The sequence below is a fragment of the Aquimarina sp. I32.4 genome (assembly GCF_002924285.1).
Lineage (GTDB): Bacteria > Bacteroidota > Bacteroidia > Flavobacteriales > Flavobacteriaceae > Aquimarina.
Map to the genome: position 1 here is coordinate 1 of NZ_PGUB01000012.1, position 57,671 is coordinate 57,671.

The window sequence follows — 57,671 nt, forward strand, 5'->3', positions numbered from 1 at the left end:
ACAAAAAACTGTCCTAGATGTTAACGCTATAAAGAATTACAGAAATATCGAAGCACAATATCAAAAACTAATATCAACGCAATTATAAACTAGAGCCAAAAGTAAATCTCAGAATAGTCAAAAGTTTCTATTACATTTGATAAACACTTATCAATCTGATGAATCATAATGAAGCTAAGAAATATACTTATTCTATCTCTAATTTTTTTGAATATCAGTTGTGATCAGATATCAAAAAAAAATAATTCGACAAACTATAGAACCTTATGAACGTATTGAGGTATTCAAAGATAACTTTATAGTTACCAAAATAGAAAATACAGGCGCTGCTTATAGTTTAGGATCAGATCTAGGGCCAATCTTAAAAGTCCTGTTATTACAAATTTTCCCTTTAGTAATTTTATTAATATTAGTAAGACAATTATTAATTCGAACCAATTACTCTAAGGGTTCTATAGTTGGTTTTGCATTTATAATTGGTGGTGGAATAGGCAACCTATATGATCGTATTATATACGGTTCTGTTACAGATTTCCTAATTTTGGACATAGGAGTGATAAAAACCGAAATCTTTAATTTGGCAGATGTTTCTATTATGTTAGGAGCTATTTTGGTATTTATTCTTACACTTTTTGGTAAAAATAAAATAATCTCTAAAAATAAAAAATTAATAGAATGAGCTGGATTAAAGAAATATCATATAAAGAAGCAACGGGCCAATTAAAAAAAATATATGACCGTATCAAAGGACCAAATGATACTATAGATAATGTATTATCCATTCATAGTTTACGCCCACATACCCTTATAGGCCATATGGGGTTGTACAAAAATGTTTTACATAATTCTAATAATACATTACCTAAATGGTATCTAGAAACCTTAGGTGTTTATGTGAGTATGCTTAATCAATGTAATTATTGCGTAGATCATCATTCTGCTGGACTAAAGCGCTTGCTAGGTGATGATGATAAGTTTCAAGATATCATTACTTGTCTTGCTTCTGATAAATTACATCATCATTTTAAGCTTCAATACCTATCTGGATTAGAATATGCCAAGCAATTAACATTAGCGCATCACACGATTACAGAGACTGATATTCATACACTCAGAAAACAAAATTTATCTGATGGTGAAATACTTGAAATTAATCAGGTTGTGAGTTATTTTAATTATGTAAATAGAACTGTTGTTGGATTAGGTGTGAATACTGATGGTGACATAATAGGGCTCTCTCCTAATAACAGTGATGATGCAGAAAACTGGAGTCATTCATAAGAATTACCTAGAAAGTTTGCATCTGTTCTCTTTTTTTAAACATTTTTCCCGTAAAACAATCATATTCAAATATTTAAAACATATTTAATCGTATTATTTCTTAGTGTATGCTTTCCATTTTTCTAAAAATGCAGAGTCGTTTACGATATACTTTTTACCGGTTTTATATATACTAAAGCCATCTTTTCCTGTAATATCAGAGTTATTATATATGTTTTTATAAAATTTAGTATATCCTTCTTTTTCTTTTTGGAGTGTTTTACGTAGGGATATATATACATCTGCTTCTGGATTCGACTTTTTCCAAATAGTATAAGTCGTCATATTAGAAGTATATTCGATAGTATACAACATATCATCGTTCTTTTCTATACTCCAGCTCAATGCATGATATATACTCTTTTCTGAATAATTAATTTCTTTTCTATAAAATTGATTATTGTAAAAAGATAAAACACCGTGCATAGCATTAGGAGTAAGTTGATGCCTCTTAATCACTTTTACAAAACCAAATTCATTATTAGAAATACGATTTATGAATAATATTCCTTTATATATTGTATAATCATGAATGCTCCCAGGTCCTTTTCCATACCCTTCTACAAGATCATATCGCCCTTCTATATTAGGAACCTCCACACTTATTACGGTATCTTTCTTATTTTGATTAGTTGTTAAAACAATATTCTTATGCTCAACCTTTTTGTCTAAACTATCTGATACATTTTTTTTACACCCTATAATGAATATAATTACAAATATGACAGGTACTAACTGTACTTTTCTAGTGTTTATCAAATTTAGACTAATTCTATTCATACAAACAAATGTAATCAAAGTCAGGAGTTTACTTCATATTTCTTGAAAACAACTTTTACCAAAAAGCGCATTGTATATTAGTATAGACAATGCGCTTTTTAAATACTATTATATAAAAAGATTACCCTGCAAAAAGTGGTTTATCTTTCATCATTGCAGTTACCTCATCAGCAATAATATGTAATTCATCTTCATTCTCTACATTTTGAATCACTCTATCGATTAGCTCAACAATTGTAATCATATCTTTTTCTTTTAATCCTCTAGTTGTAACAGCAGAAACGCCAATACGAATTCCTGAAGTTACAAACGGCGACTTATCATCAAAAGGTACCATATTCTTGTTTACTGTAATTTCTGCAACCCCTAATGCCTCTTCTGCTTGCTTACCAGTTACTCCTTTATTACGTAAATCGATTAACATCATGTGGTTATCTGTACTACCTGAAATCACATCATATCCTTTCTTGACAAATTCTCCTGCCATTACCTCAGCATTTTTCTTTACTTGTACAATATAATGTAAAAATTCATCTGTCAATGCTTCTCCAAAAGCAATTGCTTTTGCTGCAATAATATGTTCCAGTGGTCCTCCTTGATTTCCAGGAAAAACGGCACTATCTAACAACGATGACATCATACGTTTTTTTCCATTCTTTAAGGTAATTCCAAAAGGATTTTCAAAATCTTCACCCATCAAAATAAGACCTCCTCTTGGACCTCTTAATGTTTTATGTGTAGTCGTTGTTACGACATGACAATGTGGGATAGGGTCAGAAATTATTCCTTTAGCAATAAATCCCGCAGGGTGAGCAATATCTGCAAATAAGATTGCACCAACACTATCTGCTATTTCTCTAAATTTTTTATAATCAATCTCACGTGAATATGCAGATGCTCCTGCAATAATCATCTGAGGTTTCTCTGTATTCGCTATTTCTTGAATCTTATCATAATTTAATCTTCCTGTTTCTTTATCTACACCATAAAAAATAGGTTGGTATAATTTACCAGAAAAATTCACTGATGATCCATGAGTTAAATGCCCTCCATGTGAGAGATCAAAACCAAGTATTTTATCACCAGGTTTAAGACATGCATGATAAACTGCCGTATTAGCTTGAGATCCAGAATGTGGTTGTACATTAGCATATGCAGCCCCAAACAATTCTTTTGCACGATCTATGGCAATCTGTTCTATGACATCTACTACAGCACATCCTCCATAGTATCGCTTACCAGGGTAGCCTTCTGCATATTTATTAGTTAATACTGAACCAGCTGCCTCCATTACTTGTTCACTCACAAAGTTTTCAGAAGCAATTAATTCTAATCCGTTGATTTGACGTTCTTTTTCGTCCTGAATCAAATCAAAAATCTGTTCGTCGCGTTGCATGAATTGATAATTAGTTAATAATGTTGTAAAAATAGGAAATACATTCTTTAAATTAGTCTAAACGATTACTAATAAATATGAACAATTTGTTCACATTTTTCAACCAGATATAAAGTCATAAAATTTTGTCATTTTATGTACCTTTTTTTGATCTTTTCTTCATTTAATTATAAATGACTCTAATTAATAAGCAAGCTTACTAATAATCATTCTAAATAAGTTATTTATTTAACAATAAAACAATAAGAATTAGATAGTTGTATATTATTTTAATTTTTTTTCACAAAATTAAAAACCTATAATCATTCTAAAATTATATATTTGATCATAAGATTTACGACAACTTATTAAACATACTATAAATGCCTATAACTGCAAATTATCCAGATAGAAAAACTTGGATTGAGACACCTCTTAATACAGATTTCCCTATACAAAATATACCCTTTGGTGTATTCTTGACTCGGGATGATATAATAACCATTGGCACTCGAATTGGTGATACAGCTATTGATCTGGGAGCTCTTCATCAATTAGGATATTTTGAAGAAATCCCATTGACTGATGATATTTTTTTACAAGACTCTCTAAATGATTTTATTTCTGATGGAAAAAAAACATGGAGACTTGTACGTAATAGAATTGCTGAAATTTTTGATGCTAAAAATAATACATTAAAAAATAACGAAAAACACAGGCAGGAAGTTTTATTTTCTCTAGATGAAATTGAAATGCAACTTCCAGTTAGAATTGGAGATTATACTGATTTCTATAGTAGTATTGAACACGCTACCAACGTTGGTAAAATGTTTAGAGATCCAGATAATGCCCTGCTGCCAAATTGGCTACATATGCCTGTTGGATATCATGGTCGAAGTAGTTCTATTATTCCATCTGGTATTCCTGTACATCGCCCACAAGGTCAAAAACTTACAAATGGTGCATCAGAACCAATTTTCGGACCATCAAGATTAGTAGATTTTGAACTTGAAATGGCATTTATAACTACAGATGCTAACCAATTAGGAGAACCAATCCCTCTTGAAGAAGCAGAAGACTACATATTTGGTATGGTATTATTTAATGATTGGAGTGCTCGTGATATTCAAAAATGGGAATATGTTCCACTAGGCCCTTTTCTAGGAAAGAATTTTGCTTCCTCAATATCACCATGGATTGTAACAATGGATGCGCTAGAACCATATCGTACGGAAGGCCCTAAACCTTTAAAAGAACAACTTCCTTACCTTCAATACGAAGGAAAAAAGAGCTTTGATATAAATTTAGAGGTTGCTATTCAACCAGAAAAATCAGTAGAAACAGTTGTAGCCAAAAGTAATTTCAAATATATGTACTGGAGCATGGCACAACAACTTACACACCATACTATAAATGGATGCCCTGTTAATTCTGGAGACATGATGGGTAGCGGAACCTTATCTGGTCCTACACCCGATTCATATGGATCTATGCTAGAATTAAGCTGGAGAGGAGAAAAACCATTACCTCTTAAAGAAGGAGGCAGTCGTAAGTTTATTGATGATAATGATACCGTAATTATGAGAGGGCATTGTGAAAAAGGAGGAGTACGTATTGGATTTGGAGAGGTATCTACAAAACTACTTCCCGTATTTAAAAAATAAAATACAGAATATTTAATTTTATTAAACCTCGAAAAAAATCAGTTTCGAGGTTTTTTATTATCTTTTGTCATCAAAGTTGTTTTCAATACCCAAATCAAAATATCAGTGATATGAAAAAACTACTACTTATATCTTTTACAATCATTGTTTCGTCTTGTAGTAGCGTCAAAAAGACCGAAAAAGCACTTAATACAGGTAATTATGATCAAGCAATAAATATCGCCTTAAACAAACTCAAAACAAACAAAAACAAAAAAGGTAAACAACCATATATAACTATGCTGGAACAGGCATATGCAAAAGTCATAGATAGAGATCATAATGCTATTACTTATTTAGAAAAAGAAGGGAATCCAGCAAATTTGGAACGTATCTATAACTCATACCTTACTCTCAGAGATAGACAAGAACGTATAAAACCATTATTACCTCTCTATCTTATCGAAGAAGGACGTAATGCTGATTTCTATATGCGTAATTATGATCAAAAAATTATAAGTACCAAAGATAAACTTTCTGAATACCTGTATAGTAATGCCAAAAACTTACTAGCAACTGCCAAAAGAAAAACAGAATACAGAGCAGTATATGAGGATCTTATATACCTTGATAAGGTTACTCCTAATTACAAAAATACAGTAGAAATGATAAAAGAAGCCCACAAAAAGGGAACTGATTTTGTAAGGGTAACTATGAGAAACAACACCAATGTAGTTATTCCTAGAAGATTAGAAAGTGATTTACTTAATTTTGGTACATATGGGTTAAATAATCTATGGACAGTATATCATAGTCGACCACAACGTGCTATCAAATATGACTATGCTATGGAAGTAGATTTAAGAGAAATCAACATATCACCAGAACAAATTAAAGAACGCCAATTACAGAAAGAAAAATTGGTTAAAGATGGATGGGAATATCTACTTGATGAAAATGATGAAATTGTAGTTGATGATAAAGGAGAAAAAGTCAAAGTAGATAAAATGGTAACAGTACATTGTGAATATTATGAATTTACTCAATTCAAAGCTGTAAATGTTATTGGTAACGTGCTTTACAAAAACCTGAGAACAAATCAGCTTCTAGATGCTTTTCCGATAGCGAGCGAACATGTTTTTCAACATATTTATGCCAATTACAATGGAGATAAACGCGCACTAGATGATAGTTTATTGGGATATCTAGGAGCAAGAGCAGTACAGTTTCCTTCAAATGAACAAATGGTTTATGATTCTGGAGAGGATATAAAAAATAAATTAAAAAATATTATTACAAATTATCGTTTTAAATAATATTGGTCACCTTATAATAATATAAGGCACTCATGAAAACTTACTTATACCAGAAAATTTTGCGATGATCAATCCAAAAAAATTACGAGATGCAGGAGCCATATTAAAAAACTATAAACGAGGAGAGGTCCTCTTTTATGAAGATGCTATTGCTAGGTATTATTATCAGGTGGATCAAGGAGAGGTCAAGATGAATAATTATAATCAAGAAGGAAAAGAATATATTCAGGGGATTTTTGCTAAAGGAAAAAGCTTTGGTGAACCTCCCCTCTTTGCAGATTTCACCTACCCTGCCAATGCTGAAGCTATTATTGACTCTAAAGTTTGGCAACTTCCAAAAGATAAATTCTTAAAACTTTTAGAAGAAAACCCAGAAATTCACCACAAATTTACCAGTACACTCGCTTTACGTTTGTACTACAAAGCGATAATGGTATCAGAAATATCAACACAAGAACCAGAACACCGTATTCTTAGAATTTTGGATTACTTCAAAAAAAATAACACAACAGATAAAACAGATTCGTTAAGCTACAAAGTAGAACTTACCAGGCAACAACTTGCTGATCTTACTGGATTACGAGTAGAAACTGTAATACGAAGTATCAAAAAATTAGAGCAAAAAGGAGAACTTTCTATCAAAAATAGAAAAGTGTATCGCTAGAACACACATTCTTCTTACTTTATGATTAAGATCATAAAATGAAGGCCTGTCCTTGAAATATCTTTGAGTAAACTTAAAATTCAAGCTTATGTACTCAAAGCTATTAAAAGATTTCAAGGAAATGTATATGGCATACATTCCATTAATGATTATTCTTTCCAGTTGTTTAGGTTCTATTGCTGCAATGTATATTTTGATGCAAGAAAGATCTATTTTTCAAGTGATACAGTTATCTGTTTGTGTAATTGCATGTATGGTTTTTAACGCTTCTATTTTAGCGCAAATGAAACCAAAATTCATCTTGAATCTATTACTATTTAGCCTAATAATAAATACGATACTTGTAGTTCTAAACATGACATTTTATTAATGGATTCATTAATAAAATGTCATGTTTAGAACTACACACCAGAATATCGGTTCATATCTTTATATTTATGAAAACAACTATCAAAAATGATATCAAAAATAGAAATGACATTAAAACTCTTGTAACTCAATTTTATGTAAAAGTCAGAAATGAGGAATCACTTAGCCCAATCTTTAATCATATGATCAGTAATTGGGATACTCATATAGAAAAATTAATCGATTTCTGGGAAACCAATCTTCTTTTTACCATAAAATATAAAGGCAATCCAATCAAAGCACACCAAACAGTAGATCGAGTATTTGATGGTTCTATCAATCAAAATCACTTTGGTATATGGCTCAATTTATGGATAGAAACCCTAGATACACTATTTGAAGGTAAAAAGACAGAAACAGCTAAAAGGAGAGCTAGAAAAATGTCAACCCATCTTTATATAAAAATGTATGAATCTAGAGTAACTCAGAAAATAACATGTCCTTTTTTAAACGAAAAAGACACAATCTAATCTAAATAAACTGATGTAATACCTGCGGTGTAATCACACTATGCGAAGAATGATGTACTGTAACTCCATTTTTTATAACGATAAATTGTGGAGATTCATGAAAAACCTGAAACTTTGCTGATATTTCAGAAGATACATCTCTATGGTTTAACAAGTCTACATAATACAAATCTATTTTATCATTCTCTATATCAAAACTATTCTCAAAATTACGCATTACCATTCTACTAATTCCACATCGAGTAGAGTGCTTAAAGATCGCTTGTGTCTTATTTTTTGAAGCCTTTGCTATAGCATCTAATTGAGAGACCGAATTAAGTACCTGCCAAGGCAAAGCTTGTTTTTCTTCTTTTGGTGTTTTTTCTTCTGATCCAAATAATTTATTAAATATTCCCATTTTTTTCTATATGCTTAATGATTACAAACTTAGTCAAATGATTTTTAATAATTGACTATAGCCACCTATTGGTCGTTGTAAAACTCGTAACTTTACATCAAGACAAAAAGTCACCGAAACCTATTGCTAAACAAGACATTTTGACACTTTTATAAACTAGGAATATTATTTGATCCCTTGTTGTAAAACCTAAAATAAAAGAAATGAATTTTAATAATTTCACTATAAAATCACAAGAAGCTATACAACAAGCACAACAGCTTACACAGAGTTTCGGTCATCAACAAATAGAAAATGAGCATATATTTAAAGCTATTTTTACTGTTGATGAAAATGTACTTCCGTTTTTACTTAAAAAATTAAATGTAAACATCAACCTTCTACAACAAGTTCTTGATAGTACTCTAGAAAGTTTTCCTAAAGTAACAGGAGGAGAACTACAACTATCTAGAGAAGCAGGTAAATCATTGAATGAGGCCAGTATCATTGCCAAAAAGATGAATGATGAGTATGTATCTATAGAACATCTGGTTATTGCTATTTTTAAATCAAAAAGCAAAATAGCCCAAATATTAAAAGATCAAGGGGTTACAGAAAAACATCTTACTGAAGCTATTAATGAGATTAGAAAAGGAGAACGGGTAACATCACAAAGTGCCGAAGAAACATATCAGGTATTAAATAAATACGCCAAAAATCTCAATGAGATGGCGGAAAATGGTAAACTAGACCCTGTAATCGGTCGTGATGAAGAAATAAGAAGAGTATTACAAATCCTTTCTCGTCGTACCAAAAACAATCCAATGCTAGTAGGTGAGCCTGGTGTTGGTAAAACAGCTATCGCAGAAGGGTTAGCCCATAGAATTATTTCAGGAGATATCCCAGAGAATCTTAAAGACAAACAAATTTTTTCTTTAGATATGGGAGCCTTGATTGCAGGAGCCAAATTCAAAGGAGAATTTGAAGAGCGCCTTAAAGCTGTAGTAAAAGAAGTTACTACGAGTGATGGGGATATTGTATTATTTATTGATGAAATTCACACCTTAGTTGGTGCTGGAGGTGGTCAAGGTGCAATGGATGCTGCAAATATTCTAAAACCTGCGCTAGCAAGAGGAGAACTGAGAGCTATTGGAGCTACAACATTAGATGAATATCAAAAATATTTTGAAAAAGATAAAGCATTAGAAAGACGTTTTCAGAGAGTAACCATCGATGAACCTGATACAGAAAGTGCTATTTCAATTTTAAGAGGAATCAAAGAGAAGTATGAAGTACATCATAAAGTACGAATAAAAGATGAAGCTATTATAGCCGCAGTAGAACTATCTCAGCGTTATATAACTAATAGATTCTTGCCCGATAAAGCGATTGATTTAATGGATGAGGCCGCCTCCAAGTTAAGAATGGAAATTAATTCTAAACCAGAGGAGCTAGATGTATTAGATAGAAAAATTATGCAACTCGAAATCGAGATCGAGGCTATAAAAAGAGAAGATGATGATGTTAAACTAAAAACTCTTAATGCTGATCTTGCCAATATAAAAGAAGATCGTAATGAGATCTTCTCAAAATGGCAAAGCGAAAAAGAAGTGGTTGATGCCATACAAAATGCAAAAACAAATATCGAAGAGTATAAACTTGAAGCCGAACGTGCTGAACGAAATGGTGATTATGGAAAAGTTGCTGAATTACGTTATGGTAAAATAAAAGAATCACAGGAACACCTAGATCAATTACAAGAACAACTAGATCAGCAACAAAGTAAATCATCTCTTATTAAAGAAGAAGTGACCAATGATGATATTGCAGAAGTAGTTGCCAAATGGACTGGTATACCTGTCACCAAAATGTTACAAAGCGAACGTGAAAAACTACTTGTTCTAGAAGAAGAGCTTCAAAAACGAGTAGTAGGACAAATAGAAGCGATACAGGCAGTAAGTGATGCAGTACGAAGAAGTAGAGCTGGATTGCAAGATCAAAAAAAACCTATAGGATCTTTCTTATTTCTAGGAACCACTGGAGTTGGTAAAACCGAACTTGCAAAAGCTCTAGCCGAGTATTTGTTTAATGATGAGAGTGCCATGACTCGAATAGATATGAGCGAATACCAAGAACGACATGCTGTGAGTAGATTAGTAGGCGCACCTCCTGGGTATATAGGATATGATGAAGGAGGACAATTGACAGAAGCCGTGAGAAGAAAACCATATTCTGTAGTGCTATTAGACGAAATCGAAAAAGCACACCCAGATACATTCAATGTTTTATTGCAAGTATTGGATGAAGGTAGACTAACTGATAATAAGGGTAGAGTCGCAGACTTCAGAAACACTATTATTATCATGACTAGTAATATGGGGAGTCATATCATACAAGAAAAATTTGAAACTATCAAAGATATGGATTCTGCAATGGAAGCCGCCAAAGTTGATGTGCTTGCCATTCTAAAAAAATCTGTGCGGCCTGAGTTTTTAAACAGGATAGATGATATCATCATGTTTTCTCCTCTTACAAAAGCCAACATACACGAAATTGTAAAACTACAGTTGCAACACGTTTCTAAAATGCTGGCAGAGCAACACATTACTCTGGATGCGACAGAACAGGCTATTGTATACCTATCTAAAAAAGGGTTTCAACCAGAATTTGGAGCAAGACCCGTAAAACGAACCATTCAAAAGGAAGTTTTAAACAAATTATCTAAAGAAATTCTCGCTGGTAATGTTTCTACAGAAAGTGTAATCTTATTGGATGAATTTGATACAAATCTGGTATTTAGAAATCAAGAAAATTTAGTTTCTTGAAAAGTTAGAAACTAGTATAAAATAAGCTATCGAAGTTTTTTATAAATTTAAAATAAACTTCGATAGCTTTTATATTGTTGAACTCATGAGTTAACTCATCCAATTAGTTTTATCTTCTTTGTTCCATTTGGTAGTAGTTTTTTTACTTTGTGTCCAAAATTCAATCGAGCTTTTCCCTGTGATGTCGCCCACTCCAAATTTTGATTCATTCCAACCTCCAAAAGAAAAAGGCTCTCTTGGCACAGGAACTCCAATATTAACCCCTACCATTCCTGCACTCGCTCTTTCTATTACCTGCTTTGCTAACCCTCCATTTTGCGTAAAAACCGCAGCCGCATTACCATAATTAGAGCCATTCTCTATTTTGATCGCTTGATCAAGATCTTTTGCTCTGATAATACTAATAACTGGACCAAATATTTCTTCTTTGGCTACAGACATATCTGTTGTTACATGATCTAAAATAGTTGGACCTACATAAAAACCAGTCTCCCCACCTTTGACAACTACGTTTCTTCCATCTAGAATGACATTGGCCCCTGCTTGTTCTGCTTCTGTTATATACCGCTCAATACGTTCTTTGGCTTCTGCACTAATCACTGTACCTAAGTTTTCTCCAGGAATAATTGCCTTTGCTTCTTCTACCATTTTATCAATGATATGATCTATTTTATCAACCCCTACCATTACAGAGGCTGCCATACATCTTTGCCCTGCACAACCAGACATAGAAGCGACTACATTGGATGCTGTCATTTCTGTATTAGCATCAGGCAATACAATCAAATGATTTTTTGCTCCTCCTAAAGCTAGACAGCGTTTAAGATTTGAAGTTGCTTTTTGGTATACTATTTTAGCTACCGTAGTAGATCCTACAAACGTTACTGCTTTGATATCGGGGTGATCACAAATTGATTCTACCACTTCTTTACTTCCATTAATAACATTAAAAACACCTTGAGGCAAGCCTGCTTCTTTAAGTAATTGAGCTATTTTCATTACACTTAGAGGAACTTGCTCTGATGGTTTCATAATCATTGTATTTCCTAATACCAAAGCATTTGGGATTGTCCAGTGAGGTACCATATTAGGAAAATTAAAAGGAGTTATAGAAGCTACAACTCCCAGTGGTTTTTTTTCTATCTTACATGCTACCCCTTTACTTACTTCTTGTATTTCATTACATACAATTTGTGGGAGCGAAACTGCAAATTCACAGAGTTCTATTCCTTTTTCAACCTCTGCCTTTGCTTCGCCAAAAGTTTTTCCGTTTTCTAACCGAATAAGATTAGATAATTCTTCTATATTTTCTTCCAATAGGTTTCTATATCTAAAAAATACCTGAACTCTCTCTTTCAATGTTAATTGTGACCATTTTACAAATGCTGTAGAGGCCGATTTAACAGCTTTATCTAATTGTTTCTTGGTGGATATGGGTACTCTAGATATACTGCCCCCATCCAGAGGGCTTATTACATCAATAGATGCTTCTTGATGTTGTTCAAAATCTCCATTAATAAAATTCTGAACAGTAAGTTGGTCTTGTACTAATTTCATAGCTAAATAATATTGTTTATGAAAATAACGGGGTTATCTTCTAAAACTTATCTATCCTGATTAATAAATAGATAAGAGGTCTCTAGAAAAGCAATGTATTGATTCAATACAATTTACATAATAGTATACTTATTTCTTGTAAAAATGATATAAGTCTATCCTCTTTGTAGAAATCTCTTTTATAATATAACACTTGATTAAAAGACTTCAAAACAAAGATTTAATACATAAAAATCAATATTCCTTTCTAGACAACCTCTTACTTAACAAAATGGCAATGTGTTTTACTTAAAATAAGTATCTAATAAAAGATTACTTGTTTATCACAATATCATATCGTGTGCTTTCTACAATTATCATGATTTCATCGATAAGCTACTGTTTCTACTGCTTCCATTCTTCTTGTTTTATCAAAAAGGCTTTTTTTATCTTATTATTTCTTTTGAATATTTTTTTATTTAGAGTGGAATAAAAGCTGCTACTTTATAAAATTCATCAGAGGTTCCTACATCTGTAGTCAATGTTGCTCCCGCTGATATTCTAAAAGATATCCCTTTATCAAATTTCATTTTTACTGACCCACCTAGCCATTGATAGATTTTTACACTTCCTGATGCATCTTCTTGTCGTGTTATACCAAAAGATTCATAAAAAGCTCCCAATACAATCCTATCACTTACTTGTATTCCAGGTGCCGCCCAGTTTAATAAATAATCTTTGGTTACGATATCATCATCTTCTCGCAATGATTTGTAATAAGCGATATATCCTTCAAAATCAAAAAGACCATCATTGTAAGCTACAAATAGATTAGGTACTAACCCTTCTGCTATTTTTGTTCCTTCGCTATTGGATGAAAACTTACCATGAGAAATTCCCATAGATGGATTGAGATACAATTTCTTATTAAACATTTTAAACCCTAAACCTACTCCCGTTTCTAGCAACAGGTCGCTTCCTGAATCTAAATTTCCAAAAGAAGGGTTTGTCCAAAAGATGCTATATATAGTAATATCATAGCTTTTATTGGTTTCAAAATTACCAAAGAAGATAGGGTAAAATCCTGCAACACTATTATGCAGAATCTGAGTAGCAAAAGTTGCTTTCTTCTTTTCTTTTTCTTGTGCTTCTATAAAATATGTAGACAATACTAGTATACATAGTGTGATTATGATTTTTTTCATGACCGAAGTTTATATTTTTAAAAATTGATTTATATATGTTGATATTGGCCTATGAGCTTCTTCTAGATGTAAATGGTGCCCTCCATCTATTTGATGTACTGTTGCATTTTTGAATTGCTCGATTCGTGAAGTATACATTCCATCTGCAAACAATCCTTGTTTACCCAATACGATAAGAGTTTCACATTGTATATTCTTGATAAACAATTGTGCTTGTTGCTCTGTCATTCTATAACACTCTGATAATACAATCCTAGGGTCAAATCGCCACCTGTAACCTTGTGTCACTTTTATTAATGATCGCTCTACCAAACACAAAGAGGCATCATAAGATATTTTACCTATTACATTATCCATTCTATCATGCACAGCTTCTTCTTTTGTTTTGAAGTACCCAACATCGGGGTCAGAAAAACCATATAATTTTGTTTTTCTTGCCATTTTTAGCTGTTGTACAGATTTTCTGAATTCTGTAACAATATTTTCCTCTTCTACTACAAAAGGTGCCCCCAATCCATCTAGAAATATTAGCTTGGTAACTTTATTTGGCATTGCTCCTGCGATAATAGATGCTACTCCTGTCCCCATAGAATGCGCCAGAATAATACACTTTTTCCACCCTAGTTTTTCTATAACCTTGAGTGCATCTACGGCATAATCCCATAAATAATAAGATGTATCCTGAGTTCTGTGATCTGACCAACCATGTCCTGCCAGGTCTATAGCAACAATGCATATATCATTTGATAACAGTGGTATTAATTTATCAAAAGAGTTTGCATTATCTAACCATCCGTGTATTGCTAATACAGGGGTACCACTTTGGTCCCCCCATATTTTTACAGCAATTCTAAAACCATCGATTTCGATAATTTTTTCGGTATATGCTACTGTTTCCATACTTATACAGCTGCTTTGGTTTTTACTTCTTCTAGCGCCATATCTTTCAACTTAATTACATTAAATTTTCCATTTGGCGTTTTGGGCATGGATTTTATAATCCTTATATATTCTGGTACTTTATAGTTCTCCAGATCCCTTTTGCATAAGGTAATAATGGCTTCTTCTGTAGTTACTTGCCCATCAGTAAGCACTACAAAAGCAAACAATGCCTCCCCATAATCCTCATCTGGTACTCCTGTTACCAGTACAGCATTGATTTCTGGTATTGCGCTTATATAATCTTCTACTTCTTTTGGACTTACTTTTATTCCTCTGGATTTTACCATATGATCCATTCTTCCTTTAAAATAGAGATACCCATCTTCATCTAGCGAGCAATAATCCCCTGTATACAGTACTTTTTCTCCAGGAAAATTTCCTTCTTTTAGTTTCTCTGCCGTCTTCTCTGGTTTATTCCAATATCCTCGCATTACAGTAGCTCCACGAATAACTAGTTGACCTATTTGATTAGGTTCTTCTATTTTATTGTTATCATCATCAACCAACCATAATTCTGTGTTCGGGATGGCGATCCCTACGCTATTTGGTTTTTTATCAATATCAGCAGGAGGCAGATAAGTACATCTTTTACATTCTGTAAGACCATACATAGAAAAAATACTTACATTAGGAAACAATGCTTTCACCATAGCAATGTTGGTTTCTGTGAGGGCTGCTCCTGTATTGGTTACAGCACGTATACTGGATAAATCCAATTGAGATTTTTTATTTTGCTCATGCAACATCATAACCATAGTAGGTACTGCAGGAAGAATTGTTGCCTGTTGTTCTCTTATTGTTTTTAATAAAAAGATAGGCCAGGTAAATTCTTTTTCTAGCAATAATGTTGCTCCTGTTGATACACACATAATCATTTGATATAATCCATAATCAAAAGATAATGGTAATGCGCACAGTACTTTATCGTCTTTGGTATATCCTAAATATCCGTTTAATGAATTTGTTGCTGCAATCATATTTTGATGTGTAAGCATCACTCCTTTAGGTTCTCCTGTAGAACCTGATGTATATATGATAGCGGATAAGTCAATACTAATTGTCTCTACAGGTATTACCTCTTGTTTTTTCTGAGATAGTATAGTATCCATATTAGTATATAACTGCTCAGAAGGTATTTCTTTGCTGCCTGACAGAATTACTTTATGTAATTGTGAGCTTTCTAGCATTACCTTATTTTGGCTTACAATCTCATGATTTGTAATCAATGCTACTGCTCCAGAATCATTCAGTATGTATTTTATTTTTTCAGATTTCAACTCTATTCCTACAGGTATAACTACAGCTCCTGCTTTGAGTATCCCCCAAAATGAGATTACAGTATCTATTGTATTTCCCAATAAGATAACTACCCTATCTCCTCTTTGTACTTGTATACTTTGAAGATAGTTAGCCAGTTTATCGGATAACACATCCAAATCCTTGAATGTATATGTATTCTTTGCCATAGAAACAGCAATTTTATCAGGATATATTTGTGAGTTTCGGGTTAAAAAATTTTGAAGTAAGGGAGTCATTTTTCTTTTGCTTTTAAATCATTACTATTTTTTCTATTCTTTCTTTACACCTTACATTACGCTTAAAACAAAGCACAAAAGCTCCTTATGCAACAGCTATGCTATCAACAATAAAGCCTTGCGATGCTTGCAAAAAGGGAGGTGAAAAATCAGAAAGAATTTTATGTCATTTTTGATTACAAAATGACACATTATAAACACATCCTCTTATCAAATAATCTGATTGAATATGTTTTACATATACCTAATTCTAAATTCTACAAAACATAGAAATTGAATTGATATAATAAGAGTAAGAAGTGCCCTTTTTGTTACTAAGAACACCTCTTACACATTGAGCTAATATTACTACACAATCTTAGCGTTATTTATTCACTAACTGAGAAGATCTATAGTCACTATCAACGTTTAATTATTAACTATACTGCTACTTGTAATTCAGACAGTACATAGTCATAAATTGCTTGCAAGGTATTGAAATGCCTTGCCTCTATTGTATCAGGATTTACCTCAAAACCTTCTATATTATCTTCTAGAAATGTTAAAAAAAACATAGATGAAAGGGAGTCTATTCCTAAATCGTTTTTGAGATGTGAATCTAATTGAATTTGTTCTTTCTTCAGATTAGCTATACTATCTATTAATCCATCTTTTATAAGGTCTAAAATTTTATTTGTGTTCATCTTTTTTAGTTTAATACAGGTTCTTTTTTAAAATCTACTACTACTTGTCTGCTTATGATATCATCAGAGGTGTCCTTATGTCTAATAAGGTGTACTTGATCATCATAAACCAACGCTTCTACGGGAAATCCATGACTATGAAAAAGTCCAGGAGAAGATGTCGATCCGTATGCACCAGAGGCATTGATTACTAGAATATCTCCTTCTTTAACTTCTTTTAGCTTTATATTTCTACCGATAATATCATCTGGACTACATAATGGCCCAGCAACCTGGTATTCAAACTCTTCTGAATTGTCTGTAGCTGAAATATTTTCCATAGGGAAATTTCTTTTAACCACACGCCCAGAACCTGCGGAAGCAGAATGGCAATTCGTTCCACCATCTGTCACTACAAATGTTTTTCCGTGATTTATTTTTATATTATTTACTCCTACAGCAAAATACCCTGCTGTACCAATAATAAATCTTCCTGACTCCATAATAATTCTTGTATCAGGATATTTTTTATGGAAATCACTAAACAGAGGTGTCATCAAATTTTTGAATTCTACAATATCTAATTCTTCTTGATTAGGGAAATATGGTATTCCCATTCCCCCACCAACATCAACCATAGAAAAGGTGGTGTTATATTTTTGACTTATCTGTTCATATAGCCCTAATATATATTTTGAATTTTCATATACAGATTGTGCATCTAATATATTGGTTCCATTATACACATGAATCCCTTTAATATTAATATTAGGCACATTAAGATACGTTCCAAAATTGGCTATTGCATGTTTTTCATCGATACCAAATTGAGTAGGTCTACCCCCCATTTTCCATGGAGAACCTTTTGCAGAAAAATCAGGGTTTATTCTGATAGCAACATCTACCACTACTCCCGCTTCATTAGCAAACCTAGATACTCTTTTGAGCTCTGTTTCTGATTCTACTACTATAGCAAAAACACCTAACGAAATTGCTCTTTTAAGTTCATAATCTTTTTTACAAGGACCAAGGTATACAATATCTTGTGGTGTTGAGCCTGCTTTTAATGCGATCTCCATTTCTGTAATAGAACAAACTTCTGTACAAGCTCCTTTAGATCTTAATAATTTTACTAATGAAACGTTTGGATTGACTTTTAGGGCATAAAAAACGTCTACACAGTCGGGTAACGCATTGACCAACCTTTGATAATTTGACACTAACTTTTCTCCATCGTATATATAAGATGGGGTGCCGTGTTCTTTTACTGCCGCAATAATTTTTGATTTGTGTGTTTGCATAATAGCTTTAAATTGTTGTTAATAATTTTTCTTTTTCTTTATGATAGCAGCTATACTGCCGCATCTGGCATATTTTTCAACTTTTTATAAATAGTTTGATTGGCTATCCTTTTTTAAGGATGGATATTTGGTGCTATCTCACAACTCTTCAAGTATCTACATTAAGTACATTTTTATGTACACCAATAGTTTTTAGTATTCTTTCTTTTATAGAGTTGTGATTTTCCAGCACAAGGAAACTACGCTGTTTTATAAAAGAAGCTAGGTTTAATTATTTGATATGATTACTTATCAGAATTAAACATATCATAATGTATAAGCCATTTTCCATTTTCTTTTTTCCATAAAATGATATAAGACCCCTCAAAAGTGTGCTCCTTTTTAGTATCTACAAAACCTAACATATGACATCTCTGAAAAGCAACGTCCATCTCACCATAAAACTCTAATTCATCCTGATAGAATTCTACACGATCTACTCCTTTTACACTTTCTGTAAATTCTTTTTCTATATCCGCTCTTCCTAATCTAGGCTTTACTCCAGGTTTCATAAATACAGCGCCTTCTACGATATATTCTTCTGATATTCCTTTAGGATTTTTATTCTTCCATTTGGTCTCAAACCGTCTATCAGCAATATCTATCAATTTTGCCTGCTTTACTAAGTCTGCTTTGGTAACACTATTAGTTCCAAAATAACTCACTACTGAACTTTTATAGTCTATGGTAACTTTCTTAGACTTTGAAGAGTTAGAGAACGAAATTACAACTAGGGCTCCGATGACCAGCGCTGTAACTAAAATCGATTTGTTCAAATTAATTCTTTTCATGATTGTGTGTAATTAAAAGATTATTAAATATTTACATTGATTTGAATATCGAAATTAGAGCAACAGGAAAAATACTCGTATAAAAAATCTAACACAAAATCTTCAATATATTTTATAAGAGAATGCTCATTTTATGGTTTTATAACAAAACAAATGAGTGTTACTCGTAAAAAATTACATTATTTTATAACAATATTTTAACAAATCAACCAGTTTATTGACGAATGATTTAAAAAAAACATACTAGAACGGGCTGATGAGTTTGGAATTATTGAACATTCTAAAAAGCAATGGAGCATATAAGAGTACAAGCTATACTAAAAATGAAGCGATCATACATAAAGGAGATATTGCCACACATCTATATGTTATTATAAATGGTAGTGTAAAAATTAGTTGTTTACATAGAAATGGGCAAGAGGTTATATTGGTTTTATTAAATCAAAACCAAACATTTGGTGGCAATGGAGCATTTCATGATTTGGACACAAATTATATTTTCAAATCCGTTATTGAAACAACTGTTATTGAAATCTATTGCATGGATGATATCTATGAGATGATCAAAAAAAATCATAACCTGCAAAGGGAATTATTTAGAATCTGGGGAGAGAAGTATACGATGCTAGAGCAAAGGATCAGGGTTTTAAATATTAAATCTACTTTATTAAGGTTTATAGAAGTACTAATGGAGTTCAAAGAGAAATTTGGTTATTCATGTCCTGATACGAATGAAATAATAATCAATTCTCCTTTGGACCAGGAAGGAATTGCTAATTATATAAGAACAACTAGAGTTAGTGTTAATACTATTATACACCAACTCAAGTATGCTTCATTAATAGAATATGAAAAACAAAAAATCGTTCTAAAAAACGATTTTTTTGAGCACTATAAATCTATTGCTTATAATTTATAACCTAGAGAAAGTTGTATATTTCTAGTATTTCCTTTTGTTCCTCCAGGTATATTACTATCATCTATCATATTTGATATCCCAAAACCATATCGTAAATCTGCAAAGAAATTCTCTGTTATATTAACCCCAATACCTGCAACTGCAGCTAAATTAAATGTATTAAAATTGGTCTCTACAGAGGTATTATCCTCCCATTCCCATATTTTGATTCCTGCTTGAGGTCCAATATGTACATTAAAACGATCTGAGATATTATATTTTATAAATACAGGTACTTGAAGATAATCTACACGTAAAGATTCATCATCATTACCAATAGCTGAATATTGAAATTCAGGTTGAAAGCTCCATTTTTCTGTAATTGGAAATTCTGCCAAAAACCCTGCTACTATCCCCAATCTACTATCTTCTAAATTTTCTGGTATATCATCAGAACTAATTGAACTTAAGTTTGCACCGATTCTAACCCCATAAGACGCTTCTTGAGCTTGAGAATTGAATGTTACAAACATTAAAAAAATTGTAGTGTATAGTATGACCTTACTCATAATTCCAGTTTTTTTTGTCTTTTATTAAGGACGCAAAGTAATAGATTTTTGCCTAAACTATCTCAATCTGTAAAAATTATTACTTTACAAATCGATGAATCGTATGAATTATAACTCTTTATCGATTATTTAGTTTCTCGTTATACAAAGATTTTATAATGCCATCAGACAGCCCTATTTTTGGGACATATATCTCTCTAGAGCTACTCCATTTCATTGCAGAAAGATATATTCTAACTGCGGGTAGGATAACATCTGCTCTATCTTGGTTTAAATTAAGTTGCCATATTCTTTCTTCATATGTCAAAGAATTCAGTAGTTTATAATAAGAACTTAAATATAAGAAAGACAAAGATTTGCCTATTTTTTTACCACTATTTTTAAAAATATTATTAATATTCCCTCCTGATCCTATGAGAGAGATTCTATTATAATTTTTGGTGTTTTCTTTGATCCAATTTTCTACATCTTTCCAAATTGTGTCTGCTACCAAATTATTTAAAAGCCTTACTGTTCCTAACTTAAAAGATTTTGACACTATCGTATTACCATTATGGTATAAAGTGAATTCTGTACTCCCCCCACCAACATCTACATATAAATACGTCGCATCTGTATTAATTAATTGATTAAGATCAGTCATAGCGATTATAGCAGCCTCATCTTTTCCATCAATGATATCTATCTGAATTCCAGTTTTTTCTTTGACAAGCTCTACTATTTCATAACCATTTTTGGCTTCTCTCATTGCAGAGGTAGCACAAGCTTTATATCGTACAACTTTATGTGTTTTCATCAAAAGTTGATAAGCTTGCATAGTATCAACCATTCTTATAATATTCTCTTGCGATACTTTATTACTCTTAAAAACGTCTGCTCCCAAACGTATAGGAACCCTGACCAAGCTTGTTTTTTTAAACCTTGTCTTTTTCCCTTCTTCTTCGTGAATACTACTGATTAATAGCCTTACAGCATTAGAACCAATATCAATAGCTCCATATTTTTCTATAGTTAACAAAATAATTAATTTCCTAGTTTTTTTAAATAATATTCATACGTAGCTATTTGAGATCTTATTTTTTTCTGATCATTAAGTATGTATGCATTATCTTGGTTTTTAGATAATTTTCTAGCTTTTACGTTATCATTCCAACAAATATCAAAAGTCTCCATTAGCTCTAATTTGATATCCTTATCATAAATAGGGCACGATATTTCTACTCGCCTATCCAGATTACGAGTCATCCAATCTGCAGATGAAATGTATACTTTTGGTTCTCCTCCATTCTGAAATATAAACAATCGTGGGTGTTCCAAAAATTTATCAATCACACTAATTGCTCTAATGTTTTCACTCATACCAGGTATTTCTGGTATTAAGCAACAAATACCTCTAATAATCAAATCTATTTTTACTCCTGCTCTACTTGCTTCATATAACTTATCTATCATTTCATAATCACTCAAGCTATTTAATTTTAACTTGATACCTGCTTCTTTTCCTTCTTTGATATTTTTTATTTCCTTGTCAATGAGTTTAACTAGAGAGGATCTCGTATAATGTGGAGATACTAATAAATGTTTATATCTATTTATCTTATAATTGATTTCAAAAAACTTAAAAACCTTATTGGTTTCTTTTAAAATCGCTTCATTTGTAGTAAACAATGTATAATCGGTATAGATTTTTGCTGTAGATTCATTAAAATTACCCGTGCTTATAAACCCATATCTTTTTAATTTTCCATTTTCTTCTCGCTCAATCACACATGCTTTGCAATGAATCTTGAGGCCAGTAACTCCAAAAATAAGATGCACTCCTTCTCTTTGCATTTTTTCTGCATATCTTATATTGGCAGCTTCATCAAAACGAGCTTGTAATTCAATTTGAACGGTTACATTTTTACCATTTTTGGTAGCATTTATCAACGAACTAGCAATATGAGAAATATTTGCTAATCTATATATTGTGATTTTTATACTCTTAACTTTAGGATCTATCGCAGCTTCTCTTAAAAATTTTACTACATAAGAGAATGTATGATAAGGTGTATATTGCAAAAAGTCTTTTTTTGCAATTTTATCCAATAAACTTCCTTGTAAAACAAGTCCTGGTATCGCCAGCGGTTTTATGGATTGATATACCAAGTTTGTATTTCCTAGATCAGGAAAATTCATATAATCTCTACGATTATGATATCTTCCTCCAGGAATAATACTATCTGTATTATCTATTCCCATTTTTTCCATCAAAAAACTAAGGGTATCTTTTTCTATTGTTTTATCATATACAAATCTTACTGGTTCACCATCTCTTCTGGATTTTACACTACTTGATATTTTTTGAATAAAACTTTTACTTAGATCATTATCAACATCTAACTGTGCATCTCTTGTAATTTTTATCATATGAGCCGAGGCTTTTATATAATCAAAAATACTAAAGTTAATATGCATACAGTATCGTATTAAATCATCTAACATGATGATAAATTGTTTCCCATCTTTTTCTGGTAATACAACAAATCGTTCTGTATTTTTAGGAATCTCTATAAGTGCATAAATTTTCTCCTTGGTAGTTTGTTGTAATATTTTGGATATTCTACCCTCTTTAGCCACTTTTTCTTTTAGTACAAGTTTTACGGCCAAATAAGCTACACTATCTTTGAGGTGCGGAAACTTTTCTAGATCATTAAGAATATAAGTAACTAATGCGGGGCTTACTTTGGTGACAAAATAATTACGAATAAAAGCATCTTGATCTTCAGTTACCTGATTTTCATCAATTACATATATATAATGTTTCTCTAGTTCATTTTTTATGCTATTAATTGTTTTCAGGCTAGTAGCTTGCTGTTTGATAACAATATTGGTTATTTTTTCCAATAATTCACTTGCTGTAGACCCTTTGAGTACATTTTTTCCATCCTTACCTGCTTGATCGATTCTTTTTATGGTAGCATATCGCACTTTAAAGAATTCATCCAGGTTATTAGAAAATATCCCAATGAAGCGTAATCTTTCTAATAAAGGTACTTTATCGTCTGCAGCCTCTTGTAATACTCTTGCATTAAACTGTAACCAGCTTAGCTCTCTATTAATATATTGATTGCTTTCATTTTCCTTCATTATCGCAAAGATTTAGGAAAAAGTGTTAATAAGGTATTTCCGACAGATATATCTTGCCATTCTTTTACATCAAACTCTATAGCAACAACTCCTGATGTTGGTAGGTTATCTATTCGTTTATTACCCAAAAAATTCACAATTGAAGTAAATCCATGATTATGCCCAAATACCATTAATGTATCAATAGCAGCATCGCATTTCTTTATTTCATCCATCACCTGATTTCCAGAAAAATCATATAAATCAGGTACTATTGAAAATTTAGTTTCAGGAATTTCTAAATGTTTTAGAATAATACTTGCTGTCATACGTGTTCTTTTTGCAGGACTACATAAAACTTTGTCTATAGGTTTTATCAATGACTTTAATTCTTCCCCTATCAATTCTGCATCATTTAGTCCTCTAGTATTCAATGGTCTCTCATCATCTGATATATCAAACTCCCAAGAAGATTTAGCATGTCTTATTAAATATAAAGTTTTCATGAAGTTTATACCTTTTGTAAAAATCAAATTATTTTATACAAGTTTAAGAATTCGATTTTACAAATCTTACTAATAAGAGTACAAAATTATTTTTAGTTCAATACACAAGTAAAGAATTTTGATATCCTATATTTTTAATAAAGAAATTATATAACTATCAAAATATCATCTAAAATAATGAAAATGAAGACCATAAAGAACTGATTTTAATCGATAAAAACAGTGCTTACATCGAAAACATTACTTTTTTCTTATGTAATTAAATGTTAAAATATAAATTTACGTACGGTTTTCCCTTAAATCAGAATGTTTTCCCCCAAACATTATGTACATAAACTAATCATAATATCAAGTTAGGGTTATAAAAAAAACAAAAAAAGTGGAAAAAGTGATTACTATACATAGAGATTATTCGTTGTTACAAAACTTTTGGCTATTTGCCTTCATATATTGCTTTGGATGTTCCATTATATATGGTCAGGTAGAAGTACCTCTTAAAAAACGAACTGAGTTAACGCTTAAAGGAGATTTCAAATTTGTTTCCAACACTATTTTGGGCAAAATCAGCAATGATGATGGATCACAAATATTTGATCCAAATAAAAGCTATAATAATGGTGGTTTGAATAATCAATTCAAGATGGGATTCATTGATATTGATACAGATCAAACAACTTTTAATTCTAGTAGTGCTGATCTTTCTATTGATTCTGATTGTAGCGCAATAAAGCATGTAGGGTTATACTGGACTGCTTCATATGCAGATCATGATAGAAAACATGATATAACCTCTATAAAAGTAAAATATCCTGGGCAAAAAGAATACACATCTATTACTGATGGAGAAATCATACATGATTATTACAAAGATGCTGAATCAATGTTTAAACAGTATTCTTGTTACAAAGATATTACTCAAGATGTCTTAAGCTTAAAAAATCCTTTGGGTACATATACAGTTGCTAATATTCCAGCTACAACTACTGAAATTAATGACGATCAAACCCTAGGGAATGGTCTTGCTGGTGGATGGACTATGGTAGTCATATATGAAGATGATGCAAAACCTAGAAAAAGATTCTATGTATATGATGGATTTGTTAACATTGACTCCAAAGCTAAACCCGTTGCATTTTCTTTTAATAATTTTCAAACTATACCTAATGGAGCTGTACATGGTAAAATTGGTGTAATCGCTTATGAGGGAGATAAAGGAATTATCGGAGACCGCTTTCAGGTTATGTCTAATGAGACTAATAAATACAAAAGTCTTGCTGATGGTGTGAACCCTATGAATAATTTCTTTAATGCTAATATTACAGAAAATGGTAAGAATGTAACCACCAGAGTACCTGCAAGTCAAAATACTTTAGGGTATGATGCCGATTTATTTGATATAAAGAATGTACGAAATAGTATTATCGGTAATAATCAAACTGCTGCCAAATTTAGATTATCTACCAATAATGATGGGTATTCTGTAATGGGGGTTGCTTTTAGTGTAGAAATATACGAGCCAGCTATTAATATTGTAAAAAGATCTAGATATGCAGATAACAACGCATATATACACCCCAATGATGTTTTAGCTCCTAAACAAGAAATAACATATAATTTAACCATATATAATGATGGTAATGATAATGCCAAAAACACCATTATAAAAGATGTTTTACCAAAAAATGTTGTGTTTTCAGAAAAATCACTAGTTCTTCCAACCAAGAAGATTAAAGTAAAATATGATAAGCTATCTAGAACTTTAAATTTTATTGTACCAAATAAAATGGTAAAAACTGATAGTGAACCTTTCAAAATCAGTTACAACGTACTTGTAGACACCAGTTGTGAATCTATCAATATTATTGATGATATTATGATCGTAGACCAACCTGTTAGCGCTGAGTTTAACGGTACTCTTAATGAAACTATAAAATACTCAAAAGGATACAATCATATTAATTCTTGTGGATTACCTGATTACTATCAGTTCAAATTAGCTATTGATATTAGCGAAATGAATTGCCCTAATGCTAGTAGATTAGCTTCTATTCCCAAAAAGAGAATGAATAGTGAATTTACCGCAGTAATACCTGGAGATATAGACAAAGTAAATAAATCTAATAATACAGAAAGTGGTGGAATCACTCCTGGAGATATTGTTCAAACAAACACAACTCCAGAATCTGATTTAAAATCAGATATGAAATTGAGTAAAACCATTAACGATTTAATAAACTTAAATGAAATATACTTTGAGTTTGATAAATGGGACATTACCAACAAAGCTGAAGTAGAACTGGACAAGGTTGTTGATATTATGAATAATGATTACCCGAATATGGTTATCAAAATAGAAACACACTCTGATAGTCGTGGTGAAGAAAACTACAATCTTACACTATCACAAAAAAGAGCTGAATCAATCTACAATTATTTATTGAGCAAAAATATTTCTAAAAATAGAATTCTTTCTTATGTAGGTTTTGGAGAAACCAGACCCGTAAATGGTTGCGAAGATGGACAAGATTGTTCTGAAGATCAGTATAAAAAGAATAGAAGATCCAGTTTTGTAATTATGTAATATCCTCTAGCGGTGTTATTATTTACTAAGGTGCTAATCGCTCAATAAGCCAATTATTTGCTTCTTGATTAGAAGAAAACCGAATACGATCGTGTAGTCTATTCGCTCTACCCTGCCAAAACTCAAACTCAATAGGAGATACACAATACCCCCCCCATGATGTTGGTTTTTGTATTTCTTTATCTTTATACTCTTCTTCGAGTGTCTGTAATCTTGTTTGTAGTGCTTCTCTAGAGTCTATGACTTGACTTTGATCAGAAACTACGGCTCCTAGTTGACTTCCTCTTGGACGTGATAAAAAGTAACGCAAGCTTACCTCTTCTTCTACTTTTTTTGCTATTCCTTTAATTATAACCTGTCGTTCTAGGTTTGGCCAAAAGAATGAAATACATACTTTATTATTATTTTCTATAGCCTTTCCTTTTTCTGAAGTATAATTCGTGTAAAAAACAAACCCATTTACATCAAATTGCTTTAATAATACAATTCTCGCTTTTGGATAACCATCTAATCCCGTAGTAGTAACCGTCATTGCATTGGCTTCATCAACCCCTCCTGCCGCTTCTACTTCTTTAAACCAGTCAGCAAACAAAGTAAAAGGAGATGTGGGTATATTTTTTTCTTCCAAAAAATTCTTCTCGTATGATTTTCTATATGAAGTGAGGTCTCTATTCATTTATAAACTTTTTATGCAGTAAAATATAATTATATTTCTTTTTGGCAATTTATAAATTAATTTACGAATAAGTCTTTACATTCTCTTATAATTAAAACGGTAAATATATCTAAAAGATTTTCTTTATTAAGTAAAGAAAGTAATCAATAATCCTTAATAAAGAAGCTTTATATCTTTTAAACCACAACAGCAACACTATTTTAAATTATAATTGAATTTAAAACTCAAAAAAATCCCCATCGTCAGCAATTTCAACTTGATCAAATACTGTTTTTGCTTCTTCTTTAAAAAGCTCAATATTTTCATATCGTGTAGAATAATGCCCTAAAATCAGCTTTTTTACATTTGCTTTTTTTGCAATCGTAGCAGCCTCAATAGCAGAACTATGCCCTGTTTTTGCACACAAATGCTTATGGCTTTCTAAAAATGTAGATTCATGATATAAAACAGTAGCATTTTTAATCAAAGAAATCTTTGCTTCATCATATTTAGTATCACTACAATACGCATAACTTTTGGTAGCCTTAGGAGACTTTGTAAGCTCTTTATTAGATATAACAGTACCATCATCTAAAACTACATCATTTCCTTTTTTTATAGATCTGTAGTATGCTGTATGGATATTATAACCAGATACTTTATCAATCAATAAAACTCTATCCCCTTCTTTTTCCTGAAACAAAAAACCATTGCAATATACTCTATGCTGTAATGGTATGGTACGCACTACTACTTTTTCATCTTCAAAAACAATTTCAGACTCGGGATTATCCAATTCATGAAAACGTAATGGAAAATCAGTCCAAGAATTAGAAAGTTTTAACTGCAAAGTAATTATTTCTTTGATTCCTTTTGGTCCATGAATATGAAGTGGAGTATCTCTTTTAAGCAACCTAAAGGTAGACACCAGACCTATCAATCCAAAAAAATGATCTCCATGCAAGTGAGAGATAAAAATATGCTTTATTCTAGAAAATTTAATTTTATTACGTCGTAATTCTACTTGAGTTCCTTCTCCACAATCTATCAAAAAAATATGATTGTTTATATCTAAAACCTGAGAAGTAGGGTTTGTAAATGTTCTGGGAGTTGCAGAATAGCAACCTAAAATCGTAAGTTTCAAAATTGTTTTTCCTCTTTATTAAATAAGTCGTGAATATACTCTAATCGTAGTTATAAACCTATCTAGCGACCAAAAGAATCAAAAGATGTCAACAAAGATATACAGCTTTTTACATCAAGGTTTCTTCTATACCCAGTTGCTCCCAAGACAGTACCATCATTATTTAGAACCAAAATAACAGGAAAAGACATTCTTTTATTATATTTTCTGGCTAAGGCTTTATTTTTACTTCGTTGAATTGCTGTTAGCTTATTTTTTCTTCGTTTTGGAAAATCTGCTTTTACCCAAACAAAATTCTTACCAGCATATTCTATAAATTCTTTATCAGATAAAATATATTTTTCTAACCTCATACAAGGAGGACACCAGTCTGATCCTGTAAAAAGCAATACAATATTCTGATCTTTTTCTTTGGCAAGTGTAGTTGCTTCTTCAAAATCATATTTCCAATCTTGAGCATTGGTATGATTGCAAAAAAGAACTAAAAATAATACTATAATAATCGGGGCGAATTTATTCATAGTATATCGGACGAAAAACATCAACAATGATTACAAAGCAAATGTTTTTTTAAAACCCTAAATCTCTTTCTATCTCCTCCATTTCAACCAAATCATATGCTTCCTGTAGTGTTGGAACAATGGTCATATCGCTTGAAACATCATCATAAGAGATCTTCTCAGTAACTATCACAAATGAATGTTTAGTATTCTTATGTTTATTTGATAATAGTAAAAATTCATTAACATCATCGATAGAAATCTGTTCTAATGTAAATAAATTAATAATAATATTGTCATTCTTAAGAGATTCATACTTGTTTTCAAGACCTTTTACAAAATCAATAATTGTGGTTTTCTCTTGTGTTACTATTGTGGTAGTACCTTCTTTATTAAATATCATACGTTATCGTTTAATTTTTGAAGCTAAAAGATATATTACAGCCATTCGCACTGCTACCCCATTTTGTACCTGATCCAATATAATGGCTTGGTCAGAATCAGCAACATCGCTCGTGATTTCTACTCCACGATTGATTGGTCCTGGGTGCATGATTACAATTTCTTTATCTAAACTTTCCAATAACTTTTTATTCACCCCAAATTGTTGAGTATACTCTCTGGTCGAAGGGAAATAACTAATTTCCATTCTTTCATTTTGTACTCGCAACATATTTGCGACATCACACCATTCTAGGGCTTTCTTGAGATTTGTTTCTACCTTAACACCTAGCTTTTCTATATAGGTAGGTATTAATGTTTTTGGTCCACAAACTCTTACTTCTGCTCCTTGCAGTTTTAATGCAAATATATTTGAAAGCGCCACTCTTGAATGCAGAACATCTCCTACAATTACAACTTTCTTTCCTCCTACTTCTCCTAATCGTTCCCTAATAGAATAAGAATCTAGTAATGCCTGTGTTGGGTGCTCATGCGCCCCATCTCCAGCATTTACAATACTAGCATCTACATGTCTAGAAAGAAAAACTCCTGCTCCTGGATTAGGATGTCTCATTACTACCATATCAACTTTCATAGAAAGAATATTGTTTACGGTATCAATAAGAGTTTCTCCTTTCTTTACAGAAGACGACGCTGCAGAAAAATTAACCACATCAGCAGAAAGACGTTTCTCTGCCAACTCAAAAGATAATCTTGTTCTTGTACTATTCTCAAAAAAAAGATTCGCAATGGTTATATCTCTAAGCGAAGGAACCTTTTTAATTGGTCTATTTATTACTTCTTTAAAGTGATCGGCGGTTTTAAAGATCAAATCAATATCATCTTTATTCAGATATTTTATTCCTAATAAGTGATTTACACTTAATTCGCTCATTCGTTTAAATTTATATTTTGAAATAAAGAACCATTTCGAGAAACCTTAATCACTAATCAAATATATAGCATCTTCTCCTTCATTCTCCTGCCAATGCACTTTTACTTTTTCTTGATTTATTGCATCTACTTGACGACCTCTATAATTAGGTTGTATTGGTAAATGCCTACTAAAACGTCTATCTATAAGAGTTAGCAATTCTATTTCTTGCGGCCTACCAAAAGATTGTACCGCAGTAAGAGCTGATCTAATACTTCGTCCTGTATACAGTACATCGTCAATAAATACAATTCGCTTATCTTCGACTACAAAATCAATATGAGTCTTATTAGCTTCAAGAGTCTTTTCACCTCTTCTAAAATCATCTCTATAAAATGTTATATCAAGATAACCTAATTGTATATCATTAACATGATAATCATCAATTAAAATTTTCTTGATACGATCTGCTAAGAAAATACCTCTCGGTTGAATCCCAATTAATACAGTATCTTCAAAATGAGTATGATTTTCTATTAATTGACAAGCCAAACGATGCAGGATTATATCAATCTCTTTTGCACTAAGTAGTAATTTTTGACTCATAATCTCCAAATGGATATCTGGAGTACAAAAGTAGTGAAATTTTGCAACTATGCAATCCAATTTTTAAATAACCTAAGAGCTAAAAAATCAATCAATCCTTCATACTACATAAAATCAATAATTTAAAAAACTTAGGCTACAAATTATTGTTCTATAAAAAAAGAGCGGTTTATAATTATAAATCGCTCTTTCATATCGTATCTATAACTTCTTATTTTCCGCCTATCAATAACACAAATGAGTTATTAGACACAGGAGAAACGTTATATTCTCTTATTCCATCTATTGTTTCCAGATATTTTTCTGCTTCAGAAAAAGCAGTTTCCATAGCACTTCTACCTGAATTCTCTTTTACAGAAATAGTCTTAGACATAAACTCTCCATCAACAAACTCAATTGTTATTTTCCACTTTCTTACAGAATGAAAACTTCTAATTTCTGCTATCTTTTTTGTTTTTTTATTTTGTGGTTCTGTTTCATCATCTCCATGCACAGATGACATTGTTTTTATGTTTTTCAAAACAGTTACCAGATTATTTTCTCTGGCATTAGCTTGAACAGCTATTAAAAAACTAAGCACCAATACTATTTTCTTGTTTATATTTTTCATTTTAAAAAAATAATTAAGATTTTTTCTACAGTGCAAATATCAGAAGGCTTCTCTCTTTCTAACATACCAATACCAGTGAAAATTCTACCCCCTTTTTTCAGTGAAGGGTACTATCACAAAATCTGATAAACGGTTGTTTTTTATCGTTATCACGCAACCATCAACTCAAAAACAACTGAAAATCAATCAATTAATCTTAAAAGAATCAAATACACAAAAATGAAATGTAAAATTTACCACAAAGAAAGTATGGTTTATCGCAAATAAAGAGGTATTCACAATGTCATTAGAAAATTAAGTTGATATTAAACTCTAAAACAAATTTATCCAATGTACTTTCTTTCTGAAAGTGAGTAAGAAGAAATTCCTTGGATAAGGAATTAAATAGATAATTTAAATTGTTGCGGAGTCATCATTTCTAATTTCTTAAACTGACGATTAAAATAACTAACATTATTAAATCCTGACTTAAAAGCTATTTCTGAGATCAAAAGTTTTTTATTTTGCTTTATCAGCCTTTTTGCAAATTTAATTTTCTCTGCATTCAAATAGTCTATAGGAGATACCCCAAGTGTATTTTTAAATTTTTTATGAAAGTTTGACGTACTCATATACGCTTTATTCGCAAGAAAATCTACCGTTATATTCTTATTTGTCAAATTATCTTTTATATACTTAACAACCATTCCTATTCTAGTATCTGTAAACACACCATTACAATCATTCAGAATACTATTTTTAGCTTTTGTCTGCAACAACCTCACAATCAATTCCTGAATCATTAAATCTAACAAAACATCTTTTGATTGACAGTTATCTAAAAAAGTATATACCAACCGCTCTATCAAAACACTAACCTCTTTGTTATTGGTTAAGTGCGAAGCATTTGTATCAATACTCCAATCATTATTTTCAGTTTCAATTGCAACTCTTTGATTAAACCTACTAGCAACTTCCTTTATTTTATCTGAATCTATACCAAGAGCTAAACATCTGGTAGGAGTATTCTGTGTAGCCAACGGAAAATCTATGACCATTTCCATATTTGTAGGCATCACGACAGACTCTCCAGGAAAAAAATCAAAAGATGGTATTCCCCCAATATGCATTATCTTTTTACCACAAAGCATATTAGCAATAACAGGAAAATCAAACTTTAAAGACACCTCTTGTGCATAAGCATGTGTCTCATATATATTAAGCTCTGTATAATCTGCACTATATGTTGTTCTATTTTCTACAAGTGTAGTTAGCTTTCTTTTTGTTATATGTTTTTTTAGTAATTGTGACATAACCTAAATGTACAAAAAAATCAAGAGTATTTGTTTAATTGATATTCTTGTGCAAGTTAATAATAGAAATGTACCATGAATAGATAGGATTGTTATATAATTATACAGAACTGTTCAACCCCTTAATTTGATTATATGATAAATTTGCTTATATAAAATTACCATATTACTAATAAATTAACTAAACAGTCATGAAAAAATTAACTACAAAAACAATAGTACCCTTTCTTTTTATAAAAACAGTCTATATCTAAAAGACTAGCCTATATGTAGATTAAGATCAGTTTTTAATCTTCATAAAACACTTTTTACTTCATAAGTATCTGGATTCTTTTTCTAAAAAAAACACTCAGAATCCTTTTACCATTGGCACTATTATTAATACTAAAAATTAAAAATAATGAGTTATTCAAAACCCATATTTAAAGAAAAATACGAAAACTTTATTAACGGAAAATTTGTTGCACCCCTAGATGGTGAATACTTTGAAAACACATCTCCTATAGATGCAAGTCATATTTCCAAATACCCTAGATCAAAAAAAGAAGATGTTGATTTAGCTGTTGAGGCTGCAAACAATGCAAAAGACGCATGGGAACACACCTCTGCTACAGAAAGAGCAACATTACTTAATAAAGTAGCTGATATTATTGAAGCTAATCTAGAAGAATTTGCCTTGGTAGAAACCTGTGACAATGGTAAACCTATTAGAGAAACAATCAATGCAGATATACCACTCTGCGTAGATCATTGGCGTTATTTTGCTTCTTGCATTAGAGCTGAAGAAGGTTCTGCTACAGAATTAGACTCAAATACCCTATCGATGAACATTAAAGAACCTCTGGGGGTTATAGGACAAATAATCCCATGGAATTTTCCTCTACTAATGTTATCATGGAAATTACCTCCTGCACTAGCAACAGGAAATTGTGTCGTACTAAAGCCAGCAGAACAAACCCCTTCTTCTGCTACATTATTAATGGAAAAAATAGCAGATGTTTTTCCTCCAGGAGTCATAAATATTGTACATGGTTTTGGCCCAGAGGCAGGAAAACCATTAGCTTCTCATTCGATGATTGATAAAGTTGCTTTTACAGGAGAAACCACAACAGGGCAACTAATCATGCAATATTCATCTAAAAACCTTAACCCTGTAACTATGGAGCTAGGTGGCAAATCACCAAATATCTTCTTTAATAGTGTTATGGATCATGACGACAACTATCTTGACAAAGCAATAGAAGGCGCTGTTCTCTTTGCTTTTAATCAAGGAGAAGTTTGCACCTGCCCTTCAAGGTTATTAGTACAGGAAGATATATACGATGATTTTATAAAACGTGTAATTGCTAGAACAGAAGCAATTGTGCAAGGAAGCCCATATGATATCAATACAATGATAGGAGCACAAGCTTCTAATGATCAATACGAAAAAATTAAATCTTATTTTGATATCGGTAAACAAGAAGGAGCAAAAATATTAACTGGCGGGAAGGCTTCTATACTAGATGGTGATTTATCTAAAGGATACTACATAAAACCAACGATCTTAGAAGGACATAATAAAATGCGCATTTTTCAAGAAGAAATTTTTGGCCCCGTACTGTGCGTTACAAAATTTAAAGATGAAGCTGAAGCGTTAGAGATAGCCAATGACACCCTTTATGGTTTAGGAGCTGGAGTCTGGACCAGAGACGCTCATCAACTATATAAAATTCCTCGTGCCATAAAAGCAGGTAGAGTATGGGTAAACTGTTATCATGCATACCCTGCACATGCTCCTTTTGGAGGATATAAAAAGTCTGGATTTGGAAGAGAAAATCACGCTATGATGCTTAGTCATTATCGCCAAACCAAAAACATGCTAATTTCTTACGACAAAAATAAACTTGGTTTCTTTTAATAACTCGATTGTAATTAGGGTCAAAATTTATTTTTTGACCCTTTTTTATTAAATATCAACACTTTATGCAACGAATTTCAATTACCAAAAAAGCTACAGAGATAGTTCAACATTTAAAATCACACTACGGTGACTTAATATTTCATCAAAGCGGAGGATGTTGTGACGGTTCTTCTCCTATGATTTTTCAAAAAGGAGAAATGTATTTGGATGACAGCGATATCTTCTTGGGCGAAATTGAAGGTGTAGAATTCTATATGAATCAAGATCAGTTCGAATACTGGAAACATACCCATCTTACCATTGATATAACAGAAGGTAGAGGCGCCAGCTTTTCGTTAGAAATCCCATTAGGTTTACGATTTTTGATAAAATCCAGACTACTAACAGAAGAAGAAAACATTTTCTTCAACACCACTAAACAATAACAACACAACTCAAATAGAAATAATACCAGTTATACTTTGAATTTATTGTAAAAAATAAAAAATTACATACTGATTATCAATTAGTTAAGGTTAAAAAGCACAAATAAAAGACAGGAAATAGTATAGATATCACCTAAAAAAATCAAAAAAAAATGCTCGTATAAATTTAATAGGATAACTGGAGCTGGGTAATATTTTTCTATTATCAATTTTCTTCTACATATATAATGTCAAAAAGATAATCATTTGCAAGTCTATATTCTCCAACAATAAAATAAGTATTTGAATTAATGTAATTTTTAATATTATATCTCATTTTATCAGAGATGCTCAATTTATCTTCTTTTTTTGTCAATATTTTCTTTTCAATTTTAGTTAAAATAGTAGGGAATCGAGTATTAGATTCAAGAAATTCAAGTGTTTGTAAAATAAATTTAGTTTTCTCAAAATCTTTTACTATGTCCTTATTGAGAACAGTAAATCTTAAGTTAAAATTATCAAATCCACTTAACTCTGACTCTATAGAGATATTTTTTTTAAAGTATGATTCATATTGACTTCTAATAATGGAATTATTGATAAAAGATTCTCTTTTTATATTTTTGATTGAGTCTTTAAAAATGTTTATGTTTTTCATTTCGTCAAACTTACTAGGAGTTACAATCTTTATTATATTTTTTTCATCATGAACAATAGATACAAATCTATCTATGTATACTTGGCCTTCTCTTCCCCATTTTTGTGTATGGATATTTAGAGTATCATTCTTATAACCTTTTATGGATAATTTGCTATATGGACCCATTTCAAAATAATTGTAAATTGTAATAGTATTATCATTTAACTCAAATAAACATATATATAATTCATTTCTAGCCCAACGTTTTATACGTATAGTACCAAAGAAATCAGTTATGCCATTATCATTAAAATCTCCAATTGTATTTTTATTAAACTTAATGTCAGAAATTTTATATTTTTTTTGTTTTAAATAATCTGAAAAGCGCAAATGCAACTTACCTCTATTATGTTCGAAAAGAATTACATTACCATTATAAAGAGAATCAGTTATAGTTTTTTTTATATAATCTGCTTTTATTTCTTTTTGGCCGTAACAGAATAAGTAACCATAAAAAAAAACTAATAATAAAGTTTTTGATTTAATATGTTTGTTCATATTTGTTGCGTTAAGTTACTGATTTTAGATTTATTAAATGTTTTACCAATATTTCGCTTCCCATAATGAGATTCAAATCAATTGATAGATTCGGTTTCCATTTCGGTTTGGATGGAAAGTCAATTGCTTCCTTTTTTTATTAAATAGTTTATCAAATATTCCCATTCACTTTTTAATTTAAAAAAACTCAATAGCTTTTTTATCATCAATTACAATATGATCTGGTAATATGAAAAACTTCTTTAATCCATTTGTCTTTTAGAGATTGTTCTCTATTTAAAATTTTACCTAAAAAATCAACATCATTCCAAGGACATTCTTCTATACCTATTAATCCTACTTGGTAATTTACAAAACATACCTTTTTATTACACATTAAAACAAAAAAAAAGACCGTTATAAAAACGGTCTTTTTAGTATATTAAAAATAGTATGAGAACTAGTTCCCTCCTTTTTCCATTTTAGCTTTAAGATCAGCTAAAGCATCAATATCTCCAAGCGTAGTCTTTTCTGCTGAACTAGCAGAAGCTTTCTTAGCTGCTTGTTTTACGATCTTAGCCTCTTCTTCTTTAAATAAAGCTGTATGAGAAGCTACCACTCTTTTGAATTCTTTATTGAATTCAATAATTTGGAATTCTGCCTCATCACCTTTTTTCAATTTGCTACCATCTTCTTTTTCAAGATGACGTGACGGTACAAATGCAATGATATCCTCGTTAAAATCAATTGTAGCACCTTTGTCTACAATCTCTCCAATTTGAGCAGTATGCTTAGTTCCTACAGCAAATTCTGCTTCATATTTATCCCAAGGATTATCCTCTGTCTGCTTATGTCCTAGACTTAACTTACGTCCTTCAACATCTAATTCAAGAACTACTACATCTAGTGTATCTCCAACATTTGTAAAGTCTGATGGGTGCTTAATTTTCTTAGTCCAAGAAAGGTCTGAGATATAAATTAAACCATCAATACCTTCTTCTAGCTCAACAAATACACCAAAATTAGTAAAGTTACGTACAATACCACTATGCTTAGAACCTACAGGGTACTTAGTAGTAATATCAGTCCAAGGATCTGGAGTCAATTGCTTGATACCAAGAGACATCTTACGTTCTTCTCTATCCAAAGTAAGGATTACAGCTTCTACTTGATCTCCAACTTTCACAAAATCTTGTGCAGACCTCAAGTGAGTTGACCAAGACATTTCTGATACGTGAATTAATCCTTCTACTCCTTCTTCTACTTCGATAAATGCACCATAATCAGCAATTACAACAACTTTACCTTTTACTTTATCACCTACTTTAAGTTCTTTATCAAGAGCTTCCCATGGGTGTGGTTTCAATTGTTTAAGACCTAATTGAATTCTAGTCTTAGCCTCATCAAAGTCTAAGATTACAACATTCAATTTCTGATCTAGTTCAACAATCTCATTAGGGTGGTTGATTCTAGACCAAGAAAGATCTGTAATATGAACTAATCCATCAACTCCTCCAAGATCAACAAATACACCGTAAGAAGTAACATTCTTAACCGTACCTTCTAATACCTGACCTTTTTCTAATTGACCAATAATTTCTTTCTTCTGCTCTTCGATATCTGCTTCGATAAGCGCTTTATGAGATACCACAACGTTTTTAAATTCATGGTTAATTTTTACCACTTTGAATTCCATAGTTTTACCTACGTATGCATCATAATCTCTAATTGGCTTCACATCGATCTGAGAACCTGGCAAGAATGCTTCTATACCAAATACATCAACGATCATACCTCCTTTGGTTCTACACTTTACAAAACCGTTTACGATTTCACCTGTATCATGTGCACCATTTACTCTATCCCATGCTTTGATTACACGAGCTTTACGGTGAGATAAAATTAATTGACCAGTAGCATCTTCACGCACATCAATTAACACTTCTACCTTATCCCCTACTTTTAAGTCTGGGTTATAACGAAATTCGTTTAATGAGATAACACCTTCACTTTTGGCATTGATATCAATAATAGCATCACGATCAGTTATATTAATTACTGTTCCGTCTACTACTTCATCATTTAGTGTATCTACGAAGTTCTCTGCAACTAGCTTTTCAAACTCTTCGAGTTTAGAGTCAGCGATTGGATCAATCCCTTCCTCATAATTGTGCCAGTTAAATTCTTTTAAAAATTGCTCAGGATTTGCTTGTTGTTGAGATTGAGCTTCTGCTTTTTTCTCTACTTCCTGAACGTCTGTGTTTTTTGTTTCTTCAGACATTGAAGATAAAATTTGTATTCTGTACATTATTGAGGATCAACACGAAAACTATACAGAAGTATTAATTAAAGTTTTGTCTACACCCTTTTTAATCCTCTTATCCGCTAAAAAGGAGTGCAAAAATACAATTTAATTTATTAGAAAACAAAAGATTATATACATCTATATTCAGTTGTTTTTAATACTTAATAATTTCAAACTCACTTCTTCTATTGGTTTGATGATCTTCTTCTGTACAGACCTTACTATCACAATCTATAAGAGGTTCTGATTCTCCAAAACCAACAAATTGCATCCTTCTAGCATTTACATACCCTACCAAAGCGAGATAATTACGCGTAGACTCTGCTCTTTTTGTAGATAAAACCTGATTATATGAATCTGTACCCCTACTATCTGTATGTGATGCTATTTTTATATAAACCGTTTTATAACGTTCTAATTTTAATGCTAATTTATCCAGTACTTTTTTAGAATCAGCTCGAATATTCCATTTATCATAATCAAAATAAATAGGTGGCATATCAAAATAAAGTTTTCCATTCTTTTCTATAACTGGTGGGCCATCTTTATCCGCCAAAAGAACATTTCTTAATTTGATTTTTTCAATCTCTTTCTTTTTACTACTAGAATCAGAATCATTAATTCTCGTTATTTCTTTTATACGCACACTGTCATTTATCTTTACCCGATCATAAACCCTTCTATCCTCTTCAGTAATTGACACATCTTCTTCTTTTTCTTTATTTATTTCTCTATCCAAATAAATCACATAAGTTTCCTCTTCTTTTTCTTTTATCACCAAAGGCTTAGTTCTTGTTTTATACCCTTCTGCCGAGGCTTTAAAATTATACCTCCCTGGAAAAATCTGTAAATCAAAAGATGCTATTGTATCCAATTGACTCTCATATATTTTTTTGTTATCATTATCATATAAAACAGCATTAGAGTTTGCTATATAATTATCTGTCGCATAATCTTTGATTTCAAATCGCGCTCGATATTCACGAGGGAAAATATTACCTACTTGAGAAAACGAATAAATATCGTCTGACATCTTCTTACGATTAGAGGCAAAAAAACCATCTGTTTCATTATAGTACGTAAGAGAAAAATCATCGTAACTAGAATTAATTGGAGCCCCTAAATTGATAGGGGTAGCAAAATCTGTCTCTTGTTTTTCTGATACAAAAATATCCATCATCCCTAAACCAAGATGACCATTTGAAGAAAAAAACAAATTACCAGCTGTAGATATAAATGGAAATTGTTCTCTATTCTCTGTATTAATAACAGAACCAAGGTTTACAGGTTCGCCATACGTATCATCTTCACTCACATCAACATAATAAATATCAAAACTACCATAGCCTCCAGGCATATCTGAACTAAAATATAACTTAGAACCATCTTCGCTCAGTGCTGGGTGCTCTATAGAGTAATTGACATTATTAAACGCTAACTTTTGTGGTGAACTCCATTTTCCATTCTCTTTTATAGATTTATACAGATGAATGGCATTACGACGAATACTATCAAATTTCTTTTTTCCTTTTTCAGAATTACTTCTAGACAAATACATAGTAGTACCATCTGCGGTAAAACAAAAATTACCTTCATGTAATTTGGAGTTGATTTCTTTTGAAAGAGCTTCTACCTCAGAAGTAGGAATATTATTCTTTCCAACGTTTACTTTATATATATCTAAAAAAGGGCGATGAGTCCATTTATAATTTTTATCCAGAAGACTATTAGGGTTTCTATCTGTTGTAAAATATAATGTATCTCCTTTTTTTACAGCTCCAAACTCTGAAGCTTCAGAATTAAAGCGAGCTCTTTTTATTGTATAATCATCTTCTTTCAACTTGAAATCTTCTATTACAGAAATAGCACTAGAAGTATTATATCCTTCTATTCCAAGATTAGTTTTATATAGAGAAAGATAATTTATAGATTTTTCGTACTCTCCTAAGGCAGAAAGTACATGAAACATCATAAAATTATAAGTGTTATCATATGACTTATCTTTATCATAGAACTTACCAGAAGTAAGTATCTTTAAATATCGATATGCCTTTCTAAATTGATATGTATTATAATACGAGGTCGTTATATGATTAAGAATATGCTTTGTATATCCTTTTTGATTTAACTCCTCTTCATACTGTATTGCGGCATTGATATAATCTCCTTTTTCAAAAAAACGATCTGCCCTACTTTTACCTTGTGAAAAAACAATCTGAGTAAGCAGTATGGTAAGTGTGAATATTATTTTGGTTTTCATCGTCTAGAAAAATCTTGGTGAAGAATATTTATTACTAAGGTTAAGAAGGTCAAAATTAAAGAGTAATACAACTTCATGACTACCATTATTATATCCACTTAACTCACTAACACTAAAATCATAAGAATAGCCAATTTTAAGATTTTGTGTAATATTAAAACCGGCCAAGGCAATAAAAGAATCTGTATACCTGTAAGACACTCCTAATTCAAATTTATCATAAATCAATGAATTAAGAGAGAGATCAAAAGTTAGAGGAGAATCTACTACCTGTTTAATTACTACAGATGGTTTTAATTTTACCTCATCTACAAAATCAAAAACATACCCCGCTACACCGTATATATGTGTTTTGGTCTGAGCCACTCCAACACCATCAATATCGATATCACTAGGAAGCAAGTTTGGAGAGGAAATCCCAGCATAAAAATTATGTGTAAACAAATACAATCCTGCCCCTATATTTAATTGCGTAGTGGACGTGTTATCAATAAATGCAGGATCTGATGCAACATCAGAACCAGAAGGATCTATTTTCAAATTATTAATCCCTGCTTTTAATCCATATGATAATCTAGTTTGCTCAGAAATTCTTGTTATATAAGCAAAATCAACATTTACATAATTGTTATTTACTGGTATCGCATCACCTATTCGATCATTCACATAATTTACACTCAACTCAATATTCTCACTCATAGGAATATTAGCAAACACATTTGCTGTTTGCGGTGACCCTTCTATACCTGTCCATTGCTTACGAAACAAAAGTCCTGTTGAAATCAAACCACTCTGACCAGTAGCATAAGCTGGGTTTACAGTACTCATATTATACATATACTGTGAGTATTGTGGGTCTTGCTGTGCATAGGTTATTGAACAGAAAACCATACACATGATAAAAATTCTTTTCAAATTCATTGGTTTTATCTACTTAAATAGAAACTTCCTTGTATTGGTAAATTATTTTCAAAATTGGGAGTGAAGATATAGAAGTATATCCCAGATGGTAAGTCATCTCCTAATCGTACAGACACATTACTTTCTCCTCTAAATTCATCTGTATTATTGTTACCTTCATAGACAAGGCTACCATATCGATTGTAAATTTTAAGATCATACTCTGGAAATGCTTCTGGAATATTATACACCCCTTCTATCAATAAATCAAAAGTATCATTTTGATTGTCTCCATTAGGAGAAACTCCATCTTGAAAATCTAACGTACATAACTCTCCATTTGTAAACCTTTCTCCTGTATTGAGAATTTTTATCAAAACTTCAAGGCGTTCGGACTCACAATTATCGGTATCAACGGTAGCTATATAATATTTTTGATTATCAAAAAGTATCGGATTATCAACTATAGGTATTTCGCCTTCTTTCGTTTCATACCAATTATAATTTAAAACATCTACCTCTATATCCTCTAATCTTGCCGCATCTAGAATACAAAATTCTTGTGTTGGTACAACGGGCATTGGTAGATCCACAATCTGAACTGCAACATTCAACGATGATTGATCGCATGGTAATGTATTTGTAAGCACATATCTGTAATTATAAATATTATTGGTAAGCGTTTCAAAATCAACGATCCCATCTTGGCTAAGAGCTCCTGTATTATCTGTATCTTCAAACACTCCAGTTCTTGGCGTATCTCTATCCAACAAAGAATATAGATTCACACTACCATCTATTTTACAAAAAGTTTCACTTCTATCATTACCTATCACAACAGGTTCTACAATAGAAATCGAGACAATAGATTCATCTGGTGTATTACATCCTAAGTTACCAGATACAGTATAAATATAATCTCCTTCTCCTAAAATAGGAAGTGTATAATCATTTATATCAAAAACACCTAAATGATCTGTAGAAACATACCCAAATGGACCTGTCCATATCCCCGTAGGATCAGGAGTTCCTCCTAAAAGACTAAAAAGAGTTACCTTACGGTTATCTGAACACACGACTCCAGTTGCATCTTCTCCTGCATCAGGTTCTTTATATACAGAAAACTCAAGTGTTGCACTATCAGAACATCCTGAAGGATGAGTTGTTGTATGTGTAAACGAAAAATTCTGAGGAGTAATCATACCAGAAGGAAGAGTGAAAATATCATTTACCACTACTCCTCCATTACTATTATCAATCCAAACACCTGTTGCGATTGAACTTCCATTATCTCTCAATAGGCTTCGTAAACTAACCTCGCCATTATTAAATGTTTCACACAAATGAACTCCAGAAGTATCTTCTCCTGCATAATTAAAATCAAGAACATCTAAGATTACCAATGTAGACAAGCTAGAACACGGGTTAGAATCATTTAGCGAAGGACTACATACCGAACCTCCATATAGTGTTTGAACCCCATAAGCACTACAGTCTTTATCAGGAGCAACAGTATATCTAAATTCATACCTTCCTGGAATAGCATTATTAAGATCTATCTTACCTAAATGTTTTTCAGTACTCAGAGCGCCATCTGTATTAAGTTGAAGATTTAAATCTGTAGCTCCTACAGGCCTACTTTCTAAGGTCCAAGCAGAATAATTCGTATATATATAATTAGGAGTAAACTCAAGTAAATCAAACAAGTCCATTTGTTCTCTTGTATCTGAAGCTGGACAAACCTCCTCAGGAGGAGATTTTTGTTGAAATGGTTTTAATTCTTCAAATATTCTGAATACTACTGTTGCTTCTGAACTTAGACAAACTGGAGACCTACTACCTACTCTATAAGTATATAAAAAAGCTACACACCCATAGCCTGGCGTATTTTGTGGTGAGGCCAAAAAAGCATCATACACCTCTTTTACATTAATTTGCGAATCTGTTGGGCTTGTAATTTGTTGACCATCTTGATCCCATTCTCCTCCATCATCTTCTTGATTAAGATATTGATCATCTCTAAGATCGATTACTTGATCCCAAGTACTTATATCACTTTCACAAATATTATATTCAGAAGCATAACCTGCAGACACAGGTCTTACTATGGTTATTTTTACATTTACTACTTCTGTAGCACAAGTACCCACACCACCAACAGTATATCTAAAAGCAAAATCCTTACTATCTATAGGAAAACCATTATTCTTTGCTATAGTAGCTCCAAAACTAGAACCATCTAAGATATACTCAGAAGCAGGTAAACTACCTGTATACTCCCATACTCCATTCAAATGAGGTAACGCCTCTCCTTGCCTAGATTCTAAGGTGTCAAATAAATCCAAATCGATTTCAATTCCTACAGAACAATCGTCATTGGTATCACAAACAGGAAAAAAACCAGTGGTGGCAGGAATCCCTGCATACGGCCCTAAAAGAAGTTGCACAACAACTCTTTCTCCTGATACACAAGAATTATTTTTTAAAGTGAAGAAATATTGATCGGAAGCATTTCTAAGCTTCCATAATCGGACTTCCCCAGATATATTATCAAGAGCAAAAGAGGCTGGTTCCATACCTGTAGATTCCCATTCATCTCCAGTTTGAGGAGTAACTCCTGATCTTTGATACAAATTAATAATACCATCTGGAGATCCATCAGTATCAAAATCAACATTTTCCATATCACATTGTTCTATAGTAATCAACCCAAGATTACATTGAGCATATCCCAATTGGGTAACAAGACATAGAACTAGTATGGCTAGTAGCAGTTTTATAAAATATTTCAACGTTGTGTACTTTAATTTTAAATTAATAAAAAAATGACATATGAATACTATCTTACAATTTATAGTATACTTGTAAGACGTATAATTAGGGTGGGATAATATGGCGGCAAATATATATATTACACCTTACCTCTATATCGTATTAACTTTTCTTTAACATTTTCATAAAAAAAAACAAAAGTTACGATCTTGATTTTAATATCTTTACAACATCTTCTAATGTATACCCTTTTGCCTGTAAAAGTATTAAATAATGAAATAACAAATCTGCGCTCTCATTCAAAAATAAGTCTTCATTATCATCCTTGGCTTCTATAACTACTTCTACTGCTTCTTCTCCTACTTTTTGTGCTACTTTATTTATCCCTTTTTTAAATAATGAGGCTACATAAGACGTTGAATCATCCAAATTTTCTTTTCTTGATTTTATTACCTCTTCAAGCGTTGATAAAAATCCATATGAAGATTTATTCTCCTCACTCCAACAAGTATCTGTACCTGTATGGCAGGTTGGTCCATTGGGATTTACAGTAATTAATAATGTGTCATGATCACAATCATTTTTTATAGTCACCAAATTCAAAACATTACCACTTTCTTCTCCTTTGGTCCATAATCTATTCTTGGTTCGACTAAAAAAAGTGACTTTTTTAGTTTCTATTGTCTTATCATATGCTTCTTGATTCATATACCCGAGCATGAGTACATTCTTGGTAGATGCATCCTGAATAATTGCAGGAATTAATCCATCATTATTTTTGTTGAAATTTATCTTCATAATAGTTATAAAATTATCTTGATGGTTTTTGTACTATAGTTTTATTAGTCAACTCATTCATTTTTTGAATAAGATGTTCTTGATTTATAATCTTACAGGAATTTTGTTGTCTTTCAATTCTTTTTTTAAATCTATTATTTTTATTTCTTTAAAATGAAAAACACTTGCTGCCAATGCCGCATCAGATTTCCCTTTTTTGAATGCATCTACAAAATGTTGCATATTTCCAGCTCCTCCAGAGGCTATTATTGGAATAGTAAGTTCTTCTGATAACTTAGATAATGCTTCATTAGCAAAACCATCTTTGGTACCATCATGATCCATTGAAGTGAATAATATTTCTCCAGCCCCTCTTTCTTGTACCTCTTTTGCCCAAATAAATAAATCCAGTTCTGTCTGTACTTTTCCTCCTACCAAATGTACTTTCCATTTATTATTGATCTGCTTTGCATCAATAGCAACAGTAATACATTGTGAACCATATTTCCCTGCCAGGTCATTAATTAATTTAGGATTTTTGACGGCTGAGGAGTTTATGGATATTTTATCTGCACCGTTTTGCAACAAAACATCAACATCTTTAATAGAAGAAATCCCACCACCTACTGTAAAAGGTATATTTACTTTTTCTGCCACTCTAAGTACTAGATTAGCCAAGGTTCTGCGCTTTTCCTCGGTGGCCGAAATATCTAAAAAAACCAATTCATCTGCCCCCGCTTTTGAGTACACCTCTGCAAGCTCTACTGGATCTCCAGCATCTTGTAGCCCTACAAATTTCACTCCTTTTACTGTTCGCCCATTTTTGATATCTAAACAAGGTATAATTCTCTTTGTTAACATATGCTTTATTTTATCTTTTACCCCTACTTTTTAATTAGTCAAGGGGGTTACAAAAGCTTTACTGCTTTTGATTTACAATATAATTTTCTAACTGCTTCGGGGTAATCCTATTTTCATAAATTGCTTTACCTATTATCGTCCCTTCGCAACCTATTTCTTCTAGTTTAGGTAATTCATCAAATTCTGAGATACCTCCTGAAGCAATCAAGTTAAGACTCTTTGTTTCACTTAATATTCTTTGGTACAAATCAAATGAAGGACCAGACAGCATTCCATCCTTACTTATATCTGTACTGATTACATAAGAAACCCCTTGTTCTATATATTCTTTGATAAACGGTATCAATTCTTTATCACTTTCTTCTTGCCACCCGCTTACAGCTACTTTTTCATTGGTAGCATCTGCTCCCAAAATAATCTTACCTGCTCCATATTTCTGTATCCATGCTATAAAAGTATCTGGATTTTTTACAGCAATACTTCCTCCTGTTACTTGATTAGCACCACTCTCAAAAGCAATCCTAAGGTCCTCATCTGTTTTTAACCCTCCTCCAAAATCTATTTTTAAATTTGTTTTTGAAGCTATTTGCTCCAAAACCTTATGATTTACTATATGTTTAGATTTTGCCCCATCTAGATCTACCAAATGAAGATACTCTATTCCATGTGCTTCAAATTCTTTAGCTACCTCCAACGGGTATTCGTTATATATTTTCTTAGTAGCGTAATCTCCTTTGGAAAGTCGTACACATTTCCCTTCGATAATGTCTATTGCTGGTATTATTCTCATTGGTTAATTTATTTTCAGAGTCTTAATTATTGTTATTTTTATAATGTCAAAAAATTCTTTACTATTTTAGAACCTATATCACTACTTTTTTCTGGATGAAATTGAGTTCCATAAAAATTATCTTTATGTAAGGCCGTACTATAGGTTACTCCATAATTTGTTTGTGCAATTGTATCATCTATAATAGGAGCATAATAACTATGCACCAAATAGATATATTCTTTTTCTTCTACTCCATCAAATAATGGTGATTTTAATGATTCTATTTGATTCCACCCTATTTGTGGCACTTTGACATTTGTACCAAAACGAGTGATATCTACATCAAATATCCCCAACCCCTTAGTATTTCCTTCTTCTGTATGATTACACATAAGTTGCATTCCTAGACAAATCCCCAAAACTGGTTGTTTTAGTTTAGGAACAATAAGATCTAAACCAGATTCCTTAAGTTTATACATGGCACTACTTGCCTCTCCTACTCCAGGAAATATAACTTTATCTGCTCTCATAATTTCTTCTGGGTCACAGCTGAGAATCGCTGTATATCCCAGCCTTTCTATTGCAAATTTTATGGATTGGATATTTCCTGCCCCATAATCAATAATTACTATTTTCATTTTATCATATTCCCAACTAATTTAGGGATGTATTAATTATTTTTTTTACTCTTATTCTAATCTTAATTTTAATCAAAAGCAGATCTATAATACCCCTTTTGTAGTAGGCAAAATCATTTTTTCAGGATCTCGTTTTACTGCTACCTTTATTGCTTTGGCAAAAGCCTTAAAAATTGCTTCGATCTTATGATGCTCATTAACTCCTTCTGCTTTTATATTAAGATTTGCTTTAGCTCCATCTGTAAATGATTTAAAAAAATGAAAAAACATTTCTGTTGGCATTGCTCCTATCATTTCTCTAGAAAATTCTGCTTCCCATACTAGCCAGTTACGTCCTCCAAAATCAATAGCTACTTGTGCCAAGCAATCATCCATAGGCAAACAAAAACCATAGCGTTCTATTCCCAATTTATTACTCAAGGCACTACTAAATACTTCTCCTAGGGCAATTGCGGTATCTTCTATAGTATGATGCTCATCAACCTCTAGATCTCCTTTTACCTTGATATCTAGATCCATTTGACCATGACGAGCAATTTGATCCAGCATATGGTCAAAAAACTGTATCCCTGTATCAATATTACTTTTTCCGCTTCCATCTAGATTCAACTTGATATAAATATCGGTTTCATTGGTTTTTCTAGTAATTTCAGCAATTCGATTTTTTAGTTTTAAAAATTCATATATCTGTTGCCAATCGTTACTTTCTAATACTATAGAATTATTGAGTTCTTCTTGCTCAATAGTAATTTCTCCTGTACCTAGATTTGTATTGTCATTGATAAAAATCCCTTTGCTACCCAAGTTTTTAGCTAGCTCCATGTCTGTCAAGCGATCGCCTATCACAAAAGAATTCTCTAGATCATATTCATCTGAAAAATAATCGGTTAATAAACCTGTCCCTGGTTTTCTAGTATTTGCATTTTCATGCGGAAAAGTCCTGTCTAAAAAAACTTTATCAAAATGTACTCCTTCGTTTTCAAAAGATGTGATAATAAAATTATGTACTGGCCAAAAAGTTTCTTCAGGAAATATATCTGTTCCTAAACCATCCTGATTGGTTATCATTACTAATTCATACTCTAGCTCTTGGGCTATTTTCCCCAAAAAAGTAAATGCTTTGGGGTAGAATATCATTTTTTCGAATGCATCTATTTGCTCATCTACTGTTTCTTTTATAATGGTTCCATCTCGGTCTATAAATAACACTCGTTTTTTCATCTGTTTATGTATCATGTTATATTCTTTACTTTCAATCAATTTTTATAACTGTTTGATCACTTCTATTAATTTGTTGTTTTCATCTGGAGTTCCTATTGTAAATCGAAGTGTACTCTCACATAATGGCTGTGTACTTCTATTGCGAACCACAATACCTTGTTTCATCAACTGATCATATCTTTTGTTGGCATCATCTACTCGTACTAGTAGAAAATTAGCTTCGCTTTGAAATATTTTTTCCACAAAATTTATTGTTGACAATGCTTCTTGAAGTTTCTCTCTTTCTTGCTGTATTAGGGTTATTTCTCTTTGAATCTGGTCTTTTTTCACAATTCTTTCTATTGCTTTTTCCTGTGTTAATGAATTCACATTATAAGGAGGCTTAATTTTACTTAATACCGCTATTATTTCTTCTGAAGCATAGCAAATCCCTAATCGGATACCTGCTAATCCATAGGCTTTAGACAAGGTTTGTGTTACAATAAGATTAGGGTATTTATCTAAACTATCTATCCAGCTTTTTTTATCTGCAAAATCAATATATGCTTCATCAATAACAATCATCCCATTAAAAGACTGAAGAAGTTTCTCTATACGTTCTACCTCGATCAAATTTCCTGATGGATTATTAGGAGAACATATAAACAATAGTTTGGCAGTATGATTTGCTTGGGTCAAAATAGTTTCTACCTCTGGCTGAAAATCACTATTTAAATTTATTCGTTGCTCTTCTATATTATTGATATTTGCCAATACCGTATACATACCATATGTAGGAGGTAGTGTAACAATACTATCAATCCCAGGTTCGCAAAATGCTCTAAATATCAAGTCTAAGACTTCATCACTACCATTACCCATGAGTATATTTTTCTCTGATAGTTGTTTTTGTTTGGCGACTATTGTTTTCAAACTTGTCTGATTTGGATCGGGATATCTGTTTACTCCATTTTGGTACGGATTCTCATTGGCATCTAAAAAAATCATGTCTTGACCAACATCTGTAAACTCATCTCTAGCCGAACTATAGGCCTGTAATCCCATTATATTTTTACGAACTAATTGTTTTATATCTAGCTTATTCATTTTTTAGATAATTATATATTACTTAAAACATCAGATACAATACTTTCTAATCTCAATGTAACAGCATTTTTATGTGCCTGTAACCCTTCTGCTTCTGCCATAACCTCAATAGCTTTGCCTATTTTTTGAATTCCTTTTTTTGATATTTTCTGAAATGTTATTGCTTTCATAAAACTATCTAAATTAACTCCACTATATTGTTTTGCATATCCGTTGGTTGGCAATGTGTGATTTGTTCCTGAGGCATAATCACCTGCACTCTCTGGCGTATAATTACCAATAAAAACAGATCCTGCATTTTCTATTGCATTTATATAAAAATCTTCATTCTTTGTACATATAATAAAATGTTCAGGCCCATATTCATTTATCAACTCTATAGCTTCTTTATCATTTTTTATATAAATCAATTTTGAATTGGTTATTGCCTCCTTGGCTATTTCTTTTCTAGGTAAAGCTTCTAATTGTATACTTACTTCTTTTTCTACCATATCTATTATATCTTGTGAAGTAGACACTAACATCACCTGGCTGTCTTTACCATGTTCTGCCTGACTTAATAAATCTGATGCTACAAAGGCTGGGTTAGCACTGTCATCTGCTACTACCAATAATTCACTTGGTCCTGCTGGCATATCTATAGCAACTCCAAATTTTGTTGCTAATTGTTTTGCTACGGTTACATATTGATTTCCAGGGCCAAATATTTTATATACCTGTGGGATGGTTTCTGTACCAAAGGCCATTCCTGCAATTGCCTGAATTCCTCCTACTTTATAAATATTGGTTACCCCACATAGGTCTGCAGTATACAAAACTGCTGGATGTATTTTCCCTTCTTTATTAGGAGGAGAACATAACACCACTTCTTTACATCCTGCTAAATTAGCAGGAACGCTAAGCATTAAAATTGTAGAAAACAATGGAGCTGTTCCTCCTGGGATATACAAACCTACTTTTTGAATGGGTCTTTTTTCTTGCCAACATTTGACACCATCTATTGTCTCTGTAGACACAATAGGTGTTTTTTGAGCTATATGAAAAGCCTTTATATTAGATTTTGCTAATTGTATGGCTTCTTTTAAATCATTGTTGATTTGCTTTTTGGCTTCTTCTATTTCTTTTGATGTGACCAAAACAGTATCCAGATTTACTTTATCATATTTTAAAGTATTTCTATTTATAGCTTGATCCCCTTCTTTTTTCACTTCATTAAAAACATTCAAAACTATTTCTTCTATATCTGCTACTGTTTGAGTAGGTCTTTTTAATAGTTCGGGCCAGGAATTTTTATCAGGATTATATATCTTATTCATTTGCTCATATTTATCAAACACATATTACTACTTATTACTATAATACCATTTTCTCTATCGGGCACACCAAAATTCCCTCTGCTCCTTCTTCTTTTAACTCATCTAGAATGTCCCAAAATTTATTCTTCTCTACGACTGTATGAATCGAACTCCACCCCTTTTCTGCCAAGGGCAATACCGTAGGACTCCTCATACCAGGTAATACTTTTACTATATCTTCTATTTTATCATTGGGAGCATTAAGTAATACATATTTAGAATTTCTGGCTTTTAATACTGCTTTGATTCTAAACTGTAGTTTTTCTAGAAGTTTTGTATTTTCTTCTGTTATTTTTGGGGATACCGCAAGTACTGCTTCTGAGGTAAGCATAACTTCTACTTCTTTGAGATTGTTCTTAAATAAAGTACTTCCACTAGATACGATATCACAGATTGCATCTGCCAAACCTATATTAGGAGCAATTTCTACCGATCCTGATATCTGATGTAAATCTGCCGTAATACCTTGCTTATTCAAATACTCGTTTACTGTATTGGGGTAAGAAGTCGCAATTCGTTTTCCTTGTAAATCTTTGATAGAATTATAACTAACATCTTTAGGGACTGCTAGAGATACTTTACACTTAGAAAAATTAAGACGCTCTACTATAGCAATATCTTTTCCTTTTTCGATTAACACATTTTCTCCGATAATTGCAATATCAACAATCCCATCTCTAAGATATTGAGGAATATCCCCATTTCTCAAAAACATGACTTCCATAGGAAAATTACGGGTTTGGGCTTTTAGCTGATCTTTACCATTATCGATAGAAATACCACAGTCTTTTAATATTCTTACTGAGTCTTCATTGAGGCGTCCACTTTTTTGAATGGCAATTCTGATTTTTGACATCTATTCTTGTTATTATGCCTGACCAATTCAAAACAAGTTTTATAGGAAATGAAAAACCCGTTTGAATTACTCAAACGGGTTTTTATAGTATTGTGTTATGCACATATCATACTTACCACGCCTGAGCGAAAATGTAATGATGATGATGTACAAATATATTTTTCATTTTTTTTCTTAAATACTTGGCTAATTTATAAAAAAAATAGTTTCTGGAACGTATTTCAACTTATTTTTTTGCTATTCACCTTTTTTCCTTAAATAATTTCACATAATTTAAAGTCTGCTATAGGTTGATTCTAAACATTTTTATAACTTTAATAAACCAATACTAATCAACAACATATGAAAAGTTTACTCTCATTCTTTATTTTTCTATTATTTGCCTGGCTTGCAATATGGTGGTATTATTCATGCAACTGGTGTGCAATAGATGGAAATGAAAATACGCCTTTGGTCGAAAAAATACCTGATCCAGATGCCGAGGCTCTTGCCAAAAAAGCATATGACGATAGCATTGCTGCAATACATAAATCTGCTATAGGGCTGTATATAAATGATGCTACAAATCAAAAGGTCTTTACATATCCAGAAAATCTAAAAATTAATAGTGTAAATGGCGATGTATTTATTCCTACTATTCTTCAAGGGTTCAGTAAAAATATTGCTGATTACTTAGGACAGCATCAAGACCAAGAAATAATCATTTCTGGATATGAGAATCCTTCTGAAAATAAAGATAGTACTGGGCTAGGTATCTCTAGAGCTAATTTTATCAAAGATATTCTGATCAATGCTGGAGTAAATGAAGACCGGATCATTACACAGGCTACATCAAAAGATTATATGTATTCTGAAGATGGTAGCTATAATGGTGGGATTGATCTACAATTTAATACACTAGATGAATCTAGACTTATAGAAGTAGAAAAAAGCATTGCAACCAGAACATTGTATTCTAATTTTGGAGAAAAAACTTTTAAACCAGACGCTACCTTATCTAATTATGCTCTTGAGCTTAAAAATTACCTAAATAAATATTCGGAAAAATCTGTTTTAATTACTGGACATACTGATGATATAGGTAATGAAGAGTCCAACCTTTGGTATGGACAACAAAGAGCCAACAATGTAAGAGATTATCTTATCTCTCAAGGAATTTCTAAAGATAAAATTAAAGCTTTATCAAAAGGAGAATCCAACCCTATTGTTCCAAATGAAAGTGAGGAGAATAGAACAAAAAATAGAAGAATAGAAATAATCGTAAACTAAAAAACATTACAACTATGTTAAATTTTTTTAATGACGCAAACTGGTGGTGCTTATTATTGTTATTATTCCTAGCTTTTTTACTAGGGTGGTTATTATCAAAATGGGCTCTTAAAAATAAATACAAAAAAGCATTGGATGAGTGCGAACAAAAAAATGCGGCTCTTAGAAATGTAAATTACGAAAAAGCTAATTCTACCTTTTCTAGTCAGAAAAACACTAATTCTGACATCAAAGCTATCAAAACCAGAGATCATGGTGGTGTGGCAGTTGATACAACCGAGACTCCTACATTGAATTTTGATAGTTTTGGAAAAGCAGATGCTTCTCAAAAAGATGATTTAAAACTTATCAGCGGTATTGGCCCTTTTATTGAGGAGAAATTAAACAGTATTGGTATCTATACTTTTGATCAAATTAGTAAATTCAACAGCGAAGATATTGAAACCGTAACCACACTTATTCAATTTTTCCCTGGTAGAATTGAAAGGGATCAATGGACAAAACAGGCAAAAACGCTTAATAATAAGTAGTATCCACTAACCATTTTACTACATAATTAAAGCCTTCATAAATTAATCATGAAGGCTTTTTTTATTGATAGATCATAAATAATTTAACTCATTCTATGCATTAGATTATTTATTCTATAATTTGAGTATAATTATATGGTTTTATAGTTTTTTAGCATTTTTAACTTTGGTATTTGTTACTGCAATTTTCAACACATCTTGCATGTCCTTTACATAATGAAATGTAAGTCCTTTTAGATATTCTGATTTAATTTCCTCAATATCACGCTTATTATCTTCACAAAGTAATATTTCTTTGATATGCGCTCTTTTGGCTGCCAGTATCTTTTCTTTAATCCCTCCCACTGGTAACACTTTGCCTCTCAAAGTTATCTCTCCTGTCATAGCTAAGCTTTTCTTTACTTTGCGTTGTGTAAACAAAGAGACTAATGAGGTAAGCATAGTTACCCCTGCACTAGGACCATCTTTTGGTGTAGCTCCTTCTGGAACATGTATATGTACATTATAGCTAGTAAAAATATCTGGATTAATTCCTAACTCCACAGCATTTGCCTTGATATACTCCATAGCAATTGTTGCTGATTCTTTCATTACTTTCCCTAAATTTCCAGTAATCGTGAGGTTTCCTTTTCCTTTAGATAAAATAGATTCTATAAATAAAATATCACCTCCTACACTAGTCCACGCCAAACCAGTCACTACCCCTGCTACATCATTATTTTCATATTTATCCCTTTCTAGCTTTGGTACTCCTAGAATTTCTACTACATCTTCATTGCTAATTTTGACATTATACTCTTCTTCCATTGCAATATTCTTGGCTGCATATCTAACCATTTTGGCTATTTGCTTTTCTAGACCTCTTACTCCAGATTCTCTTGTATATCCTTCTATGATTTTTTCTAATTGCGCTTTTCCTATCTTGATATGTGTCTTATTAAGACCATGCTCTTCTAATTGTTTAGGTAGTAAATGTTGCTTTGCTATTTCTACTTTTTCTTCAATAGTATATCCTGTGACATTAATAATTTCCATTCTATCACGAAGTGCTGGCTGAATAGTGCCCAAACTATTAGAAGTGGCAATAAACATAACTTTAGACAGATCAAACCCCATCTCTAGGAAATTATCATGAAACTCAGAATTTTGCTCTGGGTCTAAAACTTCCAATAATGCAGATGATGGGTCTCCTTGATTACCTACTGATAATTTGTCTATCTCATCTAGTACAAAAACTGGGTTACTCGTACCTGCTTTTTTAAGGCTTTGAATAATCCTACCAGGCATTGCGCCGATATATGTTTTTCTATGCCCTCTTATTTCTGCTTCATCTCTAAGTCCCCCTAGGGATATTCTAACATATTCTCTTCCTAATGATTCTGCAATAGATTTCCCTAATGAAGTTTTACCCACTCCAGGAGGGCCATATAAACAAAGTATTGGAGACTTCATGTCATTTCGTAACTTCAATACAGCAAGGTATTCAATAATACGTTTTTTTACTTCATCCAAACCATAATGATCTTTATCCAGAACCTTTTTAGCTCTTTTTAAATCAAATTTATCTGTACTAAACTCATTCCATGGTAAGTCTAAAAATAAATCTAAATAATTGCGTTGTATAGAATATTCTGCAACTTGGGGGTTCATACGCTGCATCTTGGCAAGTTCTTTATCAAAATGTTCACTTATTTTTTCATCCCATTTTTTATCCTTACTACGCAAACGCATTTCTTCTATTTCATCTTCATGAGAAACTCCTCCTAGTTCTTCTTGAATTGTTTTCATCTGTTGATGTAAAAAATACTCACGTTGTTGTTGGCTCATATCATGCTGAACCTTACTCTGAATAACATTCTTGAGTTCCAATTTTTGAAACTCTACATTCATGTATTTTAAAGTAGTCAACGCTCTTTTCTTTAAATCACTAATTTCTAGTAATTTTTGTTTTTCTTCTACAGGAAGATTCAAATTAGAAGACACAAAATTGATAAGAAAAGAATCACTCTCAATATTCTTTATAGCAAATGAAGCTTCTGAAGGAATTGTTGGACTTTCTTTTATAATTTCTAATGCTAAATCTTTTATAGAATCAATTATAGCACTAAATTCTTTATTCTTTTTGGCAGGTCTTGCCTCTGGAACTTCTGTTACCTTTGCTTTTATATAAGGTTCTTCTTCTATAACTTCATCTAGATGAAATCGTTTTTTTCCTTGTAAAATTACAGTAGTATTTCCATCAGGCATTTTTAAAACCCTCAAAATACGAGCAACTACACCTATTTGATTAATGTCTTGTAAAGAAGGGTTTTCTATACTTTCTTCTTTTTGAGAAACAACACCTATTGTTTTGTTTCCATTATTTGCATCATCAAGAAGTTTAATCGATTTATCCCTTCCTGCTGTAATTGGTATCACAACTCCAGGAAACAATACTGTATTTCTTAAAGGTAATATAGGCAATACCTCGGGTAGTTCTTCTTTATTTATTTCTTCTTCATCTTCTGGTGTCATTAACGGAATTAATTCTGCATCCTCGTCAATCCCTTGTAATGACAAACTGTCAAGCGTCGTAAATTTGGTTTTAGTCATAAGTATATATCAAAGTCATTTTGTCATTACAACAAAACTACATTCTTTTTTAATGTTTAATAAAACTAAGCAATCCCTCTATAAAGTATTGAAAAAGGAAGAGTTTACTTATAAATTTGGTATACATATTTCAATTGTTATGCCATAAACTTTTAAAAAAAATTAAAAAAACTGTAACAAAGTATGGCAATACATATCTTTAATGTAAAAGTAAATTATTTTTTTGTCACTAACTGAACTAAATACGGAGCAATTAATAGCTAAATGTCGAGAGCAAGATCAAAATGCGCAGCTCGAAATATATAATCGTTATTATAAAGCAATGTTTAATACTGCATTGAGAATTGTAAAAGATCCTATGGAAGCTGAGGATGTTATGCAAGAATCTTTTTTAGCAGCATTTACAAAAATAACAATGCTTGATGATAATAGTATGTTTGGCGGCTGGTTAAAAAGAATCGTTATCAATGCTAGCTTAAATGTATCTCGTAAAAAAGACACGTATAATGATGTTGCTTTTGAAAGTGTTGAATATACTCTAACAGATGATAGCGGAGTTGTTGAAGAGGATTTGACCTCTATAAAAGCAAAAACAATAATTCATACACTAACTCAACTAAAAGACAGTTATAGCAACGTATTATCATTACACCTTATAGAAGGGTATGATTATGAAGAGATCTGTCATATTATGAATATATCATATTCTAATTGTCGTACGCTTATTTCTCGCGCAAAAGAAAGCTTACGAAAAAAATTACAAATTGTATGAAAACAGATGAAATAGAAAAATTATTTGAACGCCTAGAAGGGCAATTAGATATACATGAACCGTCAGGTAATCATAAAGTACATTTTTTGGAAAAACTACAACAACAAAATAAAGTTGTACAGCTTCAACCCAAAAAAATAAACTGGTACAAACCTCTTATGATAGCAGCTTCGATCATCGTATTATTTGGTTTGGCTACCATATCATTTATACCTGACCAAAAAGAAGAAATAGATTTAGCGAATGTTT

General features: G+C 31.8%; 51 protein-coding genes (1 of these 51 running past the window's edge). 15 read left to right on the top strand and 36 right to left on the bottom strand.

What is annotated here, in order from left to right:
• The first annotated feature begins 220 nt into the window (after positions 1-220).
• A complete protein-coding gene (gene lspA, locus CVD18_RS04135) occupies positions 221-679 on the top strand; it encodes a signal peptidase II (RefSeq protein WP_233194464.1) in 459 nt (152 codons plus the stop codon).
• Positions 676-1,281: a carboxymuconolactone decarboxylase family protein gene (locus tag CVD18_RS04140; RefSeq protein WP_103864185.1), complete on the top strand. Its 606-nt coding sequence runs from the start codon at positions 676-678 to the stop codon at positions 1,279-1,281. The genes lspA and CVD18_RS04140 overlap by 4 nt, the downstream gene beginning before the upstream one ends.
• Before the next feature lie 93 nt (positions 1,282-1,374).
• On the opposite strand, the gene CVD18_RS04145 is transcribed toward CVD18_RS04140, so the two are convergent.
• Together CVD18_RS04145 and glyA are read right to left on the bottom strand one after the other, a co-directional pair.
• Positions 1,375-2,100, bottom strand: coding sequence for a hypothetical protein (locus tag CVD18_RS04145; protein ID WP_103864186.1), 726 nt, complete (start codon positions 2,098-2,100; stop codon positions 1,375-1,377).
• 121 nt (positions 2,101-2,221) lie between these two features.
• Positions 2,222-3,496, bottom strand: coding sequence for a serine hydroxymethyltransferase (gene glyA, locus CVD18_RS04150; RefSeq protein WP_103864187.1), 1,275 nt, complete (start codon positions 3,494-3,496; stop codon positions 2,222-2,224).
• A gap of 362 nt (positions 3,497-3,858) precedes the next feature.
• Between glyA and fahA the strand changes: the two genes are divergently transcribed.
• The 4 genes from fahA to CVD18_RS04175 all read left to right on the top strand — a co-directional run bounded on the left by fahA (position 3,859) and on the right by CVD18_RS04175 (position 7,976).
• Positions 3,859-5,139 (top strand): fumarylacetoacetase, encoded by a 1,281-nt coding sequence (fahA, locus tag CVD18_RS04155; RefSeq protein WP_103864188.1) that lies wholly within the window; start codon positions 3,859-3,861, stop codon positions 5,137-5,139.
• A gap of 110 nt (positions 5,140-5,249) precedes the next feature.
• Positions 5,250-6,434 carry a hypothetical protein gene (locus tag CVD18_RS04160; RefSeq protein WP_103864189.1) on the top strand — a complete coding sequence of 395 codons (1,185 nt, stop codon included), beginning with the start codon at positions 5,250-5,252 and terminating at the stop codon, positions 6,432-6,434.
• 64 nt (positions 6,435-6,498) lie between these two features.
• Complete coding sequence (locus CVD18_RS04165) at positions 6,499-7,098, top strand: Crp/Fnr family transcriptional regulator (RefSeq protein WP_103864190.1); 600 nt, start codon at positions 6,499-6,501, stop codon at positions 7,096-7,098.
• Positions 7,099-7,535: 437 nt separating this feature from the next.
• A complete protein-coding gene (locus CVD18_RS04175; RefSeq protein ID WP_233194465.1) occupies positions 7,536-7,976 on the top strand; it encodes a group III truncated hemoglobin in 441 nt (146 codons plus the stop codon).
• A gap of 1 nt (position 7,977) precedes the next feature.
• Here CVD18_RS04175 and ytxJ read toward each other — a convergent pair whose 3' ends face one another.
• Positions 7,978-8,373: a bacillithiol system redox-active protein YtxJ gene (gene ytxJ, locus CVD18_RS04180; protein WP_103864192.1), complete on the bottom strand. Its 396-nt coding sequence runs from the start codon at positions 8,371-8,373 to the stop codon at positions 7,978-7,980.
• A gap of 203 nt (positions 8,374-8,576) precedes the next feature.
• Here ytxJ and clpB point away from each other — a divergent pair, with 203 nt between their 5' ends.
• Positions 8,577-11,177, top strand: coding sequence for an ATP-dependent chaperone ClpB (gene clpB / locus CVD18_RS04185; protein ID WP_103864193.1), 2,601 nt, complete (start codon positions 8,577-8,579; stop codon positions 11,175-11,177).
• Positions 11,178-11,267: 90 nt separating this feature from the next.
• On the opposite strand, the gene CVD18_RS04190 is transcribed toward clpB, so the two are convergent.
• The 7 genes from CVD18_RS04190 to CVD18_RS04220 all read right to left on the bottom strand — a co-directional run bounded on the left by CVD18_RS04190 (position 11,268) and on the right by CVD18_RS04220 (position 19,188).
• A complete protein-coding gene (locus tag CVD18_RS04190; protein ID WP_103864194.1) occupies positions 11,268-12,734 on the bottom strand; it encodes a CoA-acylating methylmalonate-semialdehyde dehydrogenase in 1,467 nt (488 codons plus the stop codon).
• A gap of 458 nt (positions 12,735-13,192) precedes the next feature.
• Positions 13,193-13,918: a DUF6733 family protein gene (locus tag CVD18_RS04195; protein WP_103864195.1), complete on the bottom strand. Its 726-nt coding sequence runs from the start codon at positions 13,916-13,918 to the stop codon at positions 13,193-13,195.
• Between the two features lie 9 nt (positions 13,919-13,927).
• A complete protein-coding gene (locus tag CVD18_RS04200; protein ID WP_103864196.1) occupies positions 13,928-14,818 on the bottom strand; it encodes an alpha/beta fold hydrolase in 891 nt (296 codons plus the stop codon).
• 2 nt (positions 14,819-14,820) lie between these two features.
• Positions 14,821-16,395, bottom strand: a complete 1,575-nt coding sequence (locus CVD18_RS04205) for a class I adenylate-forming enzyme family protein (protein WP_103864197.1) — start codon at positions 16,393-16,395, stop codon at positions 14,821-14,823.
• 419 nt (positions 16,396-16,814) lie between these two features.
• Positions 16,815-17,078: an acyl carrier protein gene (locus CVD18_RS04210; RefSeq protein WP_103864198.1), complete on the bottom strand. Its 264-nt coding sequence runs from the start codon at positions 17,076-17,078 to the stop codon at positions 16,815-16,817.
• Between the two features lie 5 nt (positions 17,079-17,083).
• Positions 17,084-18,358: a diaminopimelate decarboxylase gene (locus tag CVD18_RS04215; RefSeq protein WP_103864199.1), complete on the bottom strand. Its 1,275-nt coding sequence runs from the start codon at positions 18,356-18,358 to the stop codon at positions 17,084-17,086.
• Positions 18,359-18,642: 284 nt separating this feature from the next.
• Positions 18,643-19,188 (bottom strand): DUF4440 domain-containing protein, encoded by a 546-nt coding sequence (locus CVD18_RS04220; RefSeq protein ID WP_103864200.1) that lies wholly within the window; start codon positions 19,186-19,188, stop codon positions 18,643-18,645.
• Positions 19,189-19,444: 256 nt separating this feature from the next.
• Between CVD18_RS04220 and CVD18_RS04225 the strand changes: the two genes are divergently transcribed.
• Positions 19,445-20,107, top strand: coding sequence for a Crp/Fnr family transcriptional regulator (locus CVD18_RS04225; RefSeq protein WP_103864201.1), 663 nt, complete (start codon positions 19,445-19,447; stop codon positions 20,105-20,107).
• Here CVD18_RS04225 and CVD18_RS04230 read toward each other — a convergent pair.
• From CVD18_RS04230 to CVD18_RS04245, 4 genes are all read right to left on the bottom strand, one after another.
• A complete protein-coding gene (locus CVD18_RS04230; protein ID WP_103864202.1) occupies positions 20,095-20,655 on the bottom strand; it encodes a porin family protein in 561 nt (186 codons plus the stop codon). The two genes, CVD18_RS04225 and CVD18_RS04230, sit on opposite strands and share 13 nt — an antisense overlap.
• Before the next feature lie 118 nt (positions 20,656-20,773).
• A complete protein-coding gene (locus tag CVD18_RS04235; RefSeq protein WP_103864203.1) occupies positions 20,774-21,673 on the bottom strand; it encodes a Ppx/GppA phosphatase family protein in 900 nt (299 codons plus the stop codon).
• 5 nt (positions 21,674-21,678) lie between these two features.
• Positions 21,679-23,784, bottom strand: a complete 2,106-nt coding sequence (ppk1, locus tag CVD18_RS04240; protein ID WP_103864204.1) for a polyphosphate kinase 1 — start codon at positions 23,782-23,784, stop codon at positions 21,679-21,681.
• Positions 23,784-24,269, bottom strand: a complete 486-nt coding sequence (locus CVD18_RS04245) for a histidine phosphatase family protein (RefSeq protein WP_103864205.1) — start codon at positions 24,267-24,269, stop codon at positions 23,784-23,786. Before CVD18_RS04245 ends, ppk1 begins: the two co-directional genes overlap by 1 nt.
• Before the next feature lie 379 nt (positions 24,270-24,648).
• Here CVD18_RS04245 and CVD18_RS04250 point away from each other — a divergent pair, with 379 nt between their 5' ends.
• On the top strand, positions 24,649-26,850 hold the full coding sequence (locus CVD18_RS04250; protein ID WP_103864206.1) for an OmpA family protein: 2,202 nt from the start codon (positions 24,649-24,651) through the stop codon (positions 26,848-26,850).
• Between the two features lie 25 nt (positions 26,851-26,875).
• Here the strand turns inward: CVD18_RS04250 and pdxH are convergent, their stop codons facing one another.
• From pdxH to CVD18_RS04290, 8 genes are all read right to left on the bottom strand, one after another.
• Positions 26,876-27,526, bottom strand: coding sequence for a pyridoxamine 5'-phosphate oxidase (gene pdxH, locus CVD18_RS04255; RefSeq protein WP_103864207.1), 651 nt, complete (start codon positions 27,524-27,526; stop codon positions 26,876-26,878).
• Between the two features lie 217 nt (positions 27,527-27,743).
• Positions 27,744-28,649 carry a ribonuclease Z gene (locus CVD18_RS04260; RefSeq protein ID WP_103864208.1) on the bottom strand — a complete coding sequence of 302 codons (906 nt, stop codon included), beginning with the start codon at positions 28,647-28,649 and terminating at the stop codon, positions 27,744-27,746.
• A 62-nt stretch (positions 28,650-28,711) separates the two neighbouring features.
• Positions 28,712-29,170, bottom strand: coding sequence for a thioredoxin family protein (locus tag CVD18_RS04265; protein ID WP_103864209.1), 459 nt, complete (start codon positions 29,168-29,170; stop codon positions 28,712-28,714).
• A gap of 49 nt (positions 29,171-29,219) precedes the next feature.
• Positions 29,220-29,552, bottom strand: a complete 333-nt coding sequence (locus tag CVD18_RS04270) for a ribonuclease Z (protein ID WP_103864210.1) — start codon at positions 29,550-29,552, stop codon at positions 29,220-29,222.
• Between the two features lie 3 nt (positions 29,553-29,555).
• A complete protein-coding gene (locus CVD18_RS04275) occupies positions 29,556-30,485 on the bottom strand; it encodes an aspartate carbamoyltransferase catalytic subunit (RefSeq protein WP_103864211.1) in 930 nt (309 codons plus the stop codon).
• A gap of 45 nt (positions 30,486-30,530) precedes the next feature.
• Positions 30,531-31,070, bottom strand: a complete 540-nt coding sequence (pyrR, locus tag CVD18_RS04280) for a bifunctional pyr operon transcriptional regulator/uracil phosphoribosyltransferase PyrR (RefSeq protein ID WP_103864212.1) — start codon at positions 31,068-31,070, stop codon at positions 30,531-30,533.
• Between the two features lie 211 nt (positions 31,071-31,281).
• On the bottom strand, positions 31,282-31,680 hold the full coding sequence (locus CVD18_RS04285) for a hypothetical protein (protein ID WP_103864213.1): 399 nt from the start codon (positions 31,678-31,680) through the stop codon (positions 31,282-31,284).
• A gap of 380 nt (positions 31,681-32,060) precedes the next feature.
• Positions 32,061-32,972 (bottom strand): AraC family transcriptional regulator, encoded by a 912-nt coding sequence (locus CVD18_RS04290; protein WP_103864214.1) that lies wholly within the window; start codon positions 32,970-32,972, stop codon positions 32,061-32,063.
• A 400-nt stretch (positions 32,973-33,372) separates the two neighbouring features.
• On the opposite strand from CVD18_RS04290, the gene CVD18_RS04295 reads away from it, so the two are divergent.
• Positions 33,373-34,872 carry an aldehyde dehydrogenase family protein gene (locus tag CVD18_RS04295; protein ID WP_103864215.1) on the top strand — a complete coding sequence of 500 codons (1,500 nt, stop codon included), beginning with the start codon at positions 33,373-33,375 and terminating at the stop codon, positions 34,870-34,872.
• Between the two features lie 65 nt (positions 34,873-34,937).
• On the top strand, positions 34,938-35,300 hold the full coding sequence (locus CVD18_RS04300; protein ID WP_103864216.1) for a DUF779 domain-containing protein: 363 nt from the start codon (positions 34,938-34,940) through the stop codon (positions 35,298-35,300).
• Between the two features lie 205 nt (positions 35,301-35,505).
• Here the strand turns inward: CVD18_RS04300 and CVD18_RS04305 are convergent, their stop codons facing one another.
• The 13 genes from CVD18_RS04305 to hisG form a co-directional block, all read right to left on the bottom strand.
• On the bottom strand, positions 35,506-36,477 hold the full coding sequence (locus CVD18_RS04305) for a hypothetical protein (RefSeq protein WP_103864217.1): 972 nt from the start codon (positions 36,475-36,477) through the stop codon (positions 35,506-35,508).
• A gap of 439 nt (positions 36,478-36,916) precedes the next feature.
• Positions 36,917-38,737 (bottom strand): 30S ribosomal protein S1, encoded by a 1,821-nt coding sequence (gene rpsA / locus CVD18_RS04310; RefSeq protein ID WP_103864244.1) that lies wholly within the window; start codon positions 38,735-38,737, stop codon positions 36,917-36,919.
• Positions 38,738-38,915: 178 nt separating this feature from the next.
• Positions 38,916-41,021 (bottom strand): OmpA family protein, encoded by a 2,106-nt coding sequence (locus CVD18_RS04315; protein ID WP_103864218.1) that lies wholly within the window; start codon positions 41,019-41,021, stop codon positions 38,916-38,918.
• A 3-nt stretch (positions 41,022-41,024) separates the two neighbouring features.
• A complete protein-coding gene (locus tag CVD18_RS04320; protein WP_369858578.1) occupies positions 41,025-41,936 on the bottom strand; it encodes a type IX secretion system membrane protein PorP/SprF in 912 nt (303 codons plus the stop codon).
• A gap of 11 nt (positions 41,937-41,947) precedes the next feature.
• Positions 41,948-44,713: a gliding motility-associated C-terminal domain-containing protein gene (locus CVD18_RS04325; RefSeq protein WP_146052700.1), complete on the bottom strand. Its 2,766-nt coding sequence runs from the start codon at positions 44,711-44,713 to the stop codon at positions 41,948-41,950.
• Positions 44,714-44,894: 181 nt separating this feature from the next.
• On the bottom strand, positions 44,895-45,491 hold the full coding sequence (gene hisIE / locus CVD18_RS04330) for a bifunctional phosphoribosyl-AMP cyclohydrolase/phosphoribosyl-ATP diphosphatase HisIE (RefSeq protein WP_103864221.1): 597 nt from the start codon (positions 45,489-45,491) through the stop codon (positions 44,895-44,897).
• A gap of 84 nt (positions 45,492-45,575) precedes the next feature.
• The gene (gene hisF, locus CVD18_RS04335) at positions 45,576-46,331 is read right to left on the bottom strand and encodes an imidazole glycerol phosphate synthase subunit HisF (RefSeq protein WP_103864222.1); all 756 of its coding nucleotides are present in this window, start codon (positions 46,329-46,331) and stop codon (positions 45,576-45,578) included.
• 58 nt (positions 46,332-46,389) lie between these two features.
• Entirely contained in the window at positions 46,390-47,121 is a 732-nt protein-coding gene (gene hisA / locus CVD18_RS04340; protein ID WP_103864223.1) for a 1-(5-phosphoribosyl)-5-[(5-phosphoribosylamino)methylideneamino]imidazole-4-carboxamide isomerase, read from the bottom strand.
• Positions 47,122-47,159: 38 nt separating this feature from the next.
• Positions 47,160-47,741, bottom strand: a complete 582-nt coding sequence (gene hisH / locus CVD18_RS04345) for an imidazole glycerol phosphate synthase subunit HisH (RefSeq protein ID WP_103864224.1) — start codon at positions 47,739-47,741, stop codon at positions 47,160-47,162.
• 84 nt (positions 47,742-47,825) lie between these two features.
• Positions 47,826-48,962: a bifunctional histidinol-phosphatase/imidazoleglycerol-phosphate dehydratase HisB gene (gene hisB, locus CVD18_RS04350; protein WP_103864225.1), complete on the bottom strand. Its 1,137-nt coding sequence runs from the start codon at positions 48,960-48,962 to the stop codon at positions 47,826-47,828.
• A gap of 42 nt (positions 48,963-49,004) precedes the next feature.
• On the bottom strand, positions 49,005-50,048 hold the full coding sequence (gene hisC / locus CVD18_RS04355) for a histidinol-phosphate transaminase (protein ID WP_103864226.1): 1,044 nt from the start codon (positions 50,046-50,048) through the stop codon (positions 49,005-49,007).
• 11 nt (positions 50,049-50,059) lie between these two features.
• Positions 50,060-51,364 (bottom strand): histidinol dehydrogenase, encoded by a 1,305-nt coding sequence (hisD, locus tag CVD18_RS04360; protein ID WP_103864227.1) that lies wholly within the window; start codon positions 51,362-51,364, stop codon positions 50,060-50,062.
• A 37-nt stretch (positions 51,365-51,401) separates the two neighbouring features.
• Positions 51,402-52,259 (bottom strand): ATP phosphoribosyltransferase, encoded by an 858-nt coding sequence (hisG, locus tag CVD18_RS04365; RefSeq protein WP_103864228.1) that lies wholly within the window; start codon positions 52,257-52,259, stop codon positions 51,402-51,404.
• Between the two features lie 342 nt (positions 52,260-52,601).
• Here hisG and CVD18_RS04370 point away from each other — a divergent pair, with 342 nt between their 5' ends.
• Entirely contained in the window at positions 52,602-53,528 is a 927-nt protein-coding gene (locus CVD18_RS04370; protein WP_103864229.1) for an OmpA family protein, read from the top strand.
• A gap of 14 nt (positions 53,529-53,542) precedes the next feature.
• Complete coding sequence (locus CVD18_RS04375) at positions 53,543-54,058, top strand: hypothetical protein (protein ID WP_103864230.1); 516 nt, start codon at positions 53,543-53,545, stop codon at positions 54,056-54,058.
• Positions 54,059-54,199: 141 nt separating this feature from the next.
• Here CVD18_RS04375 and lon read toward each other — a convergent pair whose 3' ends face one another.
• A complete protein-coding gene (gene lon, locus CVD18_RS04380) occupies positions 54,200-56,650 on the bottom strand; it encodes an endopeptidase La (protein ID WP_103864231.1) in 2,451 nt (816 codons plus the stop codon).
• 223 nt (positions 56,651-56,873) lie between these two features.
• On the opposite strand from lon, the gene CVD18_RS04385 reads away from it, so the two are divergent.
• Positions 56,874-57,422 (top strand): RNA polymerase sigma factor, encoded by a 549-nt coding sequence (locus CVD18_RS04385; RefSeq protein ID WP_103864232.1) that lies wholly within the window; start codon positions 56,874-56,876, stop codon positions 57,420-57,422.
• A protein-coding gene (locus CVD18_RS04390) for a hypothetical protein (RefSeq protein WP_103864233.1) crosses the window boundary here: on the top strand, positions 57,419-57,671 show its 5' portion. The gene runs 308 nt beyond the window's last position; 253 of the gene's 561 nt are visible here — the first part of the coding sequence; its start codon is at positions 57,419-57,421; the stop codon falls past the right edge of the window. The genes CVD18_RS04385 and CVD18_RS04390 overlap by 4 nt, the downstream gene beginning before the upstream one ends.

Bases quoted from the DNA above. Each gene is read 5' to 3' on its own strand.
- CVD18_RS04140 (WP_103864185.1), top strand. From the start codon at position 676: ATGAGCTGGATTAAAGAAATATCATATAAAGAAGCAACGGGCCAATTA.
- CVD18_RS04145 (WP_103864186.1), bottom strand. From the start codon at position 2,100: ATGAATAGAATTAGTCTAAATTTGATAAACACTAGAAAAGTACAGTTA.
- glyA (WP_103864187.1), bottom strand. From the start codon at position 3,496: ATGCAACGCGACGAACAGATTTTTGATTTGATTCAGGACGAAAAAGAA.
- fahA (WP_103864188.1), top strand. From the start codon at position 3,859: ATGCCTATAACTGCAAATTATCCAGATAGAAAAACTTGGATTGAGACA.
- CVD18_RS04160 (WP_103864189.1), top strand. From the start codon at position 5,250: ATGAAAAAACTACTACTTATATCTTTTACAATCATTGTTTCGTCTTGT.
- CVD18_RS04165 (WP_103864190.1), top strand. From the start codon at position 6,499: ATGATCAATCCAAAAAAATTACGAGATGCAGGAGCCATATTAAAAAAC.
- CVD18_RS04175 (WP_233194465.1), top strand. From the start codon at position 7,536: ATGAAAACAACTATCAAAAATGATATCAAAAATAGAAATGACATTAAA.
- ytxJ (WP_103864192.1), bottom strand. From the start codon at position 8,373: ATGGGAATATTTAATAAATTATTTGGATCAGAAGAAAAAACACCAAAA.
- clpB (WP_103864193.1), top strand. From the start codon at position 8,577: ATGAATTTTAATAATTTCACTATAAAATCACAAGAAGCTATACAACAA.
- CVD18_RS04190 (WP_103864194.1), bottom strand. From the start codon at position 12,734: ATGAAATTAGTACAAGACCAACTTACTGTTCAGAATTTTATTAATGGA.
- CVD18_RS04195 (WP_103864195.1), bottom strand. From the start codon at position 13,918: ATGAAAAAAATCATAATCACACTATGTATACTAGTATTGTCTACATAT.
- CVD18_RS04200 (WP_103864196.1), bottom strand. From the start codon at position 14,818: ATGGAAACAGTAGCATATACCGAAAAAATTATCGAAATCGATGGTTTT.
- CVD18_RS04205 (WP_103864197.1), bottom strand. From the start codon at position 16,395: ATGACTCCCTTACTTCAAAATTTTTTAACCCGAAACTCACAAATATAT.
- CVD18_RS04210 (WP_103864198.1), bottom strand. From the start codon at position 17,078: ATGAACACAAATAAAATTTTAGACCTTATAAAAGATGGATTAATAGAT.
- CVD18_RS04215 (WP_103864199.1), bottom strand. From the start codon at position 18,358: ATGCAAACACACAAATCAAAAATTATTGCGGCAGTAAAAGAACACGGC.
- CVD18_RS04220 (WP_103864200.1), bottom strand. From the start codon at position 19,188: ATGAAAAGAATTAATTTGAACAAATCGATTTTAGTTACAGCGCTGGTC.
- CVD18_RS04225 (WP_103864201.1), top strand. From the start codon at position 19,445: ATGAGTTTGGAATTATTGAACATTCTAAAAAGCAATGGAGCATATAAG.
- CVD18_RS04230 (WP_103864202.1), bottom strand. From the start codon at position 20,655: ATGAGTAAGGTCATACTATACACTACAATTTTTTTAATGTTTGTAACA.
- ppk1 (WP_103864204.1), bottom strand. From the start codon at position 23,784: ATGAAGGAAAATGAAAGCAATCAATATATTAATAGAGAGCTAAGCTGG.
- CVD18_RS04245 (WP_103864205.1), bottom strand. From the start codon at position 24,269: ATGAAAACTTTATATTTAATAAGACATGCTAAATCTTCTTGGGAGTTT.
- pdxH (WP_103864207.1), bottom strand. From the start codon at position 27,526: ATGAATAGAGACCTCACTTCATATAGAAAATCATACGAGAAGAATTTT.
- CVD18_RS04265 (WP_103864209.1), bottom strand. From the start codon at position 29,170: ATGAATAAATTCGCCCCGATTATTATAGTATTATTTTTAGTTCTTTTT.
- CVD18_RS04270 (WP_103864210.1), bottom strand. From the start codon at position 29,552: ATGATATTTAATAAAGAAGGTACTACCACAATAGTAACACAAGAGAAA.
- CVD18_RS04275 (WP_103864211.1), bottom strand. From the start codon at position 30,485: ATGAGCGAATTAAGTGTAAATCACTTATTAGGAATAAAATATCTGAAT.
- pyrR (WP_103864212.1), bottom strand. From the start codon at position 31,070: ATGAGTCAAAAATTACTACTTAGTGCAAAAGAGATTGATATAATCCTG.
- CVD18_RS04285 (WP_103864213.1), bottom strand. From the start codon at position 31,680: ATGAAAAATATAAACAAGAAAATAGTATTGGTGCTTAGTTTTTTAATA.
- CVD18_RS04290 (WP_103864214.1), bottom strand. From the start codon at position 32,972: ATGTCACAATTACTAAAAAAACATATAACAAAAAGAAAGCTAACTACA.
- CVD18_RS04295 (WP_103864215.1), top strand. From the start codon at position 33,373: ATGAGTTATTCAAAACCCATATTTAAAGAAAAATACGAAAACTTTATT.
- CVD18_RS04300 (WP_103864216.1), top strand. From the start codon at position 34,938: ATGCAACGAATTTCAATTACCAAAAAAGCTACAGAGATAGTTCAACAT.
- CVD18_RS04305 (WP_103864217.1), bottom strand. From the start codon at position 36,477: ATGAACAAACATATTAAATCAAAAACTTTATTATTAGTTTTTTTTTAT.
- rpsA (WP_103864244.1), bottom strand. From the start codon at position 38,737: ATGTCTGAAGAAACAAAAAACACAGACGTTCAGGAAGTAGAGAAAAAA.
- CVD18_RS04315 (WP_103864218.1), bottom strand. From the start codon at position 41,021: ATGAAAACCAAAATAATATTCACACTTACCATACTGCTTACTCAGATT.
- hisIE (WP_103864221.1), bottom strand. From the start codon at position 45,491: ATGAAGATAAATTTCAACAAAAATAATGATGGATTAATTCCTGCAATT.
- hisF (WP_103864222.1), bottom strand. From the start codon at position 46,331: ATGTTAACAAAGAGAATTATACCTTGTTTAGATATCAAAAATGGGCGA.
- hisA (WP_103864223.1), bottom strand. From the start codon at position 47,121: ATGAGAATAATACCAGCAATAGACATTATCGAAGGGAAATGTGTACGA.
- hisH (WP_103864224.1), bottom strand. From the start codon at position 47,741: ATGAAAATAGTAATTATTGATTATGGGGCAGGAAATATCCAATCCATA.
- hisB (WP_103864225.1), bottom strand. From the start codon at position 48,962: ATGAAAAAACGAGTGTTATTTATAGACCGAGATGGAACCATTATAAAA.
- hisC (WP_103864226.1), bottom strand. From the start codon at position 50,048: ATGAATAAGCTAGATATAAAACAATTAGTTCGTAAAAATATAATGGGA.
- hisD (WP_103864227.1), bottom strand. From the start codon at position 51,364: ATGAATAAGATATATAATCCTGATAAAAATTCCTGGCCCGAACTATTA.
- hisG (WP_103864228.1), bottom strand. From the start codon at position 52,259: ATGTCAAAAATCAGAATTGCCATTCAAAAAAGTGGACGCCTCAATGAA.
- CVD18_RS04370 (WP_103864229.1), top strand. From the start codon at position 52,602: ATGAAAAGTTTACTCTCATTCTTTATTTTTCTATTATTTGCCTGGCTT.
- CVD18_RS04375 (WP_103864230.1), top strand. From the start codon at position 53,543: ATGTTAAATTTTTTTAATGACGCAAACTGGTGGTGCTTATTATTGTTA.
- lon (WP_103864231.1), bottom strand. From the start codon at position 56,650: ATGACTAAAACCAAATTTACGACGCTTGACAGTTTGTCATTACAAGGG.